Annotated in this window: 49 protein-coding genes (2 of these 49 running past the window's edge); 27 read left to right on the top strand and 22 right to left on the bottom strand. The window is 71.7% G+C overall.

The features are described from left to right. Window positions 1-1,709, bottom strand: partial view of a cytochrome c oxidase subunit I gene (ctaD, locus tag ACFY6U_RS14325; protein WP_351490360.1) — the 5' portion only. The gene continues 22 nt to the left of window position 1, outside the view; only the first 1,709 of its 1,731 coding nucleotides appear in the window; it begins with the start codon at window positions 1,707-1,709; its stop codon lies beyond the left edge, outside the window. Further along, the gene (gene coxB / locus ACFY6U_RS14320) at window positions 1,706-2,668 is read right to left on the bottom strand and encodes a cytochrome c oxidase subunit II (RefSeq protein ID WP_351490358.1); all 963 of its coding nucleotides are present in this window, start codon (window positions 2,666-2,668) and stop codon (window positions 1,706-1,708) included. The genes ctaD and coxB overlap by 4 nt, the downstream gene beginning before the upstream one ends. Before the next feature lie 300 nt (window positions 2,669-2,968). Between coxB and ACFY6U_RS14315 the strand changes: the two genes are divergently transcribed. Continuing rightward, on the top strand, window positions 2,969-4,348 hold the full coding sequence (locus ACFY6U_RS14315) for a cysteine desulfurase/sulfurtransferase TusA family protein (protein ID WP_390037996.1): 1,380 nt from the start codon (window positions 2,969-2,971) through the stop codon (window positions 4,346-4,348). An 86-nt stretch (window positions 4,349-4,434) separates the two neighbouring features. On the opposite strand, the gene ACFY6U_RS14310 is transcribed toward ACFY6U_RS14315, so the two are convergent. Next, complete coding sequence (locus ACFY6U_RS14310) at window positions 4,435-5,409, bottom strand: carbohydrate kinase family protein (RefSeq protein WP_390037994.1); 975 nt, start codon at window positions 5,407-5,409, stop codon at window positions 4,435-4,437. Window positions 5,410-5,541: 132 nt separating this feature from the next. Here ACFY6U_RS14310 and ACFY6U_RS14305 point away from each other — a divergent pair, with 132 nt between their 5' ends. After that, window positions 5,542-5,751 carry a hypothetical protein gene (locus ACFY6U_RS14305; RefSeq protein WP_294008909.1) on the top strand — a complete coding sequence of 70 codons (210 nt, stop codon included), beginning with the start codon at window positions 5,542-5,544 and terminating at the stop codon, window positions 5,749-5,751. A gap of 105 nt (window positions 5,752-5,856) precedes the next feature. Further along, window positions 5,857-7,677: a hypothetical protein gene (locus ACFY6U_RS14300; RefSeq protein ID WP_390037992.1), complete on the top strand. Its 1,821-nt coding sequence runs from the start codon at window positions 5,857-5,859 to the stop codon at window positions 7,675-7,677. Between the two features lie 66 nt (window positions 7,678-7,743). Here ACFY6U_RS14300 and ACFY6U_RS14295 read toward each other — a convergent pair whose 3' ends face one another. Then, the gene (locus ACFY6U_RS14295; protein WP_030951236.1) at window positions 7,744-8,100 is read right to left on the bottom strand and encodes an iron-sulfur cluster assembly accessory protein; all 357 of its coding nucleotides are present in this window, start codon (window positions 8,098-8,100) and stop codon (window positions 7,744-7,746) included. A gap of 323 nt (window positions 8,101-8,423) precedes the next feature. On the opposite strand from ACFY6U_RS14295, the gene nadA reads away from it, so the two are divergent. Further along, complete coding sequence (gene nadA / locus ACFY6U_RS14290) at window positions 8,424-9,608, top strand: quinolinate synthase NadA (protein ID WP_390037990.1); 1,185 nt, start codon at window positions 8,424-8,426, stop codon at window positions 9,606-9,608. Between the two features lie 16 nt (window positions 9,609-9,624). Here nadA and ACFY6U_RS14285 read toward each other — a convergent pair whose 3' ends face one another. The 6 genes from ACFY6U_RS14285 to ACFY6U_RS14260 form a co-directional block, all read right to left on the bottom strand. Continuing rightward, on the bottom strand, window positions 9,625-11,889 hold the full coding sequence (locus ACFY6U_RS14285) for a protein kinase (RefSeq protein ID WP_390037988.1): 2,265 nt from the start codon (window positions 11,887-11,889) through the stop codon (window positions 9,625-9,627). Window positions 11,890-12,056: 167 nt separating this feature from the next. Next, a complete protein-coding gene (locus tag ACFY6U_RS14280) occupies window positions 12,057-15,170 on the bottom strand; it encodes an efflux RND transporter permease subunit (RefSeq protein ID WP_390037986.1) in 3,114 nt (1,037 codons plus the stop codon). Between the two features lie 171 nt (window positions 15,171-15,341). After that, window positions 15,342-16,025: a response regulator gene (locus ACFY6U_RS14275; RefSeq protein WP_390037984.1), complete on the bottom strand. Its 684-nt coding sequence runs from the start codon at window positions 16,023-16,025 to the stop codon at window positions 15,342-15,344. Further along, window positions 16,022-17,290 (bottom strand): sensor histidine kinase, encoded by a 1,269-nt coding sequence (locus ACFY6U_RS14270; RefSeq protein ID WP_390037982.1) that lies wholly within the window; start codon window positions 17,288-17,290, stop codon window positions 16,022-16,024. Before ACFY6U_RS14270 ends, ACFY6U_RS14275 begins: the two co-directional genes overlap by 4 nt. Window positions 17,291-17,481: 191 nt before the next feature. Beyond that, a complete protein-coding gene (locus ACFY6U_RS14265) occupies window positions 17,482-17,760 on the bottom strand; it encodes a hypothetical protein (RefSeq protein WP_390038645.1) in 279 nt (92 codons plus the stop codon). A 28-nt stretch (window positions 17,761-17,788) separates the two neighbouring features. Next, a complete protein-coding gene (locus ACFY6U_RS14260) occupies window positions 17,789-18,580 on the bottom strand; it encodes a PspA/IM30 family protein (RefSeq protein WP_390037981.1) in 792 nt (263 codons plus the stop codon). 201 nt (window positions 18,581-18,781) lie between these two features. Between ACFY6U_RS14260 and ACFY6U_RS14255 the strand changes: the two genes are divergently transcribed. From ACFY6U_RS14255 to ACFY6U_RS14245, 3 genes are all read left to right on the top strand, one after another. Continuing rightward, window positions 18,782-19,456 carry a DUF3043 domain-containing protein gene (locus ACFY6U_RS14255; RefSeq protein ID WP_390037979.1) on the top strand — a complete coding sequence of 225 codons (675 nt, stop codon included), beginning with the start codon at window positions 18,782-18,784 and terminating at the stop codon, window positions 19,454-19,456. Between the two features lie 83 nt (window positions 19,457-19,539). After that, window positions 19,540-20,241: a class I SAM-dependent methyltransferase gene (locus ACFY6U_RS14250; protein WP_390037977.1), complete on the top strand. Its 702-nt coding sequence runs from the start codon at window positions 19,540-19,542 to the stop codon at window positions 20,239-20,241. Window positions 20,242-20,317: 76 nt separating this feature from the next. Beyond that, window positions 20,318-21,397: a S1C family serine protease gene (locus tag ACFY6U_RS14245; protein ID WP_390037975.1), complete on the top strand. Its 1,080-nt coding sequence runs from the start codon at window positions 20,318-20,320 to the stop codon at window positions 21,395-21,397. A gap of 50 nt (window positions 21,398-21,447) precedes the next feature. Here ACFY6U_RS14245 and ACFY6U_RS14240 read toward each other — a convergent pair whose 3' ends face one another. Further along, entirely contained in the window at window positions 21,448-21,660 is a 213-nt protein-coding gene (locus ACFY6U_RS14240) for a hypothetical protein (RefSeq protein ID WP_093503930.1), read from the bottom strand. Between the two features lie 206 nt (window positions 21,661-21,866). Between ACFY6U_RS14240 and ACFY6U_RS14235 the strand changes: the two genes are divergently transcribed. Continuing rightward, window positions 21,867-23,066: a bifunctional adenosylcobinamide kinase/adenosylcobinamide-phosphate guanylyltransferase gene (locus ACFY6U_RS14235; protein ID WP_390037973.1), complete on the top strand. Its 1,200-nt coding sequence runs from the start codon at window positions 21,867-21,869 to the stop codon at window positions 23,064-23,066. A gap of 123 nt (window positions 23,067-23,189) precedes the next feature. Here ACFY6U_RS14235 and ACFY6U_RS14230 read toward each other — a convergent pair whose 3' ends face one another. Next, complete coding sequence (locus tag ACFY6U_RS14230; protein ID WP_390037971.1) at window positions 23,190-24,167, bottom strand: class I SAM-dependent methyltransferase; 978 nt, start codon at window positions 24,165-24,167, stop codon at window positions 23,190-23,192. A 150-nt stretch (window positions 24,168-24,317) separates the two neighbouring features. Here ACFY6U_RS14230 and cobT point away from each other — a divergent pair, with 150 nt between their 5' ends. The 3 genes from cobT (at window position 24,318) to ACFY6U_RS14215 (ending at window position 28,090) form a co-directional block, all read left to right on the top strand. Further along, window positions 24,318-25,388, top strand: coding sequence for a nicotinate-nucleotide--dimethylbenzimidazole phosphoribosyltransferase (gene cobT / locus ACFY6U_RS14225; RefSeq protein WP_390037969.1), 1,071 nt, complete (start codon window positions 24,318-24,320; stop codon window positions 25,386-25,388). A gap of 133 nt (window positions 25,389-25,521) precedes the next feature. After that, a complete protein-coding gene (locus ACFY6U_RS14220; RefSeq protein ID WP_390037967.1) occupies window positions 25,522-27,318 on the top strand; it encodes a phosphatidylglycerol lysyltransferase domain-containing protein in 1,797 nt (598 codons plus the stop codon). Window positions 27,319-27,328: 10 nt separating this feature from the next. Next, on the top strand, window positions 27,329-28,090 hold the full coding sequence (locus ACFY6U_RS14215; protein ID WP_390037965.1) for a hypothetical protein: 762 nt from the start codon (window positions 27,329-27,331) through the stop codon (window positions 28,088-28,090). Here the strand turns inward: ACFY6U_RS14215 and ACFY6U_RS14210 are convergent. Next, on the bottom strand, window positions 27,991-28,794 hold the full coding sequence (locus ACFY6U_RS14210; protein ID WP_390037963.1) for a hypothetical protein: 804 nt from the start codon (window positions 28,792-28,794) through the stop codon (window positions 27,991-27,993). The genes ACFY6U_RS14215 and ACFY6U_RS14210 overlap by 100 nt on opposite strands. Before the next feature lie 88 nt (window positions 28,795-28,882). Between ACFY6U_RS14210 and ACFY6U_RS14205 the strand changes: the two genes are divergently transcribed. The 7 genes from ACFY6U_RS14205 (at window position 28,883) to ACFY6U_RS14175 (ending at window position 39,884) form a co-directional block, all read left to right on the top strand. After that, complete coding sequence (locus ACFY6U_RS14205) at window positions 28,883-29,671, top strand: adenosylcobinamide-GDP ribazoletransferase (protein ID WP_390038643.1); 789 nt, start codon at window positions 28,883-28,885, stop codon at window positions 29,669-29,671. Between the two features lie 314 nt (window positions 29,672-29,985). Then, the gene (locus ACFY6U_RS14200) at window positions 29,986-31,524 is read left to right on the top strand and encodes a leucyl aminopeptidase (RefSeq protein ID WP_390037961.1); all 1,539 of its coding nucleotides are present in this window, start codon (window positions 29,986-29,988) and stop codon (window positions 31,522-31,524) included. 335 nt (window positions 31,525-31,859) lie between these two features. After that, window positions 31,860-33,248: a dihydrolipoyl dehydrogenase gene (lpdA, locus tag ACFY6U_RS14195; protein WP_390037959.1), complete on the top strand. Its 1,389-nt coding sequence runs from the start codon at window positions 31,860-31,862 to the stop codon at window positions 33,246-33,248. Between the two features lie 60 nt (window positions 33,249-33,308). Next, window positions 33,309-35,117, top strand: coding sequence for a 2-oxoglutarate dehydrogenase, E2 component, dihydrolipoamide succinyltransferase (gene sucB, locus ACFY6U_RS14190; RefSeq protein ID WP_390037957.1), 1,809 nt, complete (start codon window positions 33,309-33,311; stop codon window positions 35,115-35,117). A gap of 172 nt (window positions 35,118-35,289) precedes the next feature. Then, window positions 35,290-35,913, top strand: a complete 624-nt coding sequence (locus ACFY6U_RS14185; protein WP_351954555.1) for a GntR family transcriptional regulator — start codon at window positions 35,290-35,292, stop codon at window positions 35,911-35,913. Between the two features lie 652 nt (window positions 35,914-36,565). Then, window positions 36,566-39,268: a pyruvate dehydrogenase (acetyl-transferring), homodimeric type gene (gene aceE, locus ACFY6U_RS14180; protein ID WP_390037955.1), complete on the top strand. Its 2,703-nt coding sequence runs from the start codon at window positions 36,566-36,568 to the stop codon at window positions 39,266-39,268. A gap of 97 nt (window positions 39,269-39,365) precedes the next feature. Beyond that, window positions 39,366-39,884, top strand: coding sequence for a DUF4240 domain-containing protein (locus ACFY6U_RS14175; protein ID WP_390038641.1), 519 nt, complete (start codon window positions 39,366-39,368; stop codon window positions 39,882-39,884). An 18-nt stretch (window positions 39,885-39,902) separates the two neighbouring features. Here the strand turns inward: ACFY6U_RS14175 and ACFY6U_RS14170 are convergent, their stop codons facing one another. Both ACFY6U_RS14170 and ACFY6U_RS14165 read right to left on the bottom strand, forming a co-directional pair. Next, window positions 39,903-40,154, bottom strand: a complete 252-nt coding sequence (locus ACFY6U_RS14170; protein ID WP_390037953.1) for a hypothetical protein — start codon at window positions 40,152-40,154, stop codon at window positions 39,903-39,905. A gap of 72 nt (window positions 40,155-40,226) precedes the next feature. Then, window positions 40,227-41,105: a peptidoglycan recognition protein gene (locus ACFY6U_RS14165; protein ID WP_390037951.1), complete on the bottom strand. Its 879-nt coding sequence runs from the start codon at window positions 41,103-41,105 to the stop codon at window positions 40,227-40,229. Between the two features lie 190 nt (window positions 41,106-41,295). Here ACFY6U_RS14165 and ACFY6U_RS14160 point away from each other — a divergent pair, with 190 nt between their 5' ends. Continuing rightward, window positions 41,296-42,480, top strand: coding sequence for a MarP family serine protease (locus ACFY6U_RS14160; RefSeq protein WP_390037949.1), 1,185 nt, complete (start codon window positions 41,296-41,298; stop codon window positions 42,478-42,480). A 14-nt stretch (window positions 42,481-42,494) separates the two neighbouring features. On the opposite strand, the gene ACFY6U_RS14155 is transcribed toward ACFY6U_RS14160, so the two are convergent. Next, window positions 42,495-42,983, bottom strand: coding sequence for a GNAT family N-acetyltransferase (locus ACFY6U_RS14155; protein ID WP_390037947.1), 489 nt, complete (start codon window positions 42,981-42,983; stop codon window positions 42,495-42,497). A gap of 72 nt (window positions 42,984-43,055) precedes the next feature. Between ACFY6U_RS14155 and ACFY6U_RS14150 the strand changes: the two genes are divergently transcribed. Further along, a complete protein-coding gene (locus ACFY6U_RS14150) occupies window positions 43,056-43,949 on the top strand; it encodes a TIGR01777 family oxidoreductase (protein WP_390037945.1) in 894 nt (297 codons plus the stop codon). Between the two features lie 160 nt (window positions 43,950-44,109). Beyond that, entirely contained in the window at window positions 44,110-45,468 is a 1,359-nt protein-coding gene (locus ACFY6U_RS14145) for an NAD(P)/FAD-dependent oxidoreductase (RefSeq protein ID WP_390037943.1), read from the top strand. A gap of 367 nt (window positions 45,469-45,835) precedes the next feature. Here ACFY6U_RS14145 and ACFY6U_RS14140 read toward each other — a convergent pair whose 3' ends face one another. Then, complete coding sequence (locus ACFY6U_RS14140; RefSeq protein WP_390037941.1) at window positions 45,836-47,311, bottom strand: regulator; 1,476 nt, start codon at window positions 47,309-47,311, stop codon at window positions 45,836-45,838. Window positions 47,312-47,559: 248 nt separating this feature from the next. Here ACFY6U_RS14140 and lipB point away from each other — a divergent pair, with 248 nt between their 5' ends. From lipB to ACFY6U_RS14110, 6 genes are all read left to right on the top strand, one after another. After that, a complete protein-coding gene (gene lipB / locus ACFY6U_RS14135; RefSeq protein ID WP_390037939.1) occupies window positions 47,560-48,381 on the top strand; it encodes a lipoyl(octanoyl) transferase LipB in 822 nt (273 codons plus the stop codon). A gap of 131 nt (window positions 48,382-48,512) precedes the next feature. Beyond that, window positions 48,513-49,478: a lipoyl synthase gene (gene lipA, locus ACFY6U_RS14130; RefSeq protein ID WP_351499227.1), complete on the top strand. Its 966-nt coding sequence runs from the start codon at window positions 48,513-48,515 to the stop codon at window positions 49,476-49,478. Window positions 49,479-49,727: 249 nt separating this feature from the next. Further along, entirely contained in the window at window positions 49,728-49,925 is a 198-nt protein-coding gene (locus ACFY6U_RS14125) for a hypothetical protein (protein ID WP_390037937.1), read from the top strand. Between the two features lie 70 nt (window positions 49,926-49,995). Next, a complete protein-coding gene (locus ACFY6U_RS14120; RefSeq protein ID WP_390037935.1) occupies window positions 49,996-50,697 on the top strand; it encodes a DUF4191 domain-containing protein in 702 nt (233 codons plus the stop codon). Window positions 50,698-50,902: 205 nt separating this feature from the next. Beyond that, window positions 50,903-52,003: a nitrous oxide reductase family maturation protein NosD gene (locus tag ACFY6U_RS14115; RefSeq protein ID WP_390037933.1), complete on the top strand. Its 1,101-nt coding sequence runs from the start codon at window positions 50,903-50,905 to the stop codon at window positions 52,001-52,003. Window positions 52,004-52,045: 42 nt separating this feature from the next. After that, window positions 52,046-53,110, top strand: coding sequence for a methyltransferase (locus ACFY6U_RS14110; RefSeq protein WP_390037931.1), 1,065 nt, complete (start codon window positions 52,046-52,048; stop codon window positions 53,108-53,110). 81 nt (window positions 53,111-53,191) lie between these two features. Here ACFY6U_RS14110 and ACFY6U_RS14105 read toward each other — a convergent pair whose 3' ends face one another. The 5 genes in view from ACFY6U_RS14105 to ACFY6U_RS14085 are tightly spaced (at most 45 nt apart) and all read right to left on the bottom strand, a layout consistent with a single transcriptional unit that may run on beyond the window. Next, window positions 53,192-53,524, bottom strand: coding sequence for a TcmI family type II polyketide cyclase (locus ACFY6U_RS14105; RefSeq protein WP_351715784.1), 333 nt, complete (start codon window positions 53,522-53,524; stop codon window positions 53,192-53,194). 34 nt (window positions 53,525-53,558) lie between these two features. Beyond that, entirely contained in the window at window positions 53,559-54,038 is a 480-nt protein-coding gene (locus ACFY6U_RS14100) for an SRPBCC family protein (protein ID WP_351499217.1), read from the bottom strand. Window position 54,039: 1 nt separating this feature from the next. After that, on the bottom strand, window positions 54,040-54,291 hold the full coding sequence (locus ACFY6U_RS14095; protein ID WP_351325347.1) for an acyl carrier protein: 252 nt from the start codon (window positions 54,289-54,291) through the stop codon (window positions 54,040-54,042). A 45-nt stretch (window positions 54,292-54,336) separates the two neighbouring features. Continuing rightward, complete coding sequence (locus ACFY6U_RS14090; protein WP_390037929.1) at window positions 54,337-55,581, bottom strand: ketosynthase chain-length factor; 1,245 nt, start codon at window positions 55,579-55,581, stop codon at window positions 54,337-54,339. Continuing rightward, on the bottom strand, window positions 55,578-56,837 hold the 3' portion of the coding sequence (locus ACFY6U_RS14085) for a beta-ketoacyl-[acyl-carrier-protein] synthase family protein (RefSeq protein WP_390037927.1). The gene runs 9 nt beyond the window's last position; 1,260 of the gene's 1,269 nt are visible here — the last part of the coding sequence; its start codon lies beyond the right edge, outside the window — the gene reads right to left on this strand; its stop codon occupies window positions 55,578-55,580. Before ACFY6U_RS14085 ends, ACFY6U_RS14090 begins: the two co-directional genes overlap by 4 nt.

Here is a 56,837-nt window from a genome sequence, read left to right as displayed (position 1 = left end):
CCCGCGACAGCGGCGGCGGCGTGGCCGTGCTCCAGCTGCTCCAGGGCGGCGATCTCAGGGTGGTGCAGGTCGAAGGCCGGCGATTCGCTGCGGATCCGCGGCAGGGTGACGAAGTTGTGCCGCGGCGGCGGGCAGGAGGTCGCCCACTCCAGGGAGCGGCCGTAGCCCCACGGGTCGTCGACGCCGACGGGCTTGCCGTACTTGGCCGTCTTCCACACGTTGTAGAGGAACGGCAGGATCGACAGGCCGAGCAGGAAGGAGCTGATCGTCGAGATCGTGTTCAGCGTGGTGAAGCCGTCGGCCGCCAGGTAGTCGGCGTACCGGCGCGGCATGCCCTCGGCGCCCAGCCAGTGCTGGACCAGGAAGGTGCCGTGGAAGCCGATGAACAGCGTCCAGAAGGTGATCTTGCCGAGCCGCTCGTCGAGCATCTTGCCGGTCATCTTCGGCCACCAGAAGTGGAAGCCGGAGAACATCGCGAAGACGACCGTGCCGAAGACCACGTAGTGGAAGTGGGCCACGACGAAGTACGAGTCGGAGACGTGGAAGTCCATCGGCGGCGAGGCCAGGATGACACCGGTCAGACCACCGAAGGTGAAGGTGATCAGGAAGCCGGTGGCCCAGAGCATCGGTGTCTCGAAGGACAGCGAGCCCTTCCACATGGTGCCGATCCAGTTGAAGAACTTCACACCGGTCGGGACCGCGATCAGGAAGGTCATGAAGGAGAAGAACGGCAGCAGCACACCACCGGTGACGTACATGTGGTGGGCCCACACCGTCACGGACAGACCGGCGATCGAGATGGTCGCGGCCACCAGACCCATGTAGCCGAACATCGGCTTGCGGGAGAAGACCGGGATGACCTCGGAGATGATGCCGAAGAACGGCAGCGCGATGATGTACACCTCTGGATGGCCGAAGAACCAGAAGAGGTGTTGCCAGAGCAGTGCTCCGCCGTTCGCCGCGTCGAAGACATGTGCCCCGAATTTCCGATCCGCCTCCAGCGCGAACAGCGCGGCGGCGAGGACCGGGAAGGCGAGCAGGACCAGCACGGCGGTCAGCAGCACGTTCCACACGAAGATCGGCATCCGGAACATGGTCATGCCGGGGGCCCGCATGCAGATGATCGTGGTGATGAAGTTGACCGCGCCGAGGATGGTGCCGAAGCCGGAGAAGGCCAGACCCATGATCCACATGTCGGCCCCGATGCCCGGCGAGCGGACCGCGTCCGACAGCGGGGAGTAGGCGAACCAGCCGAAGTCAGCGGCGCCCTGCGGGGTGAGGAAGCCGCCGACCGCGATGGTCGAGCCGAACAGGTAGAGCCAGTAGGCGAACATGTTCAGCCGCGGGAACGCGACATCGGGGGCGCCGATCTGGAGCGGCATGATCCAGTTCGTGAAGCCGGCGAACAGCGGCGTCGCGAACATCAGCAGCATGATCGTGCCGTGCATCGTGAACGCCTGGTTGAACTGCTCGTTCGACATGATCTGCAGACCGGGGCGAGCGAGCTCGGCGCGCATCAGCAGCGCCATCACACCGCCGATCAGGAAGAACGCGAACGACGTGACCAGATACAGCGTTCCGATGGTCTTGTGGTCGGTGGTGGTGAGCCACTTGATGACCACGTTGCCGGGCTGCTTGCGCCGGATGGGCAGCTCGTCGGCGTAGCCTTCCGCTGCCGCGGCACCCTGGGGTTCGTTGAGGATGCTCACAGGTTGTTCGTCTCCCGGTTCTTCTCGTGGCTCGTCTGCGCGATGCCGGCGGGAATGTAACCGGTCTGCCCCTTCTTGACGAGGTCCTTGAGGTGCTGCTGGTAACGCTCGGGGGAGACGACCTTCACGTTGAACAGCATCCGGGAGTGGTCGACGCCGCAGAGCTCGGCGCACTTGCCGAGGAAGGTGCCCTCCTGGTTCGGAGTCACCTGGAACGCGTTGGTGTGGCCCGGGATGACGTCCATCTTCATCAGGAACGGCACCACCCAGAAGGAGTGGATGACGTCACGCGAGGTGAGGACGAAGCGGACGGTCTCACCCTTGGGGAGCCAGAGCGTCGGACCGGGGTTACCGGTCTGCGGGTTCTTCGTGCCCGGCGTACCGACGTCGTAGACACCGCCGGCGTTCGCCGGGAATTCCTTCTTGAACCGGTCCGGGATGGCGGACAGGTTCGCGTCGGTCTTCGCGTCGCCGGTGACACCGTCGACGGGCGTGATGTAGTTGAAGCCCCAGCTCCACTGGAAGCCGACGACGTTGACCGTGACGTCCGGCTTCTTGTCGGTGAGGCTGAGCAGCTTCGTCTCGTCGCGCGCCGTGAAGTAGAACAGCACCGAGACGATGATGAGCGGCACCACCGTGTACAGGGCCTCGATCGGCATGTTGTACCGGGTCTGGGCCGGGACCTCGATCTTGGTGCGGCTGCGCCGGTGGAAGATGGCGCTCCAGATGATCAGACCCCACACCAGCACGCCGACGGCGAGCGCGGCGGCCCAGGAGCCCTGCCACAGGGAGAGGATCCGCGGAGCCTCTTCCGTGGTCGGGGTGGGCATACCAAGGCGGGGGAAGTCCTTGTATGTGCAACCGGTAGCGGATGCCAGGACCAGGCCCGCGGTCATTGCCTGCAGCAGCTTCCGCCGCATCGGGCGCCGCGGCGAGCGGTCGGAGCCGTTGGGACTCACGTAGCGCCTTCCCGAGAGTCTCGCCCGCGCGGTCGGCTGCGGCCTTCTCGCTGGTCGGTCGCCGCCCTGCGTCGGGCAGGGGTTTGGATGTTTATGCGGACCAAACCCTAGCCGACGCGATTCGGGGGGTCGCGGGGAGGGGGGCATACGCGTCGCCTGTCACTCGGTTGGGGTGGGAATGGGCGCCCAATAGCTCGGGTTGTCGCGGTTTGCGGTGCGAGTGCGGGTGCGTGGGGGCTGGTCGCGCAGTTCCCCGCGCCCCTCGGTCGGCTGTCCCTGCGGACGCTTTAACGTTGCTGTGTGTCCTACTTTGACGCTGCGTCCGCTGCCCCGCTCCATCCTGTTGCCCGTCAGGCGTTGTTGGCATCGCTTGACGACGGGTGGGCCGATCCGTCCCGGTTGTATCGGGAGGGGCGGAAGGCGCGCATGTTGCTGGATGCCGCGCGGGAGGCGGCTGCCGAGGCCGTCGGCTGTCGGGCGGACGAGCTGACTTTCACCTCTTCCGGTACGCGCGCCGTCCACACGGGCATCGCCGGGGCGTTGGCCGGGCGGCGCCGGACCGGACGTCACCTGATCGTGTCAGCCGTCGAACACTCCTCGGTACTTCATTCGGCCGAGGTGTTCGAGGCGGAGGGCGGACAGGTGACGCAGGTGCCGGTGTTGCGGACCGGCGAGGTGGAGGCCGGCGCCTACGAGGCTGCGCTCCGCCCCGACACCGCGCTCGCCTGCCTCCAGTCGGCCAACCACGAAGTGGGCACCGTGCAGCCGGTGGCCGCCGTCGCCGAGGTGTGCCGGGCGGCCGGGGTGCCGTTGCTGGTGGACGCGGCGCAGTCGCTGGGGTGGGAGCGGGTGGCGGGCGACTGGTCGCTGCTGACGGCGAGTGCGCACAAATGGGGCGGGCCGAGCGGGGTCGGGCTGCTGGTCGTACGCAAGGGGGTGCGGTTCGCCGTCCAAGGGGCCTCGGACGAACGGGAGTCGGGGCGGGCACCCGGCTTCGAGAACCTGCCGGCGATCGTCGCGGCGGCCGCCGCGCTGCGGGCGGTACGGGCGGAGGCCGAGCGGGAGGCCGTACGGCTTCGGGAGCTGACGGCACGGATCCGGGCGGGGGTACCGGAGTTGGTGCCGGACGTGGAGGTGGTGGGCGACGCGGAGCGGCGGCTGCCCGGGATCGTCACCTTCTCCTGTCTCTATGTCGATGGAGAGACACTGCTGCACGAGCTGGACCGGGAGGGCTTCTCGGTGTCTTCCGGGTCGTCCTGCACGAGCAGCACCTTGACGCCGAGCCATGTGCTCAAGGCGATGGGTGTGCTCAGTGAGGGGAACGTGCGGGTGTCGCTGCCGACGGGGGCGGCGGAGGCGGATGTGGAGCGGTTCCTGGAGGTGCTGCCGGGGGTGGTGGCAGGGGTCCGGGAGAAGCTGGGCGCCCCGATGCCGACGGCGACCGTACGACAGGCGGAGGAAGTCGTCGTCGACTCGCTCGGCAAACGGTGCCCGATCCCGGTCATCGAACTGGCGAAGGTCATCGGCACCGTGCCGGTGGGCGGCACGGTCCGAGTCCTGTCGGACGACGAGGCGGCACGCCTGGACGTCCCGGCGTGGTGCGAGATGCGGGGCCAGGAGTACGTGGGCGAGGAACCGGCCGAAAAGGGAACGGCGTACTTGGTACGCCGGGTGAGCTGAGCGCCCCTTCGGGGGCGCGGGGCTGTGTCGATGTGCGGCTGCCGCCGCGTGGGCGCGACCAGCCCCCACGCCGCCGCACCCGAAACTCAGACCAGATGGCCCCGGACCTCTTCCGCGGCCTCGTCCCCGTACGCCTTGGTGAACCGCTCCATGAAGTGCCCCCGGCGCAGCTGGTACTCCTGCGTCCCCACCGTCTCGATGACGAGGGTCGCCAGCATGCAGCCCACCTGAGCCGCCCGCTCCAGCGAGACCCCCCACGCGAGCCCCGAGAGGAACCCGGCGCGGAACGCGTCGCCGACGCCCGTCGGGTCGGCCTTGCGCTCCTCGTCGGGGCAGCCGACCTCGATGGTCTCCTCGCCGGCCCGCTCGATCCGCACCCCGCGTGCGCCGAGCGTCGTCACCCGGTGGCCGACCTTCGCGAGGATCTCCTCGTCGCTCCAGCCGGTCTTCGTCTCGATGAGCCCCTTCTCGTACTCGTTGGAGAAGAGGTACGTCGCGCCCTCCAGCAGTATCCGGATCTCGTCGCCGTTCATACGGGCGATCTGCTGGGAGAAGTCGGCGGCGAAGGGGATGGAACGGGTGCGGCACTCCTCCGTGTGGCGGAGCATGCCCTCCGGGTCGTCCGCGCCGATGAGGACCAGGTCGAGTCCGCCGACCCGGTCGGCGACCGTCTTGAGCTCGATCAGGCGAGCCTCGCTCATCGCGCCCGTGTAGAAGGAGCCGATCTGGTTGTGGTCGGCGTCGGTCGTGCACACGAAACGCGCGGTGTGCAGGGTCTCCGAGAGGCGGACGGAGTCCGTGTCGACGCCGTGCCGGTCGAGCCAGGCCCGGTACTCGTCGAAGTCGAAGCCCGCCGCGCCGACCAGGATCGGCCGGGTGCCGAGCTGTCCCATGCCGAACGCGATGTTCGCGCCGACGCCGCCCCGCCGTACGTCCAGGTTGTCGACCAGGAAGGACAGCGAGACCGTGTGCAGCTGGTCCGCGACCAGCTGGTCCGCGAAGCGGCCGGGGAAGGTCATGAGGTGGTCGGTGGCGATGGAGCCGGTGACTGCGATGCGCACGGCTGGGACTCTCCTGAGGGGGAGGCGTTATTGACAGTTAACGCTACCGGGTCCGTGTGGCGCCCTGAAGGTGCCAAAACTACCCGATAGTAGATCTTTCTTCGCGGCGCTCGGCGTGCTTACGGTTCCGTCATGACGAACCTCAAGGTCCACTCCCCCGCTCCGGCCGACCTCGACGGCGACCTCGCGTCGCTGCGCGGGGACTGCGCCCGGATGGCTCCGCACTGGGTGGTTCCCGATCACAGCGATGCCCGCCCGGTGCCGCCGTCACTCATCCACGGGGTGACCGTGCCGAAGAAGTCCGCCAGACTCCTGGACGCCATGTCCGACTACGGCGACTGAGTCCCGCTCCGGCGCGTTTCCAGGGAACCGCGCGCTCCCCTCCCGCGTCCCATCGCCGTCCCCCGTGAAGGGGAGGCGGGATACGACACGGCAAGGAGCGATGCGGTGAAGAGCGAGCGACCCGAGAACGACGACGACGCGGCCGCGGGCAGCACCGGGGAGCCCCCCGAGGCCCGGCGGGCCACGGAGTCGCCGAAGGCTGCCGAGGCCGGGGTGGCCGCCGACGCCGATACCGACGCCGGTACCGAAGCGCAGGCCACCGCGGAGTCCGCCGAGGGCGCCGTAGAGGAGGTTCCGGAGCCCGAGGAAGCCCCCGAGCCGGACGTGCCCCCGGCCGCCGAGACGGCCCCGGCCGCCGAGACCGTCGCCGAGCCCGCGGAGCCCCCCGCCGAGCCGGAAGCGGCGGTGCTTCCCGATGCCCCCGACGCTCCTGAGGCTCACGGGACGCCCGAGGCCGAAGCCGGTACCGAAGCCGGTACCGAGGCCGGTCCCGAGACCGACGACCTCGCTCCCCGCCGCCGCTCCCCCGCCCTCGTCATCGCCTCCGTGGCCGCCGCCGTCCTCCTGGTCGGCGGAGGTGGTGCCTACCTCGCCGCGAACACGGGCTCCGGCTCCGGTACGACCACCGGCGCCTCCGGCGGTTCCACTCCCCCGCCCCTCGCTCTGGACGGCTACTCCTCCGGCGGCAACGGCATCGCCCCGGGCGAGCCCAATCCCTACGGCGTGACGTACAAGGCGAGCGGAACGCTCCCCGTCGGCCCCGGCTCGGCCACCGTGTACCAGCCTTCCGGCGAGGTCTCCAAGGACCGGGTCGCCGCGCTGGCGAAGGCGCTCGGGATCGAGGGGAACCCGGTGGCCGAGGGCCAGGTCTGGAAGGTGGGCACCGACAACGACGGCTCGGGCGGGAGTCTCCAGGTGAACCGGGCCGCCCCCGGCATCTGGACGTACAGCCGCTACGCCCCGGGCACCGACAACTGCAAGAGCGGCCTGGTGTGCGGGCAGGACCCGGTGGCGCCGGCCGGTGACCCGGTGAGCGCCGGCGACGCCGAGAAGGCGGCGGCCCCGGTACTGAAGGCGCTCGGCCAGGACGCCGCGAAGCTCGACGCGAGCCAGGTCATGGGCGCCCAGCGGGTGGTGAACGCCGATCCGGTGGTCGGCGGGCTGCCGACGTACGGCTGGACGACCGGGCTGACCGTGAGCAAGCAGGGCGAGGTGGTCGGCGGCAACGGGATGCTCGCGGCGCCGGCCAAGGGCGACACGTATCCGGTGCTGGGCGCCGCGAAGACGCTGGAGCTGATGAACGCGGCGCCGCGCTCCGACCACCGGATGGGCATCGGCGGCTGCGCCAGTTCCGTACCGCTGAAGGACCGGCTGGAGCAGCCGTGCACCGCGTCGACGCCGTCCGCGTCGTCCGCCGCGATCGAGAAGGCGGTGTTCGGGCTCGCCGCGCAGTCCGTCGCCGGGCGGCAGGCGCTGGTGCCGTCCTGGCTGTTCAAGGTGCGGGGGGCGGCGGACTCGTACACCGTGACCTATCCGGCGGTGGACCCGAAGTACCTGGCCTCCTCCTCGACGCCGGCGCCCTCGGCAAGTGCGAGTGCAAGTTCGAGTGCGAGCGCGAGCGCCTCTGCGGGGAGCACGAAGGACGTGAAGGTGGACGGGTACACGACCGACGACCGCGAGCTGGTCGTCGCGTTCACCGGCGGGGTGTGCGCCGACTACAAGGTGACGGCGGAGGAGAGCCCGGAGCAGGTGGTGGTGAAGGTGACCGCGACGCCCTGGCCGGACAAGATCTGCGTGATGATCGCCAAGCAGTACCACCAGGCGGTGCGCCTGGCCGCGCCGCTGGACGGCCGGAAGGTGGTCGGCACGGACGGCAGGGCCGTCCCGAAGGAGAAGGCGACGACGCTGAGCCCGCAGCTGGGCTGAGCGCAGACACGAAGGCGGCGGCCCCTCATCGCGAGGGACCGCCGCCTTCCTGTTGTGCCCTTCGGCTCAGCTGAAGGAGTCGCCGCAGGCGCAGGAGCCGGTCGCGTTCGGGTTGTCGATCGTGAAGCCCTGCTTCTCGATGGTGTCGACGAAGTCGATCGACGCGCCGCCCAGGTACGGGGCGCTCATGCGGTCGGTGACGACCTTGACGCCGCCGAAGTCCTTGACGACGTCGCCGTCGAGGGAACGCTCGTCGAAGAAGAGCTGGTAGCGCAGGCCGGAGCAGCCACCGGGCTGGACGGCGACGCGCAGGGCGAGGTCGTCACGGCCTTCCTGGTCGAGCAGGGCCTTGACCTTGGCCGCGGCGGCGTCGCTCAGGATGATGCCGTCGGTGGCGGTGCTGGTCTCGTCCGATACGGACATCTACATCTCTCCCGGGTTGTACGGAGACTGCTTGCCGACGAGTGCAACCGGCGGGTCGGCTGATTCATTCCGGGCCGGCATGCGCGTTCTCGCGTTTTTCCTACCTCTTCATGCTCGCACATGCCCGCAGTGACGCACAGCAGTCGCGGTGGTCACCCACGGCGACCTGCACACAAGGCGACCACCCGGCGTCCACCCGGTGGCCACCCTCCCCTTCGGCGCCGGGATTGATGTCACATCGACGCTATGGCCATCGTCAAAGTGACGTGAAGCAGTTATGATAGATAGCGTCAGAACGACGAAAAGTAGAAAGGGTGCGTGTCGTGACCACCGCCCAGACCACGGAGCTCGACGTACAGCCGAGTCCGCTCGCCCTGCTGCTGCTCGGCCGTGAGGCCGACCCGAAGAGCGAGCGGGGTGTCGAGTGTCCCGGCGACCTGCCCTCGCCGTCCGACCCGGACCTGGTCGCGCGTGCCCGCGCGGCCAAGGAGAAGCTCGGCGACAAGGTCTTCGTGCTCGGCCACCACTACCAGCGCGACGAGGTCATCCAGTTCGCCGACGTCACGGGCGACTCCTTCAAGCTGGCCCGGGACGCCGCCGCCCGCCCGGAGGCCGAGTACATCGTGTTCTGCGGTGTGCACTTCATGGCCGAGTCCGCCGACATCCTGACCTCGGACGACCAGAAGGTGGTTCTCCCCGACCTCGCGGCCGGCTGCTCCATGGCCGACATGGCCACGGCCGAGCAGGTCGCCGAGTGCTGGGACGTGCTGACCGAGGCCGGGACAGCCGAGCAGGTGGTCCCCGTCTCGTACATGAACTCGTCCGCGGACATCAAGGCGTTCACGGGCAAGCACGGCGGCACCATCTGCACCTCGTCCAACGCGCAGCGCGCGCTGGAGTGGGCCTTCGAGCAGGGCGAGAAGGTGCTGTTCCTGCCCGACCAGCACCTGGGGCGCAACACCGCCGTCCGGGACCTGGGCATGTCCCTGGACGACTGCGTGGTCTACAACCCGCACAAGCCGAACGGCGGCCTCACGACCGACCAGTTGCGCGACGCGAAGATGATCCTGTGGCGCGGCCACTGCTCGGTGCACGGCCGTTTCTCGCTGGACTCGGTCAACGACGTGCGCGAGCGCATCCCGGGCGTCAACGTGCTGGTCCACCCGGAGTGCCGGCACGAGGTCGTGGCCGCCGCCGACTACGTCGGCTCGACGGAGTACATCATCAAGGCCCTCGAGGCCGCCCCGGCCGGCTCCAAGTGGGCGATCGGCACCGAACTGAACCTGGTCCGCCGTCTCGCGAACCGCTTCGCCCCCGAGGGCAAGGAGATCGTCTTCCTCGACAAGACGGTCTGCTTCTGCTCCACCATGAACCGCATCGACCTCCCCCACCTGGTCTGGACCCTGGAGTCGCTGGCCGAGGGCAACCTGGTCAACCGGATCGAGGTCGACCAGGAGACCGAGGCGTTCGCCAAGCTGGCCCTGGAGCGGATGCTGGCGCTGCCGTAGCCGTACGGCCCGTGCGTCACCCCGAGCCGGACTTCCGCTCGGGGTGCGCCGGGTCGAGGCTGAAGAGCGTGCCGTTGGGGGTCATGACGGTCACCACGCCTCCGTAGAGGAGCGCCTTGGGATCGGACGCGTCGCCCGTCGAGGCCGTGCCGACCCGAGGGGACGTCTCCCAGAGGAGGGTGCCCTTGCGGGTGTCCAGGGCTGCCACCCGGCCGCTGGGACTGGCCAGGTAGAGGGTGTGGGTGCGGGAGTCGTACGTCGGGGAACCGGAGTTCTCCACGCTGGTGCGGGTGTGCCAGAGTTCCTTGCCGGTCAGCGGGGAGACCGCCGCCACCTCGCCGTTCGCGCCCGTGATCCACAGGGTGTCCGAGGCGAGCGTCACCGAGCCCTCGTAGGTCTTCGCGAGCTTCGTCGTCGTCCGACCGCCGGTCGTCGGGTCCGTCAGGAGGATCTTGGCGAACCTGGAGTCCTGCAGGGACGTCGAGCCGCTCTCCTCGTCGGCCAGGACCATGGCCGGATGGCCGTCGACGATGCCGAGGAAGCCGCTCTCGAAGGGGATCTGCCGACGCGCGAGGACCGTTCCGGCCGCGCGGTCCAGCTGCAGGAGCGAGGAGTACCTGGCGTTCTGCTCGGTGGGGAAGCACTGCGCGTACACGTCGGTTCCGGCCGGCAGGAACGTGCAGTAGGTGCGGGCCGGAAGTGTCATGGCCCAGCGGGCCCTGCCCGTGCGCGGGGAACGGGCCGTCACCGTCCGCCCGTCGCTCTCTGCGGTGAGCACCACGTCACCGGCCATGATCAGGTCGACGTTCTCGTCGTTGACCTTGCGGATCCACAGTTGCGAGCCGCTCGTCGCGTCGAGGGCGACGATGAAGGTCGGGTTGGTCTCGGCACCGTCCTCGGTGAGGGTCTCCCGGACGAGGACCGTGCCGTCGTACACCCCGAGGACCCAGGAGTCGTACCGGCTGGGATCGTCGCCCGGCGCCGCGAGCGCGGCACGCCAGAGGGTCCTGCCGGTCCGGCCGTCCAGCCGGACCGGCAGGACGCCGTGGCCTCCGCAGTAGACGCCGTCGCCCTGGCCCAGGCAGTCCGACTGGCCTTCCGCCGGCGTGCCGAGCGCCTTGGCCTCGCCCCGGTCCGCCGGCTTGTACACCGTCGTCTGCCAGGGCTGCCAGCCGGTGGGGACCGCGGCCCAGCGGGAGGCCGCGGAGGAGTTCGCCGTCCGGGGGTCGTCCGCGAAACCCGGTCCGAACCGGATGTACCACAGCAGCCCCAGGGTCAGCGCGCCCACCGTGCCGACCGCCGCCCAGAGGGTACGGCGGCTCCGGATCCGGCGGCGGCCGGATCCGGTGCCGGTCGTGCGGTCGAGGTCGGCCCCCGGACCGGGCGTCGCGTCGGCCGGCACGGCTCCGGCGTCGAGGGGCCGGGCCCACGGCAGCCGCAGGGTCATCGTCTCCGGTTCGCCGGGGTCCGGCTCCGGCAGGGCCGCCGCGAACTCCCGGGAGAGGTCGTCGAGTTCGGGCCGGTCAGCGGGGTCCTTGGCCAGGCAGCGCTCCAGGACCGCGCGCAGCGGGCCGGTGACGCCGTCCAGCACGGGTTCGTTGTGGACCACCCGGTAGCCGGTCAGGTAGGGACTGTCGGCGTCGAAGGGGCCGCGTCCGGTGACGCAGTAGACCAGCAGCGCGCCGAGCGAGAAGACGTCGGAGGCGGGACCGACCGTACGCGCGTCGGTGAACTGCTCCGGGGACATGAACGGCGGGGTGCCGACCATCTGCCCGGTCTCGGTGAGGGTGTTGTGGTTCTCGGCCGCGCGGGAGATGCCGAAGTCGATGACGCGCGGGCCGTCGTCGGCCATCAGGACATTGGCCGGCTTCAGGTCGCGGTGCACCATCCCGGCCCGGTGGATGTCCCGCAGCGCCTCCACCAGGCCGAGGGCCAGCGGGCGCAACTCGGCGACACGGAGGGCGCCATGGGCGCGGATGCGGGCGGCGAGGGACTGGCCGGGTACGTACTGGGTGGCCATCCAGGGTGCCCGGGCGTCCGGATCGGCGTCCAGGACGGGGGCGGTGAAGGCACCGCTGACCCGGCGGGCGGCCTCGATCTCCTGCCGGAACCGGGCGCGGAAGACGGGGTCCTCGGCGTACTGGGCGTGTACCACCTTGACCGCGACCTCGCGCCCGGAACGCGACCGGCCCCGGTAGACGATGCCCATGCCGCCGGCCCCCAGCCGGTCGACCAGCTTGTAGCCGCCCAGGGACCGTGGATCGTCCTTGTGCAGCGGCATACGTCGATTCCCCTTCCACGACCGGCAGTTCGCGGCGCCAGCATACGGAACGCCGGTGGCGGACGATCGGTGGCCGGGTTGGCGGCCGAGGCCCGGGGCCGGTGGCCGGGCGTCCAGGGTCGGCCGCCGGTTCCCGGGGGTGGGTCGGGAACCGGCGGCCGGGGCCGTCACACGGCCGCGGGCTCCGGTTCCTCGGTCGCCGGGGTGGAATCCGCGGGCGGCAGGCCCTTCTTCGCGGCCCGCTTCCCGGCCCGGCGCTCCTTGCGGAGTTCGACCATCGCGTACAGCGTCGGCACGAGCAGCAGCGTGAGCAGGGTGGAGGTGATCAGACCGCCGATCACGACCACCGCCAGCGGCTGGGCGATGAAGCCGCCCTCGCCGGTGACGCCCAGCGCCATCGGGAGGAGGGCGAAGATCGTCGCCAGGGCCGTCATGAGGATCGGGCGCAGCCGGTGCCGGCCGCCCTCGATCACGGCCTCGACGACGCCGTATCCCTGCCCGCGGTACTGGTTGACGAGGTCGATCAGCACGATCGCGTTGGTCACCACGATGCCGATCAGCATCAGCATGCCGATCATCGCGGGGACGCCCATCGGGGTGCCGGTGACGACCAGCAGGCCGAGCGCGCCGGTCGCCGCGAACGGGATGGAGACCAGCAGGATGAGCGGCTGGACCAGGGACCGGAAGGTCGCGACCAGCAGCATGAAGACGATCGCGATCGCCGCGAGCATCGCCAGGCCCAGGTTCTTGAACGCGCTGTCCTGGTCCGAGGTGACCCCGCCGATCGAGGCCGTCGCGCCCGCCGGGAGCTTCAACGCCTTGATCTTGGACTGGAGTTGGGTGCTGACCGCGCCGGTGTTGTCGCCGGTGGGCTTCGCGCTGATGGTCGCGGCGCGCTGGCCGTCGATCCGGGTCATCGACACCGGGGCGTCCACCAGCTTCACGGTGGCGATGTCGCCGAGCTTCACCGGGCCCAGCTTGAGCGCCCGCAACTGGGCGAGGGTCTCGGCGGGCTTGGCGGACTTGACGACGACGTCCCGCTCGGTGTCGTCGAGGGTCGCCTTCGCGGCCGTGGTGCCCTTCACCGCCTGGGTGACGGCGGCGCCCAGCGTCTGGTCGTCGAACCCGGCGGCCGCGGCCCTGGAGTTGGCCTTCACGGAGATGCGCGGCACGCTCTGCGCCAGGTCGCTGGTGACGTCGGTGACGTCGTCCAGCCCCGCGACCGCGGACCGGACCTGCTCGGAGGCCTTGCGCAGCACGTCACCGTCGGCCGCCTTCACGACGACGCTCAGGTCCTGGCTGCCGAAGCCGTCACCGGCCGACACCGTCGTGGTGCCGATGCCGGACAGCTTGTGCAGGCCGTCCTCGATGGCGCTCTGCACCCGGTCGTACGACTTCGCGTCGTCCAGCATCACCGAGTACGACGCCTGGTTGGTGTCGGTGCCGCCGCCGAAGGCCGCCATGAAGCCGGACGAGCCGACCGTGACCTGGTAGTCCTTGACGCCGTCGATGGAGCCGAGCAGCTTCTCGACCTTCCTCGCCTGGGCGTCGGTCGCGGCCAGGCTGGTGCCGGGCTTCAGCTCCTGCTTGACGGTGAGGACCTCCTGGTCGCCCTGGTCGAAGAAGTTGGTCTTCAGCAGCCCGGACATGCCGAACGTGACGACCAGGACCACGATCGCGATCAGCACGCTGGTGAGACGGCGCCGGGTCGCGAAGCGCAGGACGGGGACGTAGAGGCGCTGGAGGCGGCTGTCCGCCTCCTTCTCCTCGGCCTTGCGGCGGGCCTCCTCGGCGTCCTCGGGGGTGCTCTTCGGGGCGCGCAGGAACCAGTAGGACAGGACGGGCACGACCGTCAGGGAGACCAGGAGGGACGCCAGCAGGGCCGCGGTGACCGTGAGGCTGAAGGGGCCGAACAGCTGGCCCACCATGCCGCCGACCAGGCCGATCGGCAGGAAGACGGCGACCGTGGTGAGGGTGGAGGAGGTGACCGCGCCGGCCACCTCGCGGACCGCGCCGAGGATGGCGGACCTGCGCTCCTCGCCGTAGCCGAGGTGGCGCTTGATGTTCTCCAGGACCACGATCGAGTCGTCGACGACCCGGCCGATGGCGATGGTGAGCGCGCCGAGGGTGAGCATGTTGAGGGAGAGGCCGCGGGTCCACAGCACGATCAGCGTGAGAACCACCGACAGCGGGATGGACACGGCCGTCACCAGGGTCGAGCGGACCGAGGCCAGGAAGACCAGGATGACCAGGACCGCGAAGAGCAGACCGAGGGCGCCCTCGGTGGTCAGGCCCTTGATGGACTTGGAGACCGCCGGGCCCTGGTCGCTGACGACGGTGAGGGTGGCGCCGGAGCCGAGGTCCTGACGCAGCTTCGGCAGCTTGTCCTTGACCGCGTTCGAGATGGAGACCGCGCTGCCGTCGTGGTCCATGGTGACGTTGACGGCGAGGCTGGGACGGCCGTCGGTGCGGGTGATGGAGTCGGCCGGGGCCTCCTGCTCCTTCACCGTGGCCATGTCGCCGAGGCGCACGGGCTTCTTCACGCCCTGCCCGGTGACCATCAGGTCCCTGATCTGCTGCAGCGAGGTGAGACCGCCGCCGACCTGGACGGTGCGGTTGGCGCCGTCCTCGTCGAAGGAGCCCGCCGGGACGGTCGCGCCTGCCGCCTGGAGCGACTGGGCGAGGGCGGCGGAGGTGAGACCCGCCTTCGCCAGCTCCGCGTCGTCGGGGGTGACGTCGACCTGGAGGTCCCGGACGCCGGTGACCTGGACGCGGCCGACGCCGTCGATGTTCTTCAGGTCCGGCACGACCGTCTTGTCGAGCTGGTCGGCGAGGGCCTGCTGGTCCTTGCCGGAGCTGACGGCGAGCACCACGGTCGGCATGTCGTCCGTGGAGCCGGAGATGACCTGCGGGTCGACGTCGTCCGGGAGCTGGGCGCGGTTGACGGCCAGCTGGACGTCGGCCACCAGCTGCTTGGTGTCGTTGCCGTAGTCGAAGGACGCCATGATCACGGCGTTGCCCTCGCTCGCGGTGGAGGTGACGCCGGTGACTCCGTCGACGCCTTCGAGGTTGTTCTCGATCGGCTCGACGACCTGCTTCTCGACGACGTCGGGCGCCGCTCCCTGGTACGGGGCGATGACCGACACCATGGGCAGGGAGATGGTCGGCAGCAGCTGCTGCTTGATCTGGGGGATGGCGATCGCCCCGAAGACGAGCGCGATCAGGGAGATGAGGCCTATCAGGGCCCGCTGCGCGAGGCTGAATCTGGACAGCCAGGACATGGGTCAGGGTCTCTTTTCGGTGAGCTGCAGTGAGCTGCTGTGAGAAGCGGACGGGGCACCTGTGAGTGCCCACCGCACCACCCTCACCCATCGAAGACCCTGCTCACGTAGGCCCTGGGTGCCGTTCCCTTATCCGGCTCCTACTCCGCCCGCAGTACGCCCGGGTGGAGATCAGTCCATCCTCGGGCGGACCAGCCCCGACTCGTACGCGATCACCACGAGCTGGGCCCGGTCCCGCGCGCCCAGCTTGGCCATGGCCCGGTTGACGTGCGTCTTCACGGTCAGCGGGCTGACCTCGAGGCGTTCGGCGATCTCGTCGTTGGAGTGCCCGCCGGCGACCTGGACCAGGACCTCGCGCTCGCGTGAGGTGAGCGCGTCGAGGCGCTCGCTGCGGGCCGGGTCGCGACCGTCGTCGCCGAGGTCGCCCTGGGCGAGGAAGCGGGCGATCAGCCCCTTGGTCGCCGTCGGGGAGAGCAGCGCGTCGCCGCCGGCGGCGACGCGGATGGCGCTGAGGAGTTCCTCGGGTTCGCTGCCCTTGCCGAGAAAGCCGGACGCGCCCGCGCGCAGCGCCTGGACCACGTAGTCGTCCACCTCGAAGGTCGTGAGGATCACGACGCGGACGTGCGCGAGGGAGGGATCGGCGCTGATCAGCCGGGTGGCGGCCAGTCCGTCCGTGCCGGGCATCCGGATGTCCATCAGGACGACGTCGGCCGCCCGCTCCCGGGTCAGTGCCACCGCCTCGGCGCCGTCGGAGGCCTCGCCGACCACCTCCATGTCGGACTCGGAGTCGACGAGCACCCGGAACGCGCTGCGCAGCAGTGCCTGGTCGTCGGCGAGCAGGACACGGATCGTCATACGGAATCCCCCAGGGCGGCCGTACGGTTCCTGGTACGGCCGTTTGTACGGTCGCTCGTACGGTCGTCGGTGTCGGTCGTGACCGGCAGGATCGCATGGACGCGGAAACCGCCGCCGTAGCGGGGGCCGGTGGTGAGGGTGCCGCGCAGGGCGGTGACGCGCTCCCGCATGCCGAGCAGGCCGTGGCCGCCGCCCTCCTCTGGGGCGGTGTCCTCGCCGGAGCCGTTGTCGAGGACGGTGACCTCGATGTGCGGTCCGACCCGTACGACGCTGACCTCGGCCTTGGCGTCGGGTCCGGCGTGCTTCTGCACGTTGGTCAGGGCCTCCTGGATGATCCGGTAGGCGGCCAGGTCGACGGCGGCCGGCAGGGTGGTGCCCTGGTCGGCGCGGGCGACCTCGACCTGGAGGCCGGCGTTGCGGAAGGTGTCGGCGAGCTCGTCGAGGACGTGCAGGCCGGGGGCGGGTTCGGTGGGCGCCTCGGGGTCGCCGGACTGGCGGAGCAGGCCGACGGTGGCGCGCAGTTCGTTCAGCGCGGAGCGGCTGGCCTCGCGGACGTGGCCGAGCGCTTCCTTGGCCTGGTCGGGCCGCTTGTCCATGACGTGCGCGGCGACTCCCGCCTGCACGTTGACCAGGGCGATGTGGTGGGCGACGACGTCGTGCAGGTCACGGGCGATGCGCAGCCGCTCCTCGGCGACCCGGCGGCGGGCCTCCTCCTCACGGGTCCGCTCGGCGCGTTCGGCACGCTCGCGGATGGCCTGGACGACCGCGCGCCGGCTGCGGACGGCGTCCCCGGCGGTGGCGCCGATACCGGTCCAGGCGAAGATCGCGAGGTTCTCCTGGGCGTACCACGGCAGGGGGCCCGCGACCATCGCGGCGGTGGTCAGCACGGTCATGGTGAGCAGGCCGGCCCGCAGGGTGGTGCGGCGGTCGGTGGTGGCGGCGACGGTGAACAGGGCGACCACGGCCGCCATCGCGACGGGGGCGCGGGGGTCGCCGGTGACGCACTCCACGACGGAGGCGGCGCCGGTGACGGCCAGGACCGTCTTCGGGGCGTACCGGCGGAAGACCAGGGCCGCGGCGGCGAGCGTCATCAGCAGCAGGCTGAGGGGATCCGGGGTGCGGATGCCCCAGGCGACGCCGTGCGCGCTGTGCGGCACCGCGAAAGAGCTGACGACCATGCAGACGAGGGCGCCCGCGGCGATGACCGCGTCCACGGCGAGTGGGTGGGCGCCGGCTCTGCAGCGGGCTCTTTCGAAGGTGCTCACCTTGTGAACAGTACGGCTGGTTCGTGCGGGCCGGAACTGTCGGTTCGGCCCGCTGCGGCACCCTCCCCGGGGGCTGCCGCCCCCGGACCCCCGCTTCGGCCTGAACGGCCTCGTCCTCAAACGCCGGACGGGCTGGAAGGGGTGTTCACCGGCCTTCGTCCTCACGCGCCGGTCGAACTGTTTCCCCACCGTCAGCCCGGAATCAGACCGTCGTCCCGCAGCAGTGCCCTGACCCCCTCCAGGGTCGCGTCCGGGGACGGGAGGATCAGGTCCGAGGGTTCCAGGGCGTCGTCCGGGAGCGGAGTGCCCAGTTCCCGGACCTTGTCCAGGAGGGCGGTCAGGGTGCGGCGGAAGGCTGCCTCGTCGCCGGACTCGGTCTCCGCGAGGAGCTCGTCGTCCAGCTTGTTCAGTTCGGTGAGGTGGCTGTCGGCCAGCCTCACCTGGCCCTCCCCCATGATCCTCACGACCATGTCGGCCATGTCGCCCTCCAGGCGTCGGCTACTGCTTGTCGAAGCGCGGGGTGTCCTGCGGCTGCTGCGACTGCCGGCCCTGGCCGGTGCCGCCCTCGATCGCCTGCTGGGGCGATCCTCCGGCGAGCTCGGCCTTCATGCGCTGCAGCTCCAGCTCCACATCCGTACCACCGGAGAGGCGGTCCAGCTCGGCGGCGATGTCGTCCTTGGCCGTGCCGGTCGGGTCGTCCAGGGCGCCGGAGGCGAGGAGCTCGTCGATGGCGCCGGCGCGGGCCTGCAGCTGCTGCGTCTTGTCCTCGGCGCGCTGGATGGCGAGGCCGACGTCGCCCATCTCCTCGGAGATGCCGGTGAAGGCCTCACCGATGCGGGTCTGGGCCTGGGCGGCGGTGTAGGTGGCCTTGATGGTCTCCTTCTTGGTGCGGAAGGCGTCCACCTTGGCCTGGAGGCGCTGGGCCGCGAGGGTGAGCTTCTCCTCCTCGCCCTGGAGGGTGGCGTGCTGCGTCTCCAGGTCGGTGACCTGCTGCTGGAGGGCAGCGCGGCGGGAGAGCGCCTCGCGGGCGAGGTCCTCGCGGCCGAGCGCGAGCGCCTTGCGGCCCTGGTCCTCCAGCTTGGTGGACTGCTGCTGGAGCTGGTTCAGCTGGAGCTCGAGCCGCTTGCGGCTGGTCGCCACGTCGGCGACGCCGCGGCGGACCTTCTGCAGCAGTTCGAGCTGCTTCTGGTACGAGTAGTCGAGGGTCTCGCGCGGGTCCTCGGCCCTGTCCAGGGCCTTGTTCGCCTTCGCGCGGAAGATCATCCCCATACGCTTCATGACACCGCTCATGGGCTTCGCGCGCCCCCTTCTGACGGACTCCAGCTCACAGATCCTGCGACAGAACCCACAGTACGGGCCCTGCCTCCATTACCGCACTGTTCGGGGACCGATGCGCTCATCCCCAAGGACGACTACCGACAGCTCCGCTCCGGCACAGGTAGGAGAGGGTCCCCCTGAGCGAAGCGCCTGCAACGTCCCCTCTGTCCCCCCATGGAGACGACTGGCGTTGCGGGATCGTTCCCCGCCGGACTAGGGCCCACACCCCGTGACCCCGTACCCTTGGGTTTTGTGTTCCGTAGCCGTGCCAAGGATGAGAAGGCCCCCGCCGACAAGGCGGTCGTGACCGACTCCAAGCAGACCCGTGACCCGCAGGCCCCCAAGGGCAGGCCCACGCCCAAGCGCAGTGAGGCCCAGACCCAGCGGCGCAGCGTGGCCAACACGCCGACGACGCGCAAGGACGCCGCCAAGCGTCAGCGCGACGACCGGCGCGCCGCCATGGAGCGGCAGCGCCAGGCGCTGGCCACCGGCGACGAGCGGTACCTGCCGGCCCGTGACAAGGGCCCGGTCCGCAGGTTCGCCCGTGACTGGGTCGACTCGCGTTTCAACGTGGCGGAGTTCTTCCTGCCGCTGGCCGTGGTCATCCTGGTCATGAGCGTGGTCAACAACACGGCGATCAAGAACATCGCGCTGCTGCTGTGGCTGGTCGTGATCGTGCTGATCGTGCTCGACGCGGTGATCAGCGGGCTGCGGCTGCGGGGGCGCCTCGCCGAGCGCTTCCCCGACCAGAACAAGAAGGGCGCCGTCGCGTACGCCCTGATGCGCTCCCTGCAGATGCGCCGGCTCCGGCTGCCCAAGCCGCAGGTCAAGCGCGGAGAGCGGCCCTGAGCGCGGAGCCTTTCTCCGGGGGTGCGGCAGCAGCCTGGCTGAACAAGCTGGGCGGGCTGCGTGATGTCGTACGGCAGCAGCTGGTGGCCCGTCAGCTCGACGAGCAGATAGCCGGGCGGTTCCCGGTCGGGCAGCGGCTGCGGGTGCTCGACGTGGGGATGGGCCAGGGCACGCAGGCGCTGCGGCTGGCCCGGGCCGGGCACCAGGTGACCGGTGTGGAGCGGGAGCCGACGATGGTCGCGGCCGCGCGGGCGGCGCTGGCCGCCGAGCCGGAGGGCATCCGCGAGCGGGTGCGGATCGTCCAGGGGGAAGGGCGGGACACCGGCGTCCACTTCCTGCCGGGCAGCTTCGACGTGGTGCTCTGCCACGGGGTACTGATGTACGTCGCGGAGCCGGACGCGCTGCTCGCCGGGCTGGCCCGGATGCTGGCCCCGGGCGGGCTGCTGTCGCTGCTGGTGCGCAACGCCGACGCGCTGGCCATGCGGCCGGGGCTGAGCGGTGACTGGGCGGGTGCCCTGGAGTCCTTCGACACCGTCTCCTACCGCAATCGCCTCGGCCTGGACGTCCGGGCCGACCGGCTGAGCGCCCTCACCGGCGCCCTCGCCGGCATCGGCGCGCCGTTGCAGTGCTGGTACGGCGTGCGGGTGTTCACGGACACCGCCGCGGACGACGCCGATGCGCCGGCCGACCTGGAGACGCTGCTCGCGGTGGAGGAGCGGGCCGGGCGGACGGATCCGTACCGGTCGGTCGCGGCGCTGCTGCACCTGTGCGGGGTCCGCGGCTGACCGCCCCTCACCCGGTGCCGCTCGTTCGGGCCAGCAGCGCGAGCCGGAGCGTCACCGCCGCGGCGAGACTCGGGGCATGGACGCTTCCCCCGCCCGCCGGACCCTGCGTACGGCCGCCGTGCTCGGTTCCTGCTGCCTCGCCCTCGTCTCCGGATGCTCCCCTTTCGACGACGACGCGGCCGTGGACGCCTCGGCCGCCCGGGCCGCGCAGGCGGCGGCCGTCCCGCTGGCGGCGAGGGACCTGCAGAACCAGTACCAGAAGGTGATCAGGGAGGTCCTGCCCTCGGTCGTGCAGATCCAGGCCAGCAACGACCTGGGCTCGGGCGTGGTCTACGACGGCGACGGGCACATCGTCACCAACGCGCACGTCGTGGGGAACGAGAAGAGGTTCAAGGTGACGACCGCCAGCACCGAGGAACCGCTGACCGCGACGCTGGTGTACTCCTACCCCCAGCAGGACCTGGCGGTGATCAGGCTCGACAAGATCCCGGAAGGGCTGAAGGCGGCCACCTTCGGGGACACCGAGAAGGTACAGGTCGGGCAGATCACGCTGGCCATGGGATCGCCGCTCGGGCTGTCGTCCAGCGTGACCGAGGGCATCGTGTCGGCGACCGGACGGACCGTCAGCGAGAACCCCGCGGGCGGCGGTACGGGCGCCACCATCCCCAACATGGTGCAGACCTCGGCGGCCATCAACCCCGGCAACAGCGGCGGCGCCCTGGTCAACCTGGACGGCCAGGTCATCGGCATCCCCACGCTCGCCGCGAGCGACCCCGACCTCGGCGGCAGCGCGGCGCCCGGGATCGGGTTCGCCATCCCGGGGTCGATGGTGACGACGGTCGCCGACCAGATCATCAAGCAGGGGAAGGTCACCGACTCGGGGCGGGCCGCGCTGGGCATCGCCGGGCGCACGGTCGTCGACGTGAACTACCAGCCGGCCGGGGTGGCCGTGGTGACCGTGAAGCACGGCGACGCGGCCGACAGGGCGGGCATCCGGCCCGGGGACATCGTCACCAAGGTGGGTTCCGACGACATCACCACCATCACCTCACTGGCCGAGTCGCTCGCCTCAGAACGGCCGGGGGAGAAGACGACGGTGACCTACAGCCGGGACGGCGTCAGCAGGACGGTGGACGTGACGCTGGGCGAGCAGTGACCCGGTGACCGGCGGGGCGGCCGGCGAGGGCCGCCCCGGACCGGTACGTCTCAGGACTCGTCCGCGTGCAGACTCATCGGGCCGTAGATCTCGGTGGCGTCCTCGAAGAGCCGCACCTGGTCGGCGCCGCCGGCCAGCAGTGCCTTCCACTGCTCGCCGATCCACGACTCGGCGTCGCCCTGCGTGGTGAACTCCTCGGGCTCCACCGCGGGCTGGACCTCCGTCCCGTCGGCCTTCTCGAACCGCCATGTCCATGCCGCCATGTAGGCCTCCTTTGATCCAACCGGTGCATCGTATAAGGGCGCCGCCGAAAACTCCGCTGGTTGTGGGGCATGTGCGGGGCCGGTGGGGGCTGGTCGCGCCCACGCGGCGGCAGCCGCACGTCGAATACAGCCGCGCACCCCCTTGGGGGCGCGCCCTACTGGACGCCGCTGAAGCGAGAACCGTTGGGACGGGTGAAAATCAGGGCGTGGAAGTGACTTTGCTCGGTACCGGTGCTCCCGCGGGGCTGCCTCGGCCAGGCTGTCCCTGTGCGGCTTGTGCGTGTGCCGTCGGGGAGGATGCGCGGGCCGCCACCGCGGTGCTCGTCGACGGGACGCTGCTGCTCGATCTGACGCCGGGGGCGGCGTTCGCGGCGGCCCGGGCCGGGCTGTCCCTCGGCGGGGTACGGCAGGTGCTGCTGTCGCATCCGCACGACGGGCCCGCCGTCGAGGTGCCGGCCGGGCTGCCGCAGCCGGGCCGGGTGCCGGACGGGCGGGAACTGGCCCTGCTGACGGGGCATCGGGTGCGGGCGGTGGCGATGGACGCGGGCGGCACCGGGTACGCGGTGACCGGCCCCGACGGGCAGCGGCTGCTGTACCTGCCGCCGGGCGGGTCCCAGGCCGGGCTGGAGAACGGGAGCGCGGACTCGTACCACCTGGTGCTCCTCGACGTCGTCGGCCGGCCGGACGCGCTGGCGCGGCTGCGGGCGGTCGGCTCGGTCGGGCCGACCACGGATGTCGTCGCCGTCCATCTCGGCCACGACGTGCCGCCCGGCCCGGAGTTGCGCCGGCGGCTGGCCGCGGCCGGGGCGCGGGCGGTGCCGGACGGGACGACGTTGACGGTGGGGGTGTACGAGGACGTGCCGGACGTACCGCGCCGGACGCTGGTGCTGGGCGGGGCCCGGTCGGGGAAGTCCGTGGAGGCCGAACGGCGGCTGGAGTCCTTCCCCGACGTGCTGTACGTCGCCACGGGCGGTACCCGGGGCGGGGACACCGAGTGGGCGGCCCGGGTGGCCGCGCATCGGGAGCGGCGGCCGGGCTCCTGGCGTACGACGGAGACGTGCGACCTCGTGCCGTTGCTGGCACAGGACGGACCGGCGTTGCTGATCGACTGTCTGTCGCTGTGGCTGACGGACGCGATGGACTCCGTCGAGGCGTGGGACGACACGGAGTGGGCGTCGGGCGGGGAGAAGGCCCTGCGGGAGCGGGTGCGGGAGCTGACGGAGGCGGTGCGGGCGAGTCGGCGCACGGTGGTCGCCGTCTCCAACGAGGTGGGGTCGGGCATCGTGCCCGCCACGGCGTCGGGGCGGCGGTACCGGGATGAACTGGGGCGGCTGAACGCGGCGTTCGCGAGCGAGTGCGAGCAGGTGGTGCTGGTGGTGGCGGGGCAGGTGGTGGTGCTGAGGTAGTGGGGGGCAGGGGCCGGTGGGTGAGGACGCTCACCGGCGCTGGCAGGGTGCCTCCCCCAGCCGAAGGCTGGGGGAGGCACTGCGCGAGCAGCCCCCACCGGCCCGCAGTTGCGCGACCGGCCGTCAGCGCCCCTTTCTCGCGACGATCCGGTACGCGTTCGAGAACGGCGTCCGGCGCAGCAGGGGGGCCAGGGCGTGGTCCAGCGCGGCCACCACGGCGACCAGCGGCGCGGCCACCCGCAGCCACCGCTTCGGCAGGAGCCGTCCCAGGACCAGGCCGAGCGCCGCCGAGATGTCGTACGGCATGTGGGGCGACTTCCGGTCGGTTCCGAGGATCTCGCAGCCCTGGGACTCCAGCTCCGCCCGGAGGTTGTCCAGCGGCATCAGGTGCAGGTGCCGGGGCTGGCCGTAGGGGATCCACCACTTGCCGAGGAGCCTGGCGAACGCGCTGCGCGGGTTCGGGACGTCGATGAGGACGTGCCCGCCGGGTCGCAGCGCGGTGAGGGCGGCGCGGAGTTCGGCGCGCGGGTCGGGGGTGTGCTGCAGGTGGTGGAACATGCTGACGACGTCGTAGCGGGCGCGCAGGCGGGCCAGCACCTCCGGCGTGGCCAGGTAGCCGCAGTGGGCCTCCTCGATGTGCCCCTCGGTCTGGGCGCGCCCCACGCGGAGGGTCGGGTCGAGGCCGTCGAACGAGGTGTAGGCGAAGAGTTCCTTCGCCGCGCGCGGGAAGTGGGCGTGGCCCGTGCCGACGTCCAGCCAGCTCTCCGGCTCCGCCAGCGCCAGCATCACGCGGGCGGCGGCGCGGTGCCGGCGGCGGCCGGCGCGGGTGGTGTGGAGGCGGTCGGTGTAGTCCTCCAGGCGGCCGTCGTAGAAGTCCCGGTGGTAGAGGGCGAGGCCCGCCGGGGACAGCCGGGGGTTCTGGAAGGCGTGGGCGCAGTCCCGGCACTGGTCGACGGTGAACGTGCCGGGCCGGTGGTGGAGGAGGTCGGGCGTGCGCAGGCGGGTGCGCAGGCGCCTGGAGCCGCACCAGGGGCAGTCCTCGCGGCGCGGCTCGTGGAACCGGTCGGGGCCCGGGGCGAGTTCGGGCGTGCGCGGCGGCATGGGCGGCTCCCTGTGCTCCCAGTACTCCCTGAACGCAATCCACTGCAAACCGGAACGTATGGGATACGGATCTTGCCTGCCAAGGCGCCGTGCGGGTGTGCCGGCGATCTGGCATCCAACCGTTGGTTCGGTGCCGGTACTGTTCGGCGAATGAGCTCGCTTTATCTCGACGACTTCACCGATCTGATCGAGCGCCCCGACGGCGGTGTGCGCCGTGACGCCGAGGCGCGCCGGGAGCGGCTGACCGTGCCGCCCGGGTCGCTGGGCCGCCTCGACGACCTGGGCGAGTGGCTGGCCGCCGCGCAGGGTTCGGTACCGGTACGGCCGGTGGAACGGCCTCGGGTCCTGCTCTTCGCCGGTGACCACGGCGTCGCCGAACTCGGCGTCTCCGCCCGGCCCGCGGGCAGCGCGGAGCTGCTGGTGCGGGCGGTCCTGGAAGGGGCCAGTCCGGTGGCGGTCCTGGCCCGGCAGCTCGGGGTGCCGGTGCGGATCGTGGACATGGCGCTGGACTGCGACCCGGAGGCGCTGCCCGAGGCGGTCGTGCGGCACCGGGTGCGGCGCGGCAGCGGCCGTATCGACATCGAGGACGCGCTGACCCTGGAGGAGGCCGAGGAGGCCTTCCGGGCGGGCGTCGCGCTGGCCGACGCGGAGGCGGACTCGGGGACCGATCTGGTGGTCCTCGGCGACGTCAGCGTCGGCGGCACCACGGCGGCCTCCGTCCTGGTGGCGGCGCTGTGCGGGACGGACGCGTCCGTGGTGACCGGGCGCGGCGGGCTCCCCATCGACGACCTCGCGTGGATGCGGAAGTGCGCGGCGATCCGGGACGCGCTGCGGCGGGCGCGGCCGGTGCTCGGGGACCAGTTGCAGTTGCTCGCGACGGTCGGCGGGGCCGACCTCGCGGCGATGACCGGGTTCCTGCTGCAGTCGGCGGTGCGGAAGCTGCCGGTGGTGCTGGACGGGGTGGTGGTGGCCGCGTGTGCGCTGGTCGCGCAGCGGATCGCGTTCCGGGCGCCGGACTGGTGGCTGGCCGGTCACGACAGCGGGGAGCCGGGGCAGGCGAAGGCGCTGGACCGGATGGCCCTGGAGCCGCTGCTGGAACAGGGCGTGCGGGTCGGCGAGGGCGCGGGCGCCCTGCTGGCCCTGCCGCTGGTCCAGGCCGCGGCGGCCCTGGCGGCGGAGCTGCCGGAGAAGCCCGAAGCCGAGGAGAAGCCGGAGGAGTAGCGGGCCGACGGGTTACGGCCGGGACGGCAGCGCCCCTTGAGGGGCGCCGGGACCCGCGGCGCACGCGCGCGTCCGACGGAAAAGGGTGCGTGCGGCGGGGTTTGGCGCGAGGACGCCCATATGATCGCTCTCCATGGGAGATGTCCGAATTGCCGTCGAGCGGTGTGATGGACGTGGGCCGGGGCGGCGGGGTGCCGGGGTTTCCCAGCGGGCCGCCGCCTTTGCCGTGTGGTATTTGCGGGCCGTCGCCTTCGTCAATTTCCTCAGCGCGGTGTGGGTTTCGCTGGGGCAGGACGTGCGGCGGCACAACCAGGAGAACTTCTTCACGCCGTACCTGCTGACGGCCGGCTTCGCCTCCGGTGTGTTCACCGCGTTCCTCGCGATCACGATGCGGCGCCGCAAGCGGGCCGCGTGGATCCTCAACCTGGTGCTGAGCGGGCTCTTCCTCGCGCTGTTCGCGTTCGCCATGGCGTTCCCGGAGATCAGGCGGTACGCGCAGAACTGGATCTCGATCGTGCTGACCGCCGCCTTCGTCGTGGCCCTGCTCGTCGGGCGGCGGGAGTTCTACGCGAAGGGCGACCGGTCGAACCCGCGCCTCGCCGCCACCGTCGCCGTCGGCGGCGGTCTCGTCGCCTCCCTGCTCGCCGCCCTCCTCGTGACCGTCACCGACCAGGCGCCGCACGCCACGCGTTCGACGTTTGCGGAGCGCTGGCACTACGGCACCCTGCGCCTGGTGTCGGTCGCCGCCGACCCCTCCCGGTTCCCGTACATCGCGCCGCCCAACTGGGTGAACGTCGTCATCAACGTGCTCAGCACGCTCCTCGTGCTCGCCGTCTTCTACGCCGCCTTCCGCTCCCGCCGCGCGGTCGACCCGATCACCGAGGACGACGAGAAACAGCTGCGGGCCCTGCTGGAGCGGCACGGCGAGCGGGACTCGCTCGGGTACTTCGCGTTGCGGCGGGAGAAGAGTGTCGTGTGGTCGCCCACCGGGAAGGCGGCGGTCGCGTACCGGGTGGTGGGCGGGGTGTCGCTCGCCTCCGGGGATCCGATCGGGGATCCGGAGGCATGGCCGGGGGCCATCGTGCCGTGGCTCGGCGAGGCGCGGGCGCACGGGTGGATCCCGGCGGTGATGGGGGCGGGCGAAGAGGCCGGGACCGTGTACGCGCGGCACGGTCTCGACGCGCTGGAGCTCGGCGACGAGGCGGTCGTCGAGGTCGCCGAGTTCACGCTGGAGGGGCGGGCGATGCGGACCGTCCGGCAGGCGTACAACCGGGTCGGGCGGGCGGGGTACAAGGTGCGGATCCGCCGCCATGAGGACATCCCGGCGGACGAGATGTCGTACCTGATCCGGCGCGCGGACGACTGGCGGGACGGGGCCACCGAGCGCGGCTTCAGCATGGCGCTGGGGCGGCTCGGGGACGGCCGTGACGGGCGGTGCGTGATGCTGGAGTGCACGGACGGGGAGGGGGAGCTGCGGGCCCTGCTCTCCTTCGTGCCGTGGGGGCCGGGCGGGCTGTCCCTCGATCTCATGCGGCGGGACCGGGACTCCGACAACGGGCTGATGGAGTTCATGGTCATCGAACTGCTCCGGCGTGCCGGGGAGATCGGGATCACGCAGGTCTCGCTCAACTTCGCGATGTTCCGCTCTGTCTTCGAACGTGGTGCGCGGCTCGGCGCCGGGCCGGTGCTGCGGCTGTGGAGGTCCTTGCTGAGCTTCTTCTCCCGGTGGTGGCAGATCGAGTCCCTGTACCGGGCCAACGCCAAGTACCGGCCCATCTGGGAACCCCGGTTCCTGCTCTTCGAGAAGAGCGCGGACCTTCCGCGCATCGGCCTGGCGTCGGCGCGCGCGGAGGGGTTTCTGGAGGCGCCGGGGCTGCCGAAGTGGCTGCACCGGCGGCACCTGGACGCGCAGAGAGAAGTGCAGGGATGAGGACCACCGCATGACGCCGCTCGCCCGCTGGGCCCGCGCCGAGTGGGGGCTGTTGTATGCCACCGCGCGCGGCCCGCTGGCGAAGCGCCGGCTGCGGGCGGTGCCGATGACGGTCGGGGCGGTGAGCCTGACCGCGATGCTGCAGTTCACGCAGAACCAGCCGTGGGGCTACCGCCTCGTGCAGGACGTCGGGGCGGTGCGTGCCGCGGACCCGCTCCGGGCGGCCCTGCTGCGCACTCCCCTGTCGCTGTTCGTGCCGGCGCTGGACCTGCCGGTGTGGGGCGCGCTGCTCCAGATCCTGGTGGTCTTCGGCATCGCCGAGGTGTGCCTGGGCTGGTCGCGGACGTTGGTCATCGCGTACGTGGCGACCCTCGCCGGCACGCTGTACGCGCGGATGGGCATCGCACTGGGGCCGCACGGCCCGCCGGGGCTGCCGGCCTCGGACGCCCGGGTGGTGGACACCGGGCCCTCGGCCGCCGTCGTCGGGCTCGCGGTCTACCTGGGCTGGCGGTACGGCGCCTACGTCACCACCTGCGCGGTGGCGGCCGCGATAGCGGTCGAGGTGGCGCTGAAGGACAACCTGGCCGGAAAGGAGCACCTGGCGGCCATCGCGGGCGTGGCGGTGCTGTGCGCGGCCGTGCCGGCGGGGCGGCGGCTGTGGCGCCGGTGGCGTCACCGGTGGCCGGGGTCGGGTCCGGGGCCGGGGCCGGGGCCGTGGCCGGGCAGCCGCAGCGGTTCGGGGCGGTCGGGCCTGCCGCCGATCCAGTCCTGAAGGGTCAGGGTGAGCCGGGACCAGCGGCGGTCGTGGTGGTAGGTGCGCAGCCGGGCCCTGGCCCGGGCGCGCGGCCGGTTGCCGTAGAAGCGGCGGGCCCAGGCCGAGCCGGGGCGGGCGAGGCGGACCGCGCCGACGATCGCGACCAGCGGCACGATCACCCCGAAGATCGCGGTCCGCGCCTTGCCCTTGCTCAGGGCGACGAGGGAGAAGACGAAGTTGGCCACGACATTCGCGATGACGGTCCCCCGGTCCTGGAGTTCGTCCGGCGAGAGGTCGTTGACGCCGAACGGCGAGAAACCGGCGAGCAGCAGCCCCACCAGCGCGGCCGTGATGACGACGACCTCGACGCTCTTGCGGCCCTCCTCGGTCCAGTAGACGTCGCCGAGGTGCAGGATCAGCGCGAACTCGTCGAGGACGAGCCCCGCGCCGATCCCGAAGACGATCGCGGCGAGTGCCGCGCCGAGGCCGTTGCGCGAACTGGCGACCGCGCCGAAGCCGCCGACGACGGCGAGGACGACGCCGGGGACCACGTGGTGGATGTGCAGCCCGCCCGCCTTCACGTTGCCGAACGGGCCCTTTCCGGCGCGGATCAGCCGGGTGACGACCCGTGTGATCACGAAGGTCAGGACGAAGGCGGTCAGGGCGAGCAGCAGCGGGAGTTTGCCCGGCTCGATGATGTTCCGCTGCAGCCAATGTCCCATGTGCGCACTTTATCCCCGGCGACGCATCTCACCCGAAGTCCGGCCGGGCCGCGGCCTCCTGACCACCAGGTAACCTGCGCCGGTGGCTGTGACCCCTGCGACTCCCTGGCTCGACGGCGTCCGCTTCGCCTTCGGCACGCTCACCGTGTTCCCCGTGAAGGTCACCCGCTGGGACCGCGAGGCGGCCCGCGGCGGCATGCTGTCCGCTCCGCTGGCCGGCCTCGCGGTCGGCGCCTGCGCGGGGGCGGTCGGCGCGCTGCTGCTGGCGGCCGGGGCGAGCGCGCTGGTGGCCGCGGTCGCCGCGGTCGCCGTACCGGCCGTGCTCACCCGGGGCCTGCACCTGGACGGCCTCGCCGACACCGCCGACGGCCTGGGCAGCGGCAAGCCCGCCGAGGACGCCCTGCGGATCATGAAGCAGTCGGACATCGGGCCGTTCGGGGTCGTCACCCTCGTCTTCGTCCTGCTCGGGCAGGTGGCCGCGCTGGCCCAGGCGTACGGCGGCGGGTGGCAGCGGGGTGCCCTGGCGGCGGTCGTCGCGGCGACGGTGGCCCGGCTGGCGCTGACGCTGGCCGCGGTGGAGGGGGTGCCTGCCGCCCGTGCCGAGGGGCTGGGGGCGGCGGTGGCCGGGGTGGTGCCCAAGGTGGCGGCGACCGTGGTCACGTTCGCGGTGATGCTGCTGGCGGCCGGTGCCGGGGCGTTGGTGGGGGCGGGCGACAGCCTGCGGGCGCTGCTCGCGGTGGTGGTGGCCGAGGCCGCGACGGACGGGCTGCTGCGGCACTGCCGACGGCGGTTCGGCGGGGTGACCGGGGACGTGTTCGGGGCGCTCGCGGAGACGGCGGCGACTGCGGCGCTCGTCGTGTTCTCGTTCGGGGGTTGACGGGTCGGGTGGCACCTGCGGGTCGGTGGGGGCCGGCCGCGCCCACGCGCCGAAGCCGCGCATCGATACGGCCCCCGAGGTGCGCTCCGCCTCCCGGTGTGATGGAAAGTGGCTACGCCGCCACCCCCAGGTGAACGCCCGCAGGAATGAGCGAACGCATACACACGCGTAGGCTCGTCCCGGGTGTTCGCCGACGGGGTGAAGGCCCCGGTCGCAACCCGACCCGAGGGCAGTCCTCAGGGTCGATTCCCGGGCCCGGTCGACCCACCCGCTCGGCCACTGCAACTCAACATCGGAAGCGAGATTTCACCACCGTGACTGCTCTCACTCTCAGCACCTCAGCGGCGCCCGGCCTCCGGGCCGACGCGATCGTGATCGGTGTCGCCAAGGGCGCCAAGGGCCCCGTCGTCGCCCCGGGCGCCGAAGCCGTGGACACGGCCTACGACGGCAAGCTGGCCGCGGTCCTGGAGACCCTCGGTGCCTCGGGTGCCGAGGGCGAACTGACGAAGCTGCCCTCCCCGGCAGGCTTCAAGGCCCCGCTGGTCATCGCGGTGGGCCTGGGCACCGAGCCCGGCCCGGACGCGGACTACGAAGCCGAGGCGCTGCGCCGGGCGGCCGGTGTCGCCGCCCGCGCGCTGGCCGGGGCCAAGAAGGCGGCCTTCGCGCTGCCCGTCGAGGACGCGGCCGCCGTGGGCGCGATCGGCGAGGGCGTGCTGCTCGGCGCCTACTCCTTCGACACGTACAAGGACAACGGTGCCGGCACCGGCAAGAGCCTGAAGGCGAAGAACGGCCGGACGCCGCTCGCCGAGGGCGTGCTGCTCGGCGGCAAGCCCCGGGACGCCGTCCACAAGGCGGCCCTGGCCCGCGCCACGGCCGTCTCCGAGGAACTGAACCGGGCCCGTGACCTGGTCAACACCCCGCCGAACGACCTGACGCCGGCCGCGTTCGCCGCGATCGCGCAGGGCGCGGCCAAGGAGCACGGCCTCAAGATCCAGGTGCTGGACGACAAGGCGCTCGCCAAGGACGGGTACGGCGGCATCCTCGGCGTCGGCGGCGGCTCGGCCGCGACCCCGCGGCTGGTGAAGCTGTCGTACACGCACGCCGACGCGGACAAGCACCTCGCGTTCGTCGGCAAGGGCATCACCTACGACTCGGGCGGCATCTCGCTCAAGCCGGCCGGCCACAACGAGACGATGAAGTGCGACATGAGCGGCGCGGCCGCGGTGTTCGCGTCGGTCGTGGTGGCGGCGCGGCTCGGCCTGCCGGTCAACGTGACCGGGTGGCTGGCGCTGGCCGAGAACATGCCGTCCGGCTCCGCCGTGCGCCCGGGTGACGTGCTGCGCATGTACAGCGGCAAGACCGTCGAGGTGCTCAACACGGACGCGGAGGGCCGGCTGGTGCTCGCCGACGCGCTGTGGGCGGCGTCCGCGGAGCAACCGGACGCGATCGTGGACGTGGCGACGCTGACCGGCGCGATGATGCTGGCGCTGGGCAGCCGGACGTTCGGGATCATGTCCAACGACGACGCGTTCCGCTCCGCGGTGCACGAGGCCGCGGAAGAGGTGGGCGAGCCGGCGTGGCCGATGCCGCTGCCGGAGCACCTGCGCAAGGGGATGGACTCCTCGACCGCGGACATCGCGAACATGGGCGAGCGGATGGGCGGCGGGCTGGTCGCGGGGCTCTTCCTGCGCGAGTTCGTGGGTGACGGGATCACCTGGGCGCACCTGGACATCGCGGGACCGGCCTTCAACGAGGGGGGCGCCTTCGGCTACACGCCCAAGGGGGGCACGGGGTCCGCGGTGCGGACGCTGGTGCGGCTGGCGGAGCTGACGGCCGAGGGCGACCTGGGCTGACGTCGGTTTTCTCGGACGGGACCTCGCATGCGGGTAGGGCGGGGTCCCGTCGCCCATGAGCTCGGGCGGTGCTGCTGTCCGGCGGCTGCGGGTGGTTCGTGGTTGATCGCGCAGTTCCCCGCGCCCCTTCGGGGGCGCTGACCCTCGCGGCGTTATCAAGTGAGCGTGTGGTGTCTCACACTCCAGCCCCGCGTCTCGTTCACCTCCGACAAGTGCGAAGATGGGGCTCGGCAGGACAGGGCCCCACCCACAGGGCCGAAGAAGAGCGGCCGGACACCAGCCGCCGACCGGTCGCTGTTGACCGGCGCACGGCGCACATGCATGGAGGACGTGACGTGGCGAACGACGCCAGCACCGTTTTCGACCTAGTGATCCTCGGCGGTGGTAGTGGCGGTTACGCCGCGGCCCTGCGCGGGGCGCAGCTGGGCCTGGACGTCGCCCTGATCGAGAAGGACAAGGTCGGCGGTACCTGCCTGCACCGGGGTTGCATCCCCACCAAGGCCCTGCTGCACGCGGGCGAGATCGCCGACCAGGCCCGCGAGAGCGAGCAGTTCGGCGTCAAGGCCACCTTCGAGGGCATCGACGTCCCGGCCGTGCACAAGTACAAGGACGGCGTCATCGCCGGTCTGTACAAGGGCCTGCAGGGTCTGATCGCCTCGCGCAAGGTGACGTACATCGAGGGCACGGGGCGGCTGTCCTCCCCCACCTCCGTGGACGTGAACGGCCAGCGCATCCAGGGCCGCCACGTGCTCCTCGCGACCGGCTCCGTGCCGAAGTCGCTGCCGGGCCTGGAGATCGACGGCAACCGCATCATCTCCTCCGACCACGCCCTCGTCCTGGACCGCGTGCCGAAGTCCGCGATCATCCTGGGCGGCGGTGTCATCGGCGTCGAGTTCGCCTCCGCCTGGAAGTCCTTCGGGGCCGACGTCACCGTCATCGAGGGCCTCAAGCACCTCGTCCCGGTCGAGGACGAGAACTCCTCCAAGCTTCTTGAGCGCGTCTTCCGCAAGCGCGGCATCAAGTTCAACCTGGGCACCTTCTTCTCGAAGGCCGAGTACACCGCCGACGGCGTCAAGGTCACCCTCGCCGACGGCAAGGAGTTCGAGGCCGAGGTGCTGCTCGTCGCGGTGGGCCGCGGGCCCGTCTCCGCCGGTCTCGGCTACGAGGAGCAGGGCGTCGCGATGGACCGCGGCTACGTCCTGGTCGACGAGTACATGCGGACGAACGTCCCGACCATCTCGGCCGTCGGTGACCTGGTCCCGACGCTCCAGCTCGCGCACGTCGGCTTCGCCGAGGGCATCCTGGTGGCGGAGCGGCTGGCCGGTCTGAAGACCGTCCCGATCGACTACGACGGTGTCCCGCGGGTGACCTACTGCCACCCGGAGGTCGCCTCCGTCGGTATCACCGAGGCCAAGGCCAAGGAGATCTACGGTGCGGACAAGGTCGTCGCTCTGAAGTACAACCTGGCGGGCAACGGCAAGAGCAAGATCCTCAACACCGCGGGCGAGATCAAGCTCGTCCAGGTGAAGGACGGTGCCGTGGTCGGCGTCCACATGGTCGGCGACCGCATGGGCGAGCAGGTCGGCGAGGCCCAGCTGATCTACAACTGGGAGGCGCTGCCCGCCGAGGTCGCCCAGCTCATCCACGCCCACCCGACGCAGAACGAGGCGATGGGCGAGGCCCACCTGGCCCTGGCCGGCAAGCCCCTGCACTCGCACGACTGACCCTCGGTCGACACAAGCGACGACTCAGACTTCCGCAATTCGTAAGGAGCAACCGAAACCATGGCGGTTTCCGTAACCCTTCCGGCGCTCGGCGAGAGCGTCACCGAGGGCACTGTCACCCGCTGGCTGAAGGCCGAGGGCGAGCGTGTCGAGGCCGACGAGCCACTGCTCGAAGTCTCGACCGACAAGGTCGACACCGAGATCCCGGCCCCTGCCTCCGGTGTGCTGGCCTCGATCAAGGTCGCCGAGGACGAGACGGTCGAGGTGGGCGCCGAGCTGGCGATCATCGACGACGGCACGGGCGCTCCCGCTGCCGCCCCGGCCCCGGCCGCCGAGCCCGCCGCTGCCCCGGCTCCGGCCGCGCCGGCCCCCGCGCCGGTCGCCGAAGCCCCCGCCGCCCCCGCCCCGGCCCCCGCTGCCGCCGCCCCCGCCGCTCCGGCCGGTGGCGCGTCCGGCACGGACGTGGTCCTGCCCGCGCTCGGTGAGTCCGTCACCGAGGGCACCGTCACCCGCTGGCTGAAGTCGGTCGGCGACTCCGTCGAGGCCGACGAGCCGCTGCTCGAGGTCTCGACCGACAAGGTCGACACCGAGATCCCGGCGCCCACCTCCGGTGTGCTGCTGGAGATCACGGTCGGCGAGGACGAGACCGCCGAGGTCGGCGCGAAGCTCGCCGTCATCGGCGCCCCGGGTGCCGCTCCGGCGGCCGCCCCCGCCCCGACCGCCCCGGCTCCGGCGCCCGCCGCCGCTGCCCCGGCCCCCGCGGCCCCGGCCCCGGCCCCGGCCCCGGCCGCGCCGGCCCCCGCGCCCGCCCCGGCCGCTCCGGCTCCGGCTCCGGTCGCCGCCGCTCCGGCGCCGGCCGCCCCGGCTCCGGCCCCCGCGCCGGTGGCCGCCCCCGTCACCCCGGCTCCGGCCCCGGCCGCTCCGGTCGACGAGGGTGCCTACGTCACCCCGCTGGTCCGTAAGCTCGCCGCCGAGAACGGTGTCGACCTGGGCGCCGTCAAGGGCACCGGCGTCGGTGGCCGGATCCGCAAGCAGGACGTGCTCGCCGCCGCCGAGGCCGCGAAGGCCGCCGCCGCTGCTCCGGCTCCCGCCGCTGCCGCTCCGGCCGCCGCCGCTGCCAAGAAGGCCCCGGCGCTGGAGGTCTCCCCGCTCCGCGGCCAGACCGTCAAGATGACCCGCATCCGCAAGGTCATCGGCGACAACATGGTCAAGGCGCTGCACGAGCAGGCCCAGCTCTCCTCGGTCGTCGAGGTCGACGTGACCCGCCTGATGCGCCTGCGCACCCAGGCCAAGGACTCGTTCGCGGCCCGCGAGGGCGTCAAGCTCTCCCCGATGCCGTTCTTCGTCAAGGCCGCCGCCCAGGCGCTGAAGGCCCACCCGGTCATCAACTCCCGGATCAACGAGGCCGACGGCACCATCACCTACTTCGACACCGAGAACATCGGTATCGCGGTGGACTCCGAGAAGGGCCTGATGACCCCGGTCATCAAGGGCGCCGGCGACCTCAACATCGCCGGTATCGCCAAGGCCACGGCGGACCTGGCCGGCAAGGTCCGCGCCAACAAGATCACCCCGGACGAGCTGTCCGGCGCGACCTTCACCATCTCCAACACCGGCTCGCGCGGCGCGCTGTTCGACACGATCATCGTGCCGCCGAACCAGGTCGCGATCCTCGGCATCGGTGCCACGGTCAAGCGTCCGGCCGTCATCGAGACGGAGGAGGGCACGGTCATCGGCGTCCGCGACATGACGTACCTGACGCTGTCCTACGACCACCGCCTGGTGGACGGCGCCGACGCGGCCCGCTACCTGACGGCCGTCAAGGCGATCCTGGAGGCGGGCGAGTTCGAGGTCGAGCTCGGTCTCTGATCCCCAGCGGTTTCCGCGGTGCCCCGTCCGGAGTTCTTCCGGGCGGGGCACCGTCGTCTCACCGGGCAGCGTGTAAGTCTCGTCTCACCTGCGTGAAAGCGCCCCCGTGCGCCTCTCCCGAAAGGCGGTCCGGCCTTATTGTCTAAACGTCAAACGCCCTTAAGGAGCTCCCATGACCGCGCCCGTCGTCCACTCGCTGCGCGAACAGATCCGCGAGCACATCGTGGAGGGGATCGTCAGCGGGCGCTGGAAGCCGGGCGAGCGGATCGTGGAGCGACGGATCGCGACGGAGCTGGAGGTCAGCCAGACGCCGGTGCGGGAGGCGCTGCGCGAGCTGGAGTCGCTCCGTCTCATCGAGTCGGCGCCGAACAAGGGCGTGCGGGTGCGGAACCTGACGGCGGCCGACCTGGAGGAGAGCTACCCGGTGCGGGCCGGCCTGGAGGCGATCGCGGCGGAGCTGGCGGCGGAGCGGCTGGCCGAGGACTGCTCGGCCCTCGAACCCCACGTGGCGGCCCTCTACGACGCCGACCGGAACGCCGACGGCACGGCCCAGGTCCGGCACACGGTCGGTTTCCACCGCGAGCTGGTCCGGGCGGCCGGCAACTCGGTCCTCCTGCACACCTGGGAGGGCCTGGGCATCGAGGTCTTCACGGCCCTGTCGATCCGCTGGCTGGGCACGGTCCAGCAGTCGTACGCCGAGGAACACGAGGAACTCGTGGCCGCCTTCCAGCGCCGCGACCCCCGCATCGCAGACATCGTGAAGTCCCACGTCCTGGGCTGCGCCCCGAGACCATGAGCCACCGGGACCGCGGCAAGCTCGGCACCGCCGAAAACCGCCGTCCCGGCTGATCGCCGTCGTCAGGGGCGCGGGGAACTGCGCGACCAGCCACGACGACGCGGCACCAGACCGGCAACCACCACCCGCGCGAGCGGCAACGCCCACCTCGGCAGCCGAAGAGCACCGTCCCGGCTGAGCACCGCCGCGGCGGAAAAAAGGGCGCGCCGAACAGCGCCCCTCAGGGCCGCGGGGAACTGCGCGACCAGCCACGACGACGCGGCACCAGACCGGCAACCACCACCCGCGCGAGTGGCAACGCCCACTTCGGCACCGCCGAAGAGCGCCGTCCCGGCTGATCGCCGTCGCGGCGGAAAAGAGATGGTCGCCCCCCTCCCACACAAGAGCACACCCCCGCTCAAACACCGTCCCACCTGCGTAAACGTCGGCTGGATCACGTCACCCGGTGCCATTGCCGAAGGCACGCCGTGCCGACTTTCTCGGAATCGAGAGGTTTTGCCCTTGAACCCTTTGATCGATCATCGATCAGGGAGTTAGAGTCACCGACGGGCTCGCACCCGGGCCCTCAGCCCTGTCCTGCCAAAGACCAAGGGCACCCCCGAAGAACCCCTTACCGATGAGGGAACCCCCTTCGACTGAGGAAGGCGGCGACATGACCGACCCCCAGGCCATCCAGCCGAGCGCGCTCGACCAGCTCCCCGACCGGGACCCGGAGGAGACCGCCGAATGGCAGGCCTCCCTGGACGCCGTGGCCAGGGAGGCCGGGCCGCACCGCGCCGCATACCTGATGCGCCGCACGCTGGAGCGCGCCGAGGCGGACGGCGTCGCGCTGCCGAAGCTGCTGGAGACCGACTACCTCAACACCATCCCCACCGCCGCCGAGACGGCCGTCCCCGGCGACGAGGAGATGGAGCGGAAGATCACCGCGTGGAACCGCTGGAACGCGGCCGCGATGGTCACCCGGGGCAGCAAGCACGGCGTCGGCGGTCACATCGCCACCTTCGCCTCGGCCGCCTGGCTGTACGAGACCGGCTTCAACCACTTCTTCAAGGGGAAGGAGGGGGACGGCTCCGGTGACCAGCTCTACATCCAGGGCCACGCCTCCCCCGGCATCTACGCCCGCGCCTTCCTCGACGGCCGCCTGACCGAGGCGCACCTCGACAACTTCCGCCAGGAGGCCGGCGGCAACGGCCTCCCGTCGTACCCGCACCCCCGCCGCCTGCCCTGGCTGTGGGAGTTCCCGACGGTGAGCATGGGCCTCGGCCCGCTCTCGGCCATCTACCAGGCCCGCTTCAACCGGTACCTGACCGCGCGCGGCATCAAGGACCTCACCGCCTCGCACGTCTGGGCGTTCCTCGGCGACGGCGAGATGGACGAGCCAGAGTCCACGGCCGCCCTCGCACTCGCCTCCCGTGAGGGTCTCGACAACCTCACCTTCGTCATCAACTGCAACCTGCAGCGCCTCGACGGCCCGGTCCGCGCCAACTTCAAGATCGTGCAGGAGCTGGAGGCCCAGTTCCGCGGCGCCGGCTGGAACGTCGTCAAGACGCTCTGGGGCACCGCCTGGGACGAGCTGTTCGCGCTCGACACCACCGGCGCGCTGGTACGACGCCTGCGCGAGGTACCGGACGCGCAGGTGCAGACGTACCAGACCCGCGACGCCGCCTACATCCGCGCCGACTTCTTCGGCAAGGACCCCGCGCTCGCCGAGATGGCGAAGCTGCTGAGCGACGACAAGATCCTGGAGTGCTTCCACCTCTCCCGCGGTGGCCACGAGGCACGCAAGGTGTACGCCGCGTACAAGGCCGCCGTCGAGTTCAAGGGCGCGCCGACCGTGATCCTGGCCCAGACGGTCAAGGGCCACACCCTCGGCGAGGGCTTCGCGTCGAAGAACGCCAACCACCAGATGAAGAAGCTGACGGTGGACGAGTTCAAGACGATGCGGGAGCTGCTGGAGCTGCCGATCCCGGACAGCGCCTTCGCCGACGGCGTGGTGCCCTACGGCCACCCCGGCGCCGACTCCCCCGAGGTCCGCTACCTCCAGGAGCGCCGCGCGGCCCTCGGCGGTCCGGCCCCCGCCCGCCGTACGCACGCCCTGGCCCCGCTGCCCGCCCCCGCCGACAAGGCCTTCGCCTCCTTCGACAAGGGCTCCGGCTCGCAGAACGTGGCGACGACGATGGCCTTCGTCCGTCTCGTCAAGGACCTGGTCCGCGACAAGGAGACCGGGAAGCGCTGGGTGCCGATCGTCCCGGACGAGGCGCGCACCTTCGGCATGGAGAGCCTGTTCCCCTCCCTGGGCATCTACTCCCCCAAGGGCCAGACGTACGAGCCGGTCGACCGCGACCAGCTGATGTACTACAAGGAGGCCAAGAACGGCCAGATCCTCAACGAGGGGATCACCGAGGCCGGTTCGATGGCCGACTTCATCGCCGCGTCCACCGCGTACGCGACGCACGGCGAGGCGATGATCCCGTTCTACATCTTCTACTCGATGTTCGGCTGGCAGCGCACCGCCGACCAGATGTGGCAGCTCGGCGACCAGCTCGGCCGCGGCTTCCTCGTCGGCGCGACCGCCGGCCGTACCACCCTGACCGGCGAGGGCCTCCAGCACGCCGACGGCCACTCCCCGGTGATCGCCGCGACCAACCCGGCCGCGCTGTCGTACGACCCGGCCTTCGCCTACGAGATCGCGACGATCGTCAAGGACGGTCTGCGCCGTATGTACGGCGAGTCGGCGCCGGGCGAGGACCCGAACGTCTTCTACTACCTGACCGTCTACAACGAGCCGCTCCCGCAGCCCGCCAAGCCGGCCGGGCTCGGCATCGACGAGGGCATCGTCAAGGGCCTGTACCGCTTCAACACGGCGGAGTCCGCCGGGCTGTCGGTGCCGGCGAACGCCCCGCGCATCCAGCTGCTCGGCTCCGGTACGGCGATCCACTGGGCGCTCAAGGCGCAGCGGCTGCTCGCCGAGGAGTGGGGCGTGGCCGCCGACGTCTGGTCCGCGACCTCCTGGACGGAGCTGCGCCGTGACGCCATGGAGGCGGACGCGGCCCTGCTGCGCGGCGAGGAGCGGGTGCAGTACGTGCGCCAGGCGCTGCACGGCGCGGAGGGCCCGGTGCTGGCCGTGTCCGACTACATGCGCCAGGTCCCGGACCAGATCGCGCAGTGGGTCGAGCAGGACTGGGCCTCCCTCGGCGCCGACGGCTTCGGTCTCTCCGACACCCGCGACGCGGCCCGCCGCCACTTCGGCGTCGACGCCGAGTCGGTCGTCGTGGCGGCCCTGGCCCAGCTGGCCAGGCGCGGCGAGGTCAAGGCGACCGCGGTGAAGGAAGCACGGGAGCGTTACGCGCTCTGAGCGGTTGACGGGGCGGCGCACGCCGGAGTGACGGTGGATAACAATCCGCACCACTCCGCGTGCGCCCCCGCCGCCCAGGCACGATGCTGGACCCGTGATGGACGAGACGGAGTTCTGGGAGCTGGTCGACACCACCCGCGAGTCCGCCGAGGGCGACCCCGAGGAGCAGGCCGACCTGCTCGTGGAGCGGCTGCTCCAGCTGGAGCCCGACGTGGTCCTGGACTTCGCCCGGCACTTCGAGGCCCGCTACAACCGCGCCTACCGCTGGGACCTGTGGGGCGCCGCCTGGGTGCTGCTCGACGGGGCCAGCGACGACGCGTTCGACTTCTTCCGGTGCTGGCTCATCGGCCAGGGCCGGGAGGTCTTCGAGGGCGCGCTGCACGACCCGGACGCGCTGGCGGAGCTGCTGTCCGACTTCGACGAGGAGATCGACGGCGACGGCGAGGAGCTGGGGTACGCGGCGGACGAGGCGTACGAACAGCTCACCGGGACGGTGGCGCCGGACCTGGGCATCGCCCCCGCGCCCTCCGAACCCGAGGGCACCCCGGTCGACTTCGAGAACGGCCGGCTGCTCGCCGAGCGGTTCCCCAGGCTGTGGGACCGCTTCAAGGGGTAGGGGCCGGGCGGGTGCGGCTCAGGCCGCGGTACGGCGGCGAGTCACGTCCGACGGGATGTACGCCTGGGTCTGCTCGGCCTTGACCGCGTGGTGCATCGGCGCCGCGTTGGCCTGGTCGAGGGCGGACGCGGTGACCGCGGCGGGGCCGAGGACGACCGTCGCGACCGCGCAGACCACGGCCCAGGGGCCCCTGGACGACCTGACCCAACCGGCCTTCTCCGTGGCCTGCGTACGGGTTTCGGCACGGGCTTCGGTACGACTGCTGTTCATGATCCCCGCCTCCAGTCGGCTTCTGATGTCCCTGACGGTAGGACGCGGGGATCTGAACGGCCTGCGTGCGGCCTATGGCGTTCCTGTGGACGTCTTCGCGGGTGGTCCGAGGAAGGTTGCCGGGGCCGTTTCCATGAGTGTCCGCAGGGGAGTCCCCGCCCGGGTCCCCCTGCCCTGCAGCCGGGCCGCCGTCTCCCTGATCTCCGGGAGGCGGGCCGCGAGGGCGGCTCCGGGGCAGTTGGTCCGGTAGCCGTCCTGGTGGCCGGCCACGGCGGGCAGGGCGACGGTGGTGCCCTCCCGGTAGCGGCTGAGGCCGTTGCTGGAGACCAGCCGGGCGCTGCCGCGCGGGTCGACGTCGGCGAGCCCGAGTTTCCAGGCGGCGACGGCGGCGATCGCGTCGGTCATGGCGCGCGGCACGGGTACCCCGGCGGTGAAGGTGCCGAGAGCGGCGATGCCGGCGGTGCGGTGGTTGAAGCCCTGGGTGTGCGCGCCGGTGACGGCCCGGTCCGCGCCGCCCGCGCGGCCCTCGTAGATGGTGCCGCACCGGTCGACGAGGAAGTTGTAGCCGATGTCGTCCCAGGCACGGTCGCCGGTCTGGCCGGTGTACAGGCGGCGGATGATCTCGGGGCTCTGCGCGCAGGAGTAGCCGTTGGGCGAGTCGGTGTGGTGCACGAAGACGGCGACGACCTGGTCGTCGTAGCGCGGCGGCGGCTGGGTGCGGCGGACGGAGCCGTCCAGCCAGGCCGAGCGCGGCACGATGTACGGCCGCGGTGCCCGGTGGCGGGCGGCGGGGCCGGCGGGCTCGGGCGCGGCCAGGTGGATCGCGACGGACCGGTCGGCGCCCCGGGCGGACAGCACCAGGGCGAGGACGGCGACGACGCCGGGCAGGCAGCCGAGCAGCGTCAGGGCGGTGATCCGGGTGCGCCGCCCCGCTCTTGGGAAGACACGCATGGCAATCACTCTCGGAGTGATCGACTGCGCCCGCGATGTGTGCTGTGCCACCTGGTGGAACCATCGTCCCGGTCCGGGGCGTTTCAGGGGGTACACGCCCGCGTGGCCGGTTCCCGGGGGCCTCGCGCCCGTGAACTGATCACCGGACCTGTCCCGACCGTATTAAGGGCACCGAGAGAAAGGCGGCTCCGTGGACCTGCTCGACCTGGTGCTCGTACTGGTGGTCCTCGTCTACGCGGCGTCAGGTTACCGTCGCGGGCTGGTGGCCGGCTGCGTGTCGCTGGCCGGGTTCGTGGGCGGCGCGGTGATCGGCGTGTGGGTGCTGCCGTGGGTGATGGAGCTGGTCACGCGCGGGACGGCGACGGCGACGGTGGCCGCGGTGCTGACGGTGCTGGTGCCGGCGGTGGTGGGGCACGAGCTGGCGGGGCGGCTGGCGCTGCGGCTGCGCCGCGAGCTGGACGAGGGGCCGCTCAGGGTGGCCGACGGGATAGGCGGGGCGGTCGCCAACTCGGTGGCGGTGCTGATCGTGTCCTGGGTGGCGGCGAGCGTCCTCGGCGCGTCCTCGTCGCCCGCGGTGACGACGGCGATACGGGACTCGAAGCTGCTCGGCGCCGTGCAGGACACCATGCCGGACACCACGCCCGCCTGGTTCTCGCGGGCCACCTCGGCGCTGACCGAGGCGGGTTTCCCGCAGGTCTTCAACCCGTTCGAGAACGAGTCGACGGCCCGGGTCGCCAAGCCCTCCGGGGACAACGTCACGGCGGCGGCCACGAACGCGGCCAAGCGCTCCACGGTCAAGATCGAGGGCTCCTCCGGCACCCAGGGCCGCGAGGGCAGCGGGTTCGTTTTCGCGCCGGAGCACGTGATGACCAACGCGCACGTGGTGGCCGGCATCGACAACCCGAGCGTGCGGATCGGCGGGGTCGGTCCGTCCTACGACGCGCAGGTCGTCCTCTTCGACCCGGACCGGGACGTGGCGGTGCTGTACGTGCCGCAGCTGCGGGCTCCGGTGCTGAGGTTCGACACGAGCGCGGCGCGCGGGAACTCCGCGGTGGTGGCCGGCTATCCGCAGGACGGCGACCTGAACCTGCAGGCGGCCACCGTGGCGAACAAGGTGCAGGCCACCGGCCAGAACATCTACGGCGACGCCACGGTGACCCGGGAGATCTACTCGATCCGCTCCACGGTCCGCCCCGGCAACTCCGGCGGTCCGCTGCTGACCACCGGCGGCAAGGTGTACGGCGTGGTGTTCGCCCGCTCCACGTCCGACGACGAGACGGGGTACGTGCTGACCGCCGACGAGGTGGCCACGGACGCGTCGCGCGCGGCGCACGCCACCTCGCCGGTGGACACGGGCGAACTGATCACGCCCTGATCACGTCCCGGCCGTCACAGCGGCCGGCCCATGACCACGTCGTCGACGTACTCGCCGTCCAGGAAGAACTCCCCGGGCAGTACGCCCTCGACGGCGAAGCCCTCCGACTCGTAGAGCCGGCGCGCCGGGGTGTTGTGCCCGAGGACGCCGAGCCGGATCCGGCGGGCGCCGCGGCGGCGGGCCTCCTCCATCGCCGCCCGCAGCAGCGCCCGCGCCACGCCCCGGCCGCGGGCCTCCTCGGCGACCGCGAGGCCCTGGATCTGCCGGACGTGCGCGTTGGAGGCGATCTTGTAGGCGAGGCCGAGGCGGACGTAGCCGACGATGCGCCGGTCGAGCTCGGCGACCAGGGTGTCCTCGGGGGCGTGCCGCTCGCTGAAGAAGGGGTCGTACGGCGGCTGCGGCGGCGGCAGGACCGCGTGCAGGTACGACCAGGTCGCGCGGTCGAGGGCGGAGAGCTCCTCGTCGTCGTCGGGCAGGGCGGTGCGTATGTACGGATCGGGCATGCGGTCACCCTAGGACGGCCGACAGCGGACCCTCACGGGTTTTCCGCGCTGATTCCCGGCATGCTGGTGCCCATGGAACGCTCTCGTATCGCGGTGGCCGGCGCGTCCGGCCTCATCGGCAGCGCCCTGGTGCGCTCCCTCCGGGCGGACGGGCACGAGGTGGTGCGCCTGGTGCGGCGCGCCGCCCGGGGCGCCGAGGAGGTCTGCTGGGACCCGGGAGGGCAGTACGTGGACACCGCGGGCCTGGCCGGCTGCGACGCGGTGGTGAACCTCGCCGGGGCCGGGATCGGCGACCGGCGCTGGACGGCCGCCTACAAGCAGGAGATCCGGGACAGCCGGGTACTCGGCACGGCGGCGCTCGCGGAGGCCGTGGCGGCGATGCCGGACCCGCCGCGGGTGTTCGTGAGCGGCAGCGCGATGGGCATCTACGGCGACACCGGCGACCGGGCCGTGGACGAGGACGCCCCGCCCGGGGACGGCTTCCTGCCGTCGCTGTGCGTGGAGTGGGAGGAGGCGGCGGCCCCGGCGCAGGAGGCGGGCGTACGGACGGTGTTCACGCGCACCGGACTGGTGGTGGCCCGTGGCGGCGGGGCCTGGGGCCGGCTCTTCCCGCTCTTCAGGGCCGGGCTCGGCGGCCGGCTGGGGGACGGCCGGCAGTACTGGTCGTTCATCGCGCTGCACGACGAGGTGGCAGCGATCCGGTTCCTGATGGAGACTGAGGGTCTGTCGGGCCCGTTCAACCTCACCGCACCACATCCTCTGACCAACGCCGAGATCACCGTCGCGATGGCCCGGGTGCTGCGCCGCCCGGCCCTCTTCCCGGTGCCCTCCCCGGTGCTGCGGGCGGCGCTCGGCGAGATGGCGGGGGACGTGCTCGGCAGCCAACGGGTGGTGCCGAAGCGGCTGCTGGAGTCGGGGTTCACCTTCGCGTTCCCGGGCATCGAGGACGCGATCCGGGCGGCCTGACGGCCCGTGTGACCGTATGCGACCGGTGTGCGACCGTGCCCTGTTCATGCGCGACTGTCCTTGACCGGTCACCGCCCTAACCTCGACCCGAACTCGGGTATCCCCGGAGCTTGTTGGGGGCATCACGTCTCCACCGGACGCGCAATCGAGGAGGGGCCTCGTGCATGAGCCCGCGTACCAGGCGGACGTCGTCGTCGTGGGGGCCGGTATCGCCGGACTCTCCGCGGCTCATCGGCTGAACAGCGCAGGAGTGACGACCGCGGTCCTGGAGGCCGCCCCTTACGTCGGCGGACGCATGTCGACCGAGAAGGTGGACGGCTTCCGGCTCGACCGGATCGGGCAGCTCCTGTCCACGTCCTATCCGGAGCTACGCCTCGCCCCGGGACTGGACGACCTGGTTCTGCGCCGGTACGCGCCCGGCGTGCTGCTGCATCGGGACGGGCGCAGGCATCGGGCCGGCGCTCCGGCGGGCGGCGGAAGCGCGAGGGGCGCACTGTACGCCGTGCGCGCCCTGGCAAGCGCCCCCAGGGGCGGCTCGCCGGTGGCGCCGCCGCGGTCGACCGCGCCGATGGGCGGCGCGGTCGACCAGGCCCGCCTGGGCGCCGCGCTGGGCCGCATCGCCACGACCCCGGTCGAACGCATCCTCGCCCGCCCGGAGCTCCCCGCCGCCCACGCCCTCGCGGAGCGCGGGGTACCCGCCCGCACGATCGACGGCTTCCTGCGCCCGCTGCTCGCGGCCCTCCTCTGCGACCCCGAGCTGACGACGTCCAGCCGCTGCGCGGACCTCGCCCTGCGCTCCTTCGCGAGCGGACGGCTCTGCGTTCCGGAGGGCGGCGCCGAGGTCCTCCCGGACCTCCTGGCCCGTGCCCTCCCGCCCGGCACGGTCCACACCGGCGTACGGGTCACCTCGGTCTCCACCACGTCGGTGACGACGGCCGACCACGGCGAGATCCGCTGCCGTGCGGTGCTGCTCGCCACGGACGCGAGGGCCGCCGCCGAGCTGCTCCCGGGCCTGCGCGTCCCGGACTTCCACCGGGTGACGGTGGTCCACCACACCACGGACGAAGCGGCGGCGCTCACGACCGGAACGTCCCTCCTCCTGGACGCCGACCGGGGCGGCCCCGTCTCCCACACCTCCGTCGTCAGCAACATCGACCCGAGCCGGGCCCCCCAGGGCCGCGCCCTGATCTCTTCCACCCTCCTCGGCACACCCCCCGCGGACATCGACACCGCGGTCCGCATGCACCTGGCCCGCCTCTACGGCACATCCACCCGCCGTTGGGAGACCCTCGCCGTCCACCACACCCCCGAGGCCATCCCCGCCATGCGCCCCCCGCACGACCTCCGCCGCCCCGTCCGCCTCCTGGCCGGCCTCTACGTCTGCGGCGACCACCGCGACACCAGCACCGTCCAGGGAGCCCTGCATTCAGCCCACCGGGCAACGGCAGCGATCCTCACAGACCTGGGCACCGCAGGCTCCATGACCCGAGCAGAGCCTGCGCAACGCCGGGCCGCATAGCGCCGGGGCTGCAAGAAGGGGGCGCCGCACAGCGCCCCCTTGGGGGCGCGGGGAACTGCGCGAGCAGCCACGACAGCGCGACACCCGGCCGCCGACCGGAACCGGCAACGGCGCGTGGCGACGGCCGGCTCGGCACCGCCGAACGGCGCCGTCGTGGCTGATCACCATTACGGCGGAAGGAAGGGGGCGCCGCACAGCGCCCCGTTGGGGGCGCGGGGAACTGCGCGAGCAGCCACGACGGCGCGACACCCGGCCGCCGACCGGAACCGGCAACGGCGCGTGGCGACGGCCGGCTCGGCACCGCCGAACGGCGCCGTCGTGGCTGATCGCCATTACGGCGGAAGGAAGGTGCAGCCGCAGCGGACCGTCAGGTCAGGGCGGCGACCTTCTCCCGGTACCCCTTCACCGGCGCCGCGTCCTTGTACGGCTCCAGTCGGCGTTCGAAGTCCCGTACGTACTCGGTCGCCCGTACCGAGCGCATCTCCGCCGCCGCACCCGCCGCCTCCACACCCAGCGCGCACGCCTGGTCGAGTTCACCGAGGCCCAGGCGGGCCGTGGCGAGGACCACCCGGCAGAAGAGGCGGCTGCGGGCGTAGGAGGGCGCACGGAGTTGGAGGGAGCGCTCGGCGTGCTGCGCGGACGCGCGGAACTGCTGGAGGTCGCGGTGGCAGTGGCCGAACTCGTCGGCGAGCTGGGCCTCGTCGAAGAAGCGCGCCCAGTAAGGGACTTCGTCGCCGGGACGGGCCGCCTCCAGGGCGCGCTCGGCACGGACGAGGGCGCCCGTGCAGGCGCGCACCTCGCCGAGGACCCCGTGGGCGCGCGCCTCGGCCGCGTGCAGCAGGGCCTGGACGACCGGCGGGGCGCTCGTGCCCACGCCCTGCTGGGCGACGCGCGCGAGCTGCACCGCTTCCCGGCCGTGGCCGAGGTAGACCGCCTGGCGGCTCATGGTGACGAGGACGTAGGAGCCGTAGGACCGGTCCCCCGCCGCCTGGGCGAGCCGCAGCGACTGGACGAAGTAGCGCTGGGCGAGGCCGTGCGCGGCGATGTCGTACGACGTCCAGCCCGCGAGCCGGGTCAGGTCGGCCGCCGCGCCGAACAGCCTGCGTCCGGTCTGCTCGCCGTACGTGCCACGCAGCATCGGCTCGCACTCGTGCTCCAGGTACCGGACGAGGGCCTGCCGGGCGTGACCGCCGCCGTACTGGTCGTCGAGGGAGCGGAACAGTTCGCCGACCGAGCGGAGCGCCGCGATGTCGCCGCCGGTCACCTTCTGGCCGGGCCCGCGCTCGGCCTGCCCGCGCGGCCGCACCGGTGCGAGCGGCAGCGGCTTGGGCGCGGCGGGCCGGGTCTGGGCCGGCACCCGCGCCGCGGCCGCCGGTGCCGCCGGCTCGCCACGGGCCACCTTGTCGTCGGCGCGGCCGATCAGCCAGTCCCGGCTGGGGACGACCAGCCCGGCCGGAGTGAAGGCGATCTTGCGGAGCTCGGCGTGGCTGCCGGAGTCCTTGCGCCACAGCCCGCTGACGATGTCGACGGCCTCCTCGGGGGTGGCCGCGAACTCCAGCCCGGCGTAGACCGGGGCGCAGGCGTCGAGGCCCAGGTCCTGGGCGGTGAGCCGGCGGCCGAGGCGCCGGGTGAAGACCTCGGCGATCAGGGCGGGGGTGGTCCCCCGGGGCTGCTGGCCGCGCAGCCACCGGGTGACCGATGTCTTGTCGTATCTGAGATCCAGCCCGTGTTCGAGTCCGAGTTGGTCGACGCGCCGGGCCAGACCCGCGTTGGAGAACCCTGCTTCTGCGATGAGCGCGGCGAGCTGGCGGTTGGGGGTGCGCTGCGCGGGTCGGTCCGTCATCTGGGGTGCGGTCTCCTGCCTTCTGGCTCAGCTCGGTCGCTTGTGCCCGGATTGCCGGTGAGCAGCCCTTTTGGTGCTCCTGGACGGCGCGAATGTAGCGGAGAGTGAGCAGTCGATCGCACATCTCGACGCTCATTCATCCGATCGTGTGAGGATTGGCCCCGGGGCTGACGCGCAACGGACGGACGTACAGTGGCTTGGGCGCGTTATGTGCCTGACACACCCATCGCCTGAGGGAGGCGCTTGCCGTGAGTGAGTTGCGGTTCGTCCGTATGGGGTTCGGCGCGGACGCCGTCGAGTACCAGGAGGCGTGGGACGAGCAGCGCCGGGTGCACGCGGCGCGGTTCGCCGACGAGGCGCCCGACACGGTCCTGCTGCTCGAACACCCACCCGTCTACACGGCGGGCCGCCGCACCGCGGACAACGAGCGGCCGCTCGACGGCACCCCCGTCATCGACGTGGACCGCGGCGGCAAGATCACCTGGCACGGCCCGGGCCAGCTGGTGGGCTACCCGATCCAGAAGCTTCCGCGCCCGGTGGACGTGGTCGCCCACGTCCGGCGTCTGGAGGAGGCGCTGATCCGCGTCTGCGCCGAGTTCGGCCTGGAGACCACCCGGGTCGAGGGGCGCAGCGGCGTGTGGGTGCTCGGCGACCCGGTCGAGCAGCGGCCGCAGGCCCTCGGCGGCCTCTCCCTGGACTTCGACCCGCGGCTGACGGACGAGGAGTTCGACCCCCGCCTCAACGGCCCGGAGTACGCTCCCTCCAACGCCGGCCAGCGCCGCGAGGACCGCAAGATCGCCGCCATCGGCATCCGCGTCGCCAAGGGCGTGACCATGCACGGTTTCGCGCTCAACGTGAACCCGGACAACAAGTGGTTCGACAAGATCATCCCGTGCGGCATCCGGGACGCCGGCGTCGCCTCCCTCGCGGGCGAGCTCGGCCGGGACGTGACGATCCAGGAGGTGCTGCCGGTGGTGGAGCGGCACTTGAAGGACGTCCTGGAGAACGCGGAACTCAAGCCGAGGGTGATCGAGAAAACACCAGTGACCGTCAGCCCGTCCGGCGTTTGAGGACGAGGCCGTTCAGGCCGAAGCGGGGGTCTGGGGGCGGCAGCCCCCAGGGGCCAGCACCCACACCGGGCATTCAAATCAACGGGCGTACCCTGAAGGTCGCCGAAGAATCAATCGCTAGGGAGCCGGTCGTGTCCGCAGTCTCACCCGACGGACGCAAGATGCTGCGCCTGGAGGTCCGCAACAGCCAGACCCCCATCGAGCGCAAGCCCGAGTGGATCAAGACCCGGGCGAAAATGGGCCCCGAGTACACGAAGATGCAGAACCTCGTGAAGAGCGAGGGCCTGCACACGGTCTGCCAGGAAGCCGGCTGCCCGAACATCTACGAGTGCTGGGAGGACCGCGAGGCGACCTTCCTCATCGGCGGCGACCAGTGCACCCGGCGCTGCGACTTCTGCCAGATCGACACCGGCAAGCCCGAGGCACTCGACCGCGACGAGCCGCGCCGCGTCGGCGAGTCCGTGGTCACCATGGACCTGAACTACGCGACCATCACCGGCGTCGCCCGCGACGACCTGGAGGACGGCGGCGCCTGGCTGTACGCGGAGACGGTCCGCCAGATCCACGCGCAGACGGCGGAGCGCGAGGCCGGCCGCACCAAGGTCGAGCTCCTCGCCCCCGACTTCAACGCGGTCCCCGAGCAGCTCGCCGAGGTCTTCTCGGCCCGCCCCGAGGTCTTCGCGCACAACGTCGAGACCGTGCCCCGGATCTTCAAGCGGATCCGCCCCGGCTTCCGCTACGACCGCTCGCTCAAGGTCATCACGGCCGCCCGCGACTTCGGCCTGGTCACCAAGTCCAACCTCATCCTCGGCATGGGCGAGACCCGCGAGGAGGTCAGCGACGCCCTGCGCCAGCTGCACGAGGCCGGCTGCGAGCTGGTCACCATCACGCAGTACCTGCGCCCGAGCGTGCGGCACCACCCCGTCGAGCGCTGGGTCAAGCCGCAGGAGTTCGTGGAGCTGAAGGAGGAGGCCGAGCAGATCGGCTTCTCCGGTGTCATGTCCGGCCCGCTGGTGCGCTCCTCGTACCGTGCCGGCCGCCTGTACCAGATGGCCGTCGAGAAGCGGGGCGCGTTCGTCGCCGCGCAGGCGGTGTGACGGCGGTCCGGACCGGCCCCGCCGCCGAGCGTGTGAATTCACGCACAAACTATTACTGACCAGTAGTGACCGAATGGACGCGGTCCTGACAGTCCTCGCTGATGAGGACGCCGTCAGGGCCGCGTCGGCGTTCCGGGCCCGCGTATCAAGGTTTCATTGGCGTTTGACCGGTCGGTCACGCCCTGGTAACACCGAACAGTGACCCTGGTATCACAGCACGTACACCCACCTCGAGGGGGGACCTCCACCATGCAGGCCGCGCCCGTTCGCGCCACCGCGATCCCGTCCTTCACCGACGCGCTGCGCGCCGTCGAGTCGCTGCTCATGAGCGGCGGCCAGCGCACCGCACGCCAGAACGCCTGGACCTCCGTGCTGGAAGACCGCCGTCGCGCCAAGGACCGGGTCGAGGCCCAGCGCTTCCTCGAGCAGGCCACCGGCCGCTCCTGACGCCCCTTCCGCGGCCCTTGTCGGGACACTGCCGTCGTCGGCACTCCCGGGGCCACGTAGACTTCGGGGCATGGCGAGGAAGGAACCCGCAGCGGACGCTGCGAATGCGGGACGACTGAAGCAGATCGTCCTGACGTACAAGATGACCCGCAAGGCCGACAAGATGATCGGTCTTGTACTTGCGGGTGTCGGTCTCGGCACCCTTGCCGTCTTCCTCGTGATCGGCTTCCTGATCGGCCACCCGGTCTATCTGGGCATCCTGGGCCTGCTGCTCGCGCTCCTCGCGACGGCGATCGTCTTCGGCCGGCGGGCCGAGCGGGCGGCCTTCGGCCAGATGGAGGGCCAGCCGGGCGCCGCGGCCGCCGTCCTGGACAACATCGGGCGGGGCTGGACGACGACGCCGGCGGTGGCGATGAACCGCAGCCAGGACGTGGTGCACCGGGCGGTCGGCAAGGCCGGCATCGTCCTGGTCGCCGAGGGCAACCCGAACCGGGTGAAGACCCTGCTGGCCGCCGAGAAGAAGAAGATGGCCCGGATCGTGGCCGATGTGCCGGTGCACGACGTGATCGTGGGCACGGGCGAGGGCCAGGTCGAGCTGAAGAAGCTGCGGACCACGATGCTGAAGTTTCCTCGCGTGCTGACGGGGCCCCAGGTGACGACCACCAACGACCGGCTGCGGGCGATGGGGGACCTGATGTCCAACATGCCGTTGCCGAAGGGGCCGATGCCCAAGGGGATGCGGATGCCGAAGGGTGGGCCTCGGGGGCGGTAAACGGCGGTAGGCACGCCTACGAGCTCGGGCGCGGTGGTTGCGTGTGCGACTGCCGCGCCTTCGTGGTTTCTCGCGCCCACGCGGCGGAGCCGCATATCGACGCGGCCCCGCGCCCCTGCGGGCGCTCGAAGCGGGTCCCCGGTGACACGCCGCCGAACGGAGCATCCCGGCGTTTATCGGGTCATCTGCTCCTAATCTGCCAGATGTGACAAAACGCCATATCACATACCTCGCGTGCAGCGCCGCCCTGTGCGGCTCCCTCCTCGGCGCCGCTCCGGCGACCTCCTCGCACGGCGTTCTGACCGTGCACCCGGGTGAATCCATCCAGAAGGCGGTCGACGCCGCCGAGCCCGGTGACACGGTCCTGGTGCTGGCCGGCACCTACCACGAGAGCGTCAAGGTGACCACGCCCGGCCTCACCCTGCGTGGTGTGGGCCCGGACACCGTGCTCGAGCCGGTCAAGAAGGCGAAGAAGTCCAAGAAGGCCATGAGCGGCACGAAGAAGACCGCCGTGAAGTCCTGCGCCGAGATGGGCAACGGCATCTGCGTGGTCGGCGCCAAGAAGCAGCCCGTCGAGGACGTGACCATCGCCCACATGACCGTGACCGGGTTCTCCCGGACCGGCGTCATGGCCGTGGGCGCGGCCGACCTGCGCGTGCACGGCGTGGCCGCCGTGAAGAACGGGCAGTGGGGCCTCGCCGAGGAGCGCTCGGTCCACAGCATGTACCAGAACAACATCGCCCGGAACAACGGCGACGCGGGCATCTTCCTCGCCAACTCCGTCACCACGGAGAAGGGCGCCGTCGACACGTTCGGCACGGTCGTCGAGCACAACCTCCTGGAGAACAACCGCATCGGCGTCACCGTCCGCCGGCTGCGCAACCTCACGGTCTCGGACAACTCGGTCACCGGGAACTGCGCGGGCGTGTTCGTCGTCGGCGACGAGAACAAGCCGAAGGCCGGTCACCTGACCGTCGCCGACAACCAGGTCGTGAAGAACAACAAGTACTGCAAGAAGACCGCCCGGCTGTCCTTCCTGCAGGGCTCCGGCATCGTGCTGACCGGCGCCGAGAACACCGTGGTGACCGGGAACACGGTCACCGGGAACTCCGGCAAGTCGCCGCTGTCGGGCGGTGTCGTGGTCTTCAAGAGCTTCGTGGGTGTCACCAGCGACAAGAACCAGATCACCCGCAACAAGCTGTCGGGCAACTCCCCCGCCGACCTGGTCAACCAGGAGGCCGCCAAGCACGGCAACGCCTTCAAGGACAACGCCTGCAAGAAGTCCAAGCCCGCGGGTCTGTGCTGACCTGACGGCCGTACGACACCCCACCAGGAAGGAAGGCGGCACATGACCGCACCAGCACGCGACCTCACGACGCCGGCCAAGGGGCTGGAGGAGGACGCTCCGCCGCCGTCGATGCGGCTGCGCGAGCTCGTGTTCGGGGCGGCCTGTGCCGCCGCCGTCCGCGCCGCCGCCAGGCTGCGCGTCGCCGACGCGCTCGGGGACGCCCCCATGACCGTGGAGTCCCTGGCGTCGGCCGTGAAGACCGACCCGAAGCCGCTGCGCCGGCTGCTGCGCGCCCTGTCCTGCTACGGCGTCTTCGCCGAGCGGCCGGACGGGACGTTCGCCCACACCGAGACCTCCCGGCTGCTGCGCGAGGACGACCCGCACAGCCTGCGCTACATCGCCATGTGGTGCACCGAGCCGTGGACCTGGGACGCCTGGCCCAAGCTCGACGAGGCCGTGCGCACCGGCCGCAACGTCGTCGAGGACCTCTACGGCAAGGAGTTCTTCGTCTACCTGAACGAGGACGCGCCGGAGTCGGCGGACGTCTTCAACCGGGCGATGACCACCTCCAGCGAGCAGTCGGCCCGGGAGGTCGCGGCCCTGCTCGACCTGTCCGGCAGCCGCTCGGTCGCGGACCTCGGCGGCGGGCAGGGGCACGTGGTGGCCAGCCTGCTGGACAAGTACCCGGCGATGAAGGGCTACCTGCTGGATCTGCCCAAGGTGGTGGAGAATGCCCTGCCCCGGCTGCGCGAGGGCGGCGACCTCGCGGACCGGGCGCGGGTGGTGCCCGGTGACATCCGGGAGGCCGTACCGGTCGACGCGGACGTCTACATCATCAAGAACATCCTGGAGTGGGACGACGAGTCCACCTCGCGGCTGCTCGCCAACGTGGTCGCGGCGGGCGGGCCCGGGGCCCGGGTCGTGGTGATCGAGAACCTGGTCGACGACACCCCGTCGATGCGGTTCAGCACCGCGATGGACCTGCTCCTGCTCCTGAACGTCGGCGGGGCCAAGCACACCACCGACAGCATGGTGCGGCGGCTGGGCGACGCGGGCCTGAGCGTCAACGACATCCGGCCGGTCAACCCGTACCTGCACGCCTTCGACTGCACGGTGCCCGCCTGACAAGGGCGGCCCGGCACGCGCCGGTGCCGGGCCCGCGTCGTGCGCGGGTCCGGCACCGTTGGCGTACGGCGGTACGCGGGGTCACGCGCCGCCGTCGCGCTCCCAGAGGTAGAAGCGCTGGGCCATCGCGTCCTTCGGGGAACGCCAGGTCTCCGGGTCGTACGCGCTGACGTACGCCGTGAGACGGTCGCTGATGTCCCTGAACTCGGGGTGCGAGGTGACCTTGGCGATGGCCGGTCCCGGCTCGCGCTCGGACTCGACGAGGTGCATGTACACATCGCCGAACTGGAAGAGGCTGCGCCGGACCACCCCGACGAGGTGCGGCAGCTCTCCCCGGTCGGACTCCGCGAACACCTTCGCGATGTCGGGCGCGGAGCCCGGTGCCATACGGGCGACGATCAGGGCCTGGTGCACGTGTCTCTCCGTTCCTGTCTTCCGGACGGCCGGCTCAGTCGGCGAGGGCCGGGTCGGGGCGCCGGCCGGTGGCGGCCTTCTCGATCTTGTCCCGGATCAGGGCCATCTGGACCTTGGAGTTCTTGTTGATGTTGTCGGTCATCCACTCGTCGTCGACGGGGGCCTCCGGCTTCATCGCGAAGTCCTGGGTCCAGACCATCCGGGTGCCGGCGGGCACCTCCTCGTACTGCCAGAGGATGTCCATGTGCGCGAACGGGCCGGTCTCGACCCGCCGGGCCTTGACGCGGAGGTTGCGGCGGTCCGCCTCGCGCTCGGAGACCCAGCTCCACACCTTGCCGTTCTCGTCGGGGTGCATGGTCAGCCGGAAGGTGACCTTCTTCCCGTCGTCCTCGAGGATCTCGGCGCTGGCGTACTCGCTGAACAGCTGGGGCCAGTTGGCCACGTCGTTGGTCATGTCCCAGACCAGGTCGACGGGCGCGGCGATGGTGATCTCGTTCTGGGTGTGTCCGGTCATGTCAGGCTCCCGCGGGCATGGCGCTGTTGACGAGGTCGAGGAACTGGCGGGGCGTCTTGCACCGCTCGGCGTCCACCGGCATGGGCACGCCGTGCCGGTTCTCCAGCTCGCCGACGATGCCGAGCAGGCCGAGCGAGTCGACGCCGAGGACGTCGAATCCGCTGTCGGCCCGGTCCTGGAGGTCGGCCGGGGCGACGGTGACGCCGGCGGCCTTCTTCATGAGTTCGGACAGTTCGTCCACGGTGATGCTCATAGCAACTCCTTCTGCTATCGCTGCTGGGCAGCTGGTGTGTTCGACTCACCCGGCCGCGCCGTGGCGCAGCACGAGCGCCGAGTTCGACCCCATGAGGCCCCGGCTGAGCACCAGTGCCGTGCGTGGCTGCGCGGCACGGGCGCTGCCGGTCACGAGGTCGAGGTCGTGGCAGATGTCGAAGACGCCGGGGGTGGGCGGGATCAGCCCGTGTTCCATCGCCAGCACCGCGGCCGCGGTGTCGAGGACGGGGGCGGCGCAGTAGCCCCGGCCGATCCCGGTCTTGGGCGCGGTGACCGGCACCCGCCTGCCGTGCGCGCCGAGGACGTCGGTGATGGCCAGCGCCTCCGCCCGGTCGGCCTCGGGCACGCCGAGGGCGTCGGCGAAGACCACGTCGATCTCCTCGGGGGCGCAGCCGGCCTCGGCCAGCGCCCCGCGGATCGCCTGGGCGAGCCCGGCCCGGGACTCGGCCCAGCGGGAGGCGCCGGTGAAGGTCGACGCATGGCCGTCGAGGGTGGCCCGGACCGGCAGTCCGCGGCGGCGGGCCGAGCCGGTGTCCTCCACGACGAGCATGGCGCCGCCCTCGGCCGGCACGAACCCGCAGGCCTGGTCGGTGAACGGGCGGTAGGCGCGGGCCGGGTCGGCCTCCCGGCTGAGCTCCTCGTAGCCGAGCTGGCAGACCACCGAGTACGGAGCTATCGGCGCCTCGGTGGAGCCGGCCACGATGACGTCCGTACCGCGGCGGACCGCGCGGGCCGCGTGGGCGAGGGCGTCCAGGCCGCCGGCCTCGTCGGCGGCGACCACCGAGCAGGGCCCCTTGAAGCCGCGCCGGATGGAGATCTGGCCGGTGCTGGCCGCGTAGAACCAGGCGATGGACTGGTAGGGGCCGACGAACCGGCTGCCCTTGCCCCACAGCTGCTGGAGCTCGCGCTGGCCGAACTCGCCGCCGCCGGAGCCGGCCGCGGTGACCACGCCGATGTCGAACGGCGAGCCGTCGGTGTCGGCGCGGCCGAGCCGGGCGTCTTCCAGTGCCAGGTCGGCCGCGGCCATCGCGAAGTGCGTGAAGCGGTCGGTCTGGACGATGAGGCGTTCCTCTACGGCGGCCGCCGGGTCGAAGTCGCGGACTTCTCCGGCCACCTTCATGGGCAGGTGCTCGCAGCCGTCGCGGGTCACCTTGTCGAGGACGTTGCGTCCCTCCTGGACGGACTTCCAGAAGGTCTCGGTGCTGGTTCCGTTGGGTGCGACGACACCGATGCCGGTGACGGCCGCCCGCCGAGAAGGGGGTTCGCTCATGGTGTCCGTCCTCTCTGCCGGGTCAGGATCACCGCGGACTGGAAGCCGCCGAACCCGCTGCCCACGGACAGGACGCCGCCGAGGCGCCGTTCGCGGGCGACGCGCGGCACGTAGTCGAGGTCGCACTCGGGGTCGGGGGTCTCGTAGTTCGCGGTGGGCGGGACGACCTGGTGGGCCAGGGCGAGCACACAGGCGACGACCTCGATCGCGCCGATGGCGCCGAGCGAGTGGCCCACCATGGACTTGATGGAGCTCATGGGCGTGCTGTAGGCGTGCTGTCCGAGCGCCTTCTTCACGGCGGCGGTCTCGTGGCGGTCGTTCTGCCGGGTGCCGGAGCCGTGCGCGTTGACGTAGTCGATGGCGGTGGGGTCGAGGCGGGCGTGGTCCAGGGCGGTCTCGATGGCGCGGGCCATCTCCAGGCCCTCGCTGGTGAGACCGGTCATGTGGTAGGCGTTGCCGAAGGTGGCGTAGCCGTCGAGCTGGCAGTAGATGTGTGCGCCGCGGGCCTTGGCGTGCTCCAGTTCCTCCAGGACGAGCACCGCGCCGCCCTCGCCCATGACGAACCCGTCACGGCGGTTGTCGAACGGGCGGGAGGCGTGCTCGGGGTCGTCGTTGTTCGGGGAGGTGGCCTTGATCGCGTCGAAGCAGGCCATGGTGATGGGTGAGATCGGGGAGTCCGAGGCACCGGCGATGCAGATGTCGGCGCGGCCCTCCTGGACGGTGTGGAAGGCGTAGCCCACGGCGTCCAGGCCCGAGGTGCAGCCGGTGGACACGGTCTGGACCGGACCCTGGGCGCCGAAACGTTCCGCCACCGCGGAGGCGAGCGTGCTCGGGGAGAACGCCCGGTGCAGCTGGGGCTGCGCCTGCCGGTGGTCCACGTCCCAGCGCTGACCCGCGCCGCTCACCAGGACGTAGTCGTGCTCGAGACGGGTGGTGCCACCCACGGCCGTACCCAGGGAGACCCCGATCCGCCAGGGATCCTCCCGGCCGAGGTCGAGGCCGGAGTCCCGGACCGCCTCGTCGCCGGCGACCAGGGCGAACTGTATGTACCGGTCCGCCCGCTCGATCTCCTCGGCGTCCAGGCCGTGCGCGGCCGGGTCGAAGTCGCACTCGGCGGCGATCCGCGACCTGAGGCCCGAGGGGTCGAAGAAGGTGATGCCGCGCGTCGCGGTCCGGCCCGAGGCGAGCAGATCCCAGAACGCCGGTACGCCCACACCCCCCGGAGCGACGATGCCTATGCCCGTAACCGCCACGCG

The organism is Streptomyces sp. NPDC013157 (assembly GCF_042899865.1).
GTDB lineage: Bacteria > Actinomycetota > Actinomycetes > Streptomycetales > Streptomycetaceae > Streptomyces.
This window is presented reverse-complemented; position numbering and strand designations above follow the sequence as displayed.

Coding starts and splice junctions, on each gene's coding strand:
- ACFY6U_RS14120 (WP_390037935.1), top strand. CDS start 49,996: ATGGCGAGGAAGGAACCCGCAGCGGACGCTGCGAATGCGGGACGACTG.
- ACFY6U_RS14230 (WP_390037971.1), bottom strand. CDS start 24,167: ATGCCGCCGCGCACGCCCGAACTCGCCCCGGGCCCCGACCGGTTCCAC.
- ACFY6U_RS14295 (WP_030951236.1), bottom strand. CDS start 8,100: ATGTCCGTATCGGACGAGACCAGCACCGCCACCGACGGCATCATCCTG.
- ACFY6U_RS14110 (WP_390037931.1), top strand. CDS start 52,046: ATGACCGCACCAGCACGCGACCTCACGACGCCGGCCAAGGGGCTGGAG.
- ACFY6U_RS14220 (WP_390037967.1), top strand. CDS start 25,522: ATGGGAGATGTCCGAATTGCCGTCGAGCGGTGTGATGGACGTGGGCCG.
- ACFY6U_RS14140 (WP_390037941.1), bottom strand. CDS start 47,311: ATGACGGACCGACCCGCGCAGCGCACCCCCAACCGCCAGCTCGCCGCG.
- ACFY6U_RS14170 (WP_390037953.1), bottom strand. CDS start 40,154: ATGAACAGCAGTCGTACCGAAGCCCGTGCCGAAACCCGTACGCAGGCC.
- ACFY6U_RS14280 (WP_390037986.1), bottom strand. CDS start 15,170: ATGTCCTGGCTGTCCAGATTCAGCCTCGCGCAGCGGGCCCTGATAGGC.
- aceE (WP_390037955.1), top strand. CDS start 36,566: ATGACCGACCCCCAGGCCATCCAGCCGAGCGCGCTCGACCAGCTCCCC.
- ACFY6U_RS14285 (WP_390037988.1), bottom strand. CDS start 11,889: ATGCCGCTGCACAAGGACGATCCACGGTCCCTGGGCGGCTACAAGCTG.
- ACFY6U_RS14210 (WP_390037963.1), bottom strand. CDS start 28,794: ATGGGACATTGGCTGCAGCGGAACATCATCGAGCCGGGCAAACTCCCG.
- cobT (WP_390037969.1), top strand. CDS start 24,318: ATGAGCTCGCTTTATCTCGACGACTTCACCGATCTGATCGAGCGCCCC.
- ACFY6U_RS14245 (WP_390037975.1), top strand. CDS start 20,318: ATGGACGCTTCCCCCGCCCGCCGGACCCTGCGTACGGCCGCCGTGCTC.
- ACFY6U_RS14260 (WP_390037981.1), bottom strand. CDS start 18,580: ATGAGCGGTGTCATGAAGCGTATGGGGATGATCTTCCGCGCGAAGGCG.
- ACFY6U_RS14215 (WP_390037965.1), top strand. CDS start 27,329: ATGACGCCGCTCGCCCGCTGGGCCCGCGCCGAGTGGGGGCTGTTGTAT.
- ACFY6U_RS14305 (WP_294008909.1), top strand. CDS start 5,542: ATGACGAACCTCAAGGTCCACTCCCCCGCTCCGGCCGACCTCGACGGC.
- ACFY6U_RS14240 (WP_093503930.1), bottom strand. CDS start 21,660: ATGGCGGCATGGACATGGCGGTTCGAGAAGGCCGACGGGACGGAGGTC.
- ACFY6U_RS14165 (WP_390037951.1), bottom strand. CDS start 41,105: ATGCGTGTCTTCCCAAGAGCGGGGCGGCGCACCCGGATCACCGCCCTG.
- ACFY6U_RS14185 (WP_351954555.1), top strand. CDS start 35,290: ATGACCGCGCCCGTCGTCCACTCGCTGCGCGAACAGATCCGCGAGCAC.
- ACFY6U_RS14150 (WP_390037945.1), top strand. CDS start 43,056: ATGGAACGCTCTCGTATCGCGGTGGCCGGCGCGTCCGGCCTCATCGGC.
- ACFY6U_RS14155 (WP_390037947.1), bottom strand. CDS start 42,983: ATGCCCGATCCGTACATACGCACCGCCCTGCCCGACGACGACGAGGAG.
- ACFY6U_RS14255 (WP_390037979.1), top strand. CDS start 18,782: ATGGAGACGACTGGCGTTGCGGGATCGTTCCCCGCCGGACTAGGGCCC.
- ACFY6U_RS14090 (WP_390037929.1), bottom strand. CDS start 55,581: ATGAGCGAACCCCCTTCTCGGCGGGCGGCCGTCACCGGCATCGGTGTC.
- ACFY6U_RS14275 (WP_390037984.1), bottom strand. CDS start 16,025: ATGACGATCCGTGTCCTGCTCGCCGACGACCAGGCACTGCTGCGCAGC.
- ACFY6U_RS14125 (WP_390037937.1), top strand. CDS start 49,728: ATGCAGGCCGCGCCCGTTCGCGCCACCGCGATCCCGTCCTTCACCGAC.
- ACFY6U_RS14265 (WP_390038645.1), bottom strand. CDS start 17,760: ATGGTCGTGAGGATCATGGGGGAGGGCCAGGTGAGGCTGGCCGACAGC.
- ACFY6U_RS14095 (WP_351325347.1), bottom strand. CDS start 54,291: ATGAGCATCACCGTGGACGAACTGTCCGAACTCATGAAGAAGGCCGCC.
- sucB (WP_390037957.1), top strand. CDS start 33,309: ATGGCGGTTTCCGTAACCCTTCCGGCGCTCGGCGAGAGCGTCACCGAG.
- ACFY6U_RS14100 (WP_351499217.1), bottom strand. CDS start 54,038: ATGACCGGACACACCCAGAACGAGATCACCATCGCCGCGCCCGTCGAC.
- ACFY6U_RS14175 (WP_390038641.1), top strand. CDS start 39,366: ATGGACGAGACGGAGTTCTGGGAGCTGGTCGACACCACCCGCGAGTCC.